Source organism: Gordonia sp. (in: high G+C Gram-positive bacteria), from assembly GCF_020438995.1.
Classification (GTDB): domain Bacteria; phylum Actinomycetota; class Actinomycetes; order Mycobacteriales; family Mycobacteriaceae; genus Gordonia.
In genome coordinates, this window is the sequence record NZ_JAGQTN010000054.1 from 1 (window position 1) to 57671 (window position 57671).

General features: G+C 67.5%; 54 protein-coding genes and 1 riboswitch (1 of these 55 running past the window's edge). Of the genes, 38 read left to right on the forward strand and 16 right to left on the reverse strand.

Annotated features, from left to right (window positions below; all coding sequences use genetic code 11):
* A partial coding sequence (locus KDB67_RS04500) for a DUF3043 domain-containing protein (RefSeq protein ID WP_291012908.1) occupies nucleotides 1-337 on the reverse strand: 337 nt, incomplete at its 3' end.
* Between the two features lie 72 nt (nucleotides 338-409).
* Between KDB67_RS04500 and KDB67_RS04505 the strand changes: the two genes are divergently transcribed.
* The 4 genes from KDB67_RS04505 (at nucleotide 410) to KDB67_RS04520 (ending at nucleotide 4407) form a co-directional block, all read left to right on the forward strand.
* Nucleotides 410-1471: a glycerate kinase gene (locus tag KDB67_RS04505; protein WP_291013018.1), complete on the forward strand. Its 1062-nt coding sequence runs from the start codon at nucleotides 410-412 to the stop codon at nucleotides 1469-1471.
* Between the two features lie 112 nt (nucleotides 1472-1583).
* A complete protein-coding gene (locus tag KDB67_RS04510) occupies nucleotides 1584-1943 on the forward strand; it encodes an iron-sulfur cluster assembly accessory protein (RefSeq protein WP_291012909.1) in 360 nt (119 codons plus the stop codon).
* A 258-nt stretch (nucleotides 1944-2201) separates the two neighbouring features.
* Nucleotides 2202-3353, forward strand: coding sequence for an RNA-guided endonuclease TnpB family protein (locus tag KDB67_RS04515; protein WP_291012910.1), 1152 nt, complete (start codon nucleotides 2202-2204; stop codon nucleotides 3351-3353).
* A 130-nt stretch (nucleotides 3354-3483) separates the two neighbouring features.
* Nucleotides 3484-4407 (forward strand): carbohydrate kinase family protein, encoded by a 924-nt coding sequence (locus tag KDB67_RS04520; RefSeq protein ID WP_291013020.1) that lies wholly within the window; start codon nucleotides 3484-3486, stop codon nucleotides 4405-4407.
* An 81-nt stretch (nucleotides 4408-4488) separates the two neighbouring features.
* Here the strand turns inward: KDB67_RS04520 and asnB are convergent, their stop codons facing one another.
* Complete coding sequence (asnB, locus tag KDB67_RS04525; RefSeq protein WP_291012912.1) at nucleotides 4489-6414, reverse strand: asparagine synthase (glutamine-hydrolyzing); 1926 nt, start codon at nucleotides 6412-6414, stop codon at nucleotides 4489-4491.
* A gap of 412 nt (nucleotides 6415-6826) precedes the next feature.
* On the opposite strand from asnB, the gene KDB67_RS04530 reads away from it, so the two are divergent.
* From KDB67_RS04530 to KDB67_RS04540, 3 genes are all read left to right on the forward strand, one after another.
* Entirely contained in the window at nucleotides 6827-8011 is a 1185-nt protein-coding gene (locus KDB67_RS04530; RefSeq protein ID WP_324388513.1) for a cytochrome c oxidase subunit II, read from the forward strand.
* Complete coding sequence (locus tag KDB67_RS04535; protein ID WP_291012914.1) at nucleotides 8008-8424, forward strand: cytochrome c oxidase subunit 4; 417 nt, start codon at nucleotides 8008-8010, stop codon at nucleotides 8422-8424. Before KDB67_RS04530 ends, KDB67_RS04535 begins: the two co-directional genes overlap by 4 nt.
* Before the next feature lie 197 nt (nucleotides 8425-8621).
* Entirely contained in the window at nucleotides 8622-9059 is a 438-nt protein-coding gene (locus KDB67_RS04540) for a nitroreductase family deazaflavin-dependent oxidoreductase (RefSeq protein WP_291012916.1), read from the forward strand.
* Between the two features lie 128 nt (nucleotides 9060-9187).
* On the opposite strand, the gene KDB67_RS04545 is transcribed toward KDB67_RS04540, so the two are convergent.
* The 4 genes from KDB67_RS04545 to KDB67_RS04560 form a co-directional block, all read right to left on the reverse strand.
* Entirely contained in the window at nucleotides 9188-10801 is a 1614-nt protein-coding gene (locus KDB67_RS04545; RefSeq protein ID WP_291012918.1) for a cytochrome bc complex cytochrome b subunit, read from the reverse strand.
* Nucleotides 10798-11967, reverse strand: coding sequence for a ubiquinol-cytochrome c reductase iron-sulfur subunit (locus tag KDB67_RS04550; protein ID WP_291012919.1), 1170 nt, complete (start codon nucleotides 11965-11967; stop codon nucleotides 10798-10800). Before KDB67_RS04550 ends, KDB67_RS04545 begins: the two co-directional genes overlap by 4 nt.
* Entirely contained in the window at nucleotides 11964-12917 is a 954-nt protein-coding gene (locus KDB67_RS04555) for a cytochrome c (protein WP_291012921.1), read from the reverse strand. The genes KDB67_RS04550 and KDB67_RS04555 overlap by 4 nt, the downstream gene beginning before the upstream one ends.
* An 89-nt stretch (nucleotides 12918-13006) precedes the next feature.
* Nucleotides 13007-13618, reverse strand: coding sequence for a heme-copper oxidase subunit III (locus KDB67_RS04560; RefSeq protein WP_291012923.1), 612 nt, complete (start codon nucleotides 13616-13618; stop codon nucleotides 13007-13009).
* Between the two features lie 138 nt (nucleotides 13619-13756).
* Between KDB67_RS04560 and KDB67_RS04565 the strand changes: the two genes are divergently transcribed.
* From KDB67_RS04565 to KDB67_RS04595, 7 genes are all read left to right on the forward strand, one after another.
* Complete coding sequence (locus KDB67_RS04565; protein WP_291012925.1) at nucleotides 13757-14218, forward strand: hypothetical protein; 462 nt, start codon at nucleotides 13757-13759, stop codon at nucleotides 14216-14218.
* A 91-nt stretch (nucleotides 14219-14309) separates the two neighbouring features.
* Entirely contained in the window at nucleotides 14310-15377 is a 1068-nt protein-coding gene (gene trpD, locus KDB67_RS04570; protein WP_291012927.1) for an anthranilate phosphoribosyltransferase, read from the forward strand.
* A gap of 18 nt (nucleotides 15378-15395) precedes the next feature.
* On the forward strand, nucleotides 15396-15674 hold the full coding sequence (locus tag KDB67_RS04575) for an Lrp/AsnC ligand binding domain-containing protein (RefSeq protein WP_291012929.1): 279 nt from the start codon (nucleotides 15396-15398) through the stop codon (nucleotides 15672-15674).
* A 513-nt stretch (nucleotides 15675-16187) separates the two neighbouring features.
* A riboswitch (cyclic di-AMP (ydaO/yuaA leader) is annotated at nucleotides 16188-16362 on the forward strand.
* A gap of 17 nt (nucleotides 16363-16379) precedes the next feature.
* Complete coding sequence (locus tag KDB67_RS04580; protein ID WP_291012931.1) at nucleotides 16380-17003, forward strand: C40 family peptidase; 624 nt, start codon at nucleotides 16380-16382, stop codon at nucleotides 17001-17003.
* A 271-nt stretch (nucleotides 17004-17274) separates the two neighbouring features.
* On the forward strand, nucleotides 17275-18246 hold the full coding sequence (locus KDB67_RS04585; protein WP_291013024.1) for an NlpC/P60 family protein: 972 nt from the start codon (nucleotides 17275-17277) through the stop codon (nucleotides 18244-18246).
* A gap of 10 nt (nucleotides 18247-18256) precedes the next feature.
* The gene (locus tag KDB67_RS04590) at nucleotides 18257-19738 is read left to right on the forward strand and encodes a hypothetical protein (protein ID WP_291012933.1); all 1482 of its coding nucleotides are present in this window, start codon (nucleotides 18257-18259) and stop codon (nucleotides 19736-19738) included.
* Nucleotides 19738-20856: a glycosyltransferase family 4 protein gene (locus KDB67_RS04595; RefSeq protein ID WP_291013027.1), complete on the forward strand. Its 1119-nt coding sequence runs from the start codon at nucleotides 19738-19740 to the stop codon at nucleotides 20854-20856. Before KDB67_RS04590 ends, KDB67_RS04595 begins: the two co-directional genes overlap by 1 nt.
* A 6-nt stretch (nucleotides 20857-20862) precedes the next feature.
* On the opposite strand, the gene KDB67_RS04600 is transcribed toward KDB67_RS04595, so the two are convergent.
* Entirely contained in the window at nucleotides 20863-22665 is a 1803-nt protein-coding gene (locus KDB67_RS04600) for a long-chain fatty acid--CoA ligase (protein WP_291012935.1), read from the reverse strand.
* Between the two features lie 183 nt (nucleotides 22666-22848).
* Between KDB67_RS04600 and KDB67_RS04605 the strand changes: the two genes are divergently transcribed.
* The 8 genes from KDB67_RS04605 to KDB67_RS04640 all read left to right on the forward strand — a co-directional run bounded on the left by KDB67_RS04605 (nucleotide 22849) and on the right by KDB67_RS04640 (nucleotide 29505).
* Nucleotides 22849-23265 carry a hypothetical protein gene (locus KDB67_RS04605; protein ID WP_291013029.1) on the forward strand — a complete coding sequence of 139 codons (417 nt, stop codon included), beginning with the start codon at nucleotides 22849-22851 and terminating at the stop codon, nucleotides 23263-23265.
* Nucleotides 23265-23702 carry an SRPBCC family protein gene (locus KDB67_RS04610; protein WP_291012938.1) on the forward strand — a complete coding sequence of 146 codons (438 nt, stop codon included), beginning with the start codon at nucleotides 23265-23267 and terminating at the stop codon, nucleotides 23700-23702. The genes KDB67_RS04605 and KDB67_RS04610 overlap by 1 nt, the downstream gene beginning before the upstream one ends.
* 56 nt (nucleotides 23703-23758) lie before the next feature.
* Nucleotides 23759-25045 carry an ArsA-related P-loop ATPase gene (locus KDB67_RS04615; protein WP_324384753.1) on the forward strand — a complete coding sequence of 429 codons (1287 nt, stop codon included), beginning with the start codon at nucleotides 23759-23761 and terminating at the stop codon, nucleotides 25043-25045.
* A 179-nt stretch (nucleotides 25046-25224) separates the two neighbouring features.
* Nucleotides 25225-25695 carry a hypothetical protein gene (locus KDB67_RS04620; RefSeq protein ID WP_291012940.1) on the forward strand — a complete coding sequence of 157 codons (471 nt, stop codon included), beginning with the start codon at nucleotides 25225-25227 and terminating at the stop codon, nucleotides 25693-25695.
* Nucleotides 25695-26717 (forward strand): ROK family protein, encoded by a 1023-nt coding sequence (locus KDB67_RS04625; RefSeq protein WP_291012942.1) that lies wholly within the window; start codon nucleotides 25695-25697, stop codon nucleotides 26715-26717. Before KDB67_RS04620 ends, KDB67_RS04625 begins: the two co-directional genes overlap by 1 nt.
* An 85-nt stretch (nucleotides 26718-26802) precedes the next feature.
* Complete coding sequence (locus KDB67_RS04630; protein ID WP_291012944.1) at nucleotides 26803-27537, forward strand: lysophospholipid acyltransferase family protein; 735 nt, start codon at nucleotides 26803-26805, stop codon at nucleotides 27535-27537.
* Nucleotides 27538-27545: 8 nt separating this feature from the next.
* The gene (locus KDB67_RS04635; RefSeq protein ID WP_291013033.1) at nucleotides 27546-28037 is read left to right on the forward strand and encodes a polyadenylate-specific 3'-exoribonuclease AS; all 492 of its coding nucleotides are present in this window, start codon (nucleotides 27546-27548) and stop codon (nucleotides 28035-28037) included.
* A gap of 76 nt (nucleotides 28038-28113) precedes the next feature.
* Nucleotides 28114-29505 (forward strand): class II 3-deoxy-7-phosphoheptulonate synthase, encoded by a 1392-nt coding sequence (locus KDB67_RS04640; protein ID WP_291012946.1) that lies wholly within the window; start codon nucleotides 28114-28116, stop codon nucleotides 29503-29505.
* A gap of 36 nt (nucleotides 29506-29541) precedes the next feature.
* Here KDB67_RS04640 and KDB67_RS04645 read toward each other — a convergent pair whose 3' ends face one another.
* On the reverse strand, nucleotides 29542-30810 hold the full coding sequence (locus KDB67_RS04645; RefSeq protein ID WP_291012949.1) for a protein kinase: 1269 nt from the start codon (nucleotides 30808-30810) through the stop codon (nucleotides 29542-29544).
* On the opposite strand from KDB67_RS04645, the gene KDB67_RS04650 reads away from it, so the two are divergent.
* The gene (locus KDB67_RS04650) at nucleotides 30804-31172 is read left to right on the forward strand and encodes an Rv2175c family DNA-binding protein (RefSeq protein ID WP_291012951.1); all 369 of its coding nucleotides are present in this window, start codon (nucleotides 30804-30806) and stop codon (nucleotides 31170-31172) included. The two genes, KDB67_RS04645 and KDB67_RS04650, sit on opposite strands and share 7 nt — an antisense overlap.
* On the opposite strand, the gene KDB67_RS04655 is transcribed toward KDB67_RS04650, so the two are convergent.
* The 4 genes from KDB67_RS04655 to KDB67_RS04670 are packed head-to-tail and all read right to left on the reverse strand — an operon-like array spanning nucleotide 31161 to nucleotide 36305.
* On the reverse strand, nucleotides 31161-32087 hold the full coding sequence (locus tag KDB67_RS04655; protein ID WP_324384747.1) for a phytoene/squalene synthase family protein: 927 nt from the start codon (nucleotides 32085-32087) through the stop codon (nucleotides 31161-31163). The two genes, KDB67_RS04650 and KDB67_RS04655, sit on opposite strands and share 12 nt — an antisense overlap.
* Before the next feature lie 11 nt (nucleotides 32088-32098).
* Nucleotides 32099-33619: an alpha-(1->6)-mannopyranosyltransferase A gene (locus KDB67_RS04660; protein ID WP_291012957.1), complete on the reverse strand. Its 1521-nt coding sequence runs from the start codon at nucleotides 33617-33619 to the stop codon at nucleotides 32099-32101.
* Nucleotides 33616-35157, reverse strand: a complete 1542-nt coding sequence (crtI, locus tag KDB67_RS04665) for a phytoene desaturase family protein (protein ID WP_291012960.1) — start codon at nucleotides 35155-35157, stop codon at nucleotides 33616-33618. Before crtI ends, KDB67_RS04660 begins: the two co-directional genes overlap by 4 nt.
* Complete coding sequence (locus KDB67_RS04670; RefSeq protein WP_291012963.1) at nucleotides 35154-36305, reverse strand: polyprenyl synthetase family protein; 1152 nt, start codon at nucleotides 36303-36305, stop codon at nucleotides 35154-35156. The genes crtI and KDB67_RS04670 overlap by 4 nt, the downstream gene beginning before the upstream one ends.
* Before the next feature lie 17 nt (nucleotides 36306-36322).
* Between KDB67_RS04670 and KDB67_RS04675 the strand changes: the two genes are divergently transcribed.
* Nucleotides 36323-37333 carry a methylenetetrahydrofolate reductase gene (locus tag KDB67_RS04675; protein ID WP_291012965.1) on the forward strand — a complete coding sequence of 337 codons (1011 nt, stop codon included), beginning with the start codon at nucleotides 36323-36325 and terminating at the stop codon, nucleotides 37331-37333.
* Here KDB67_RS04675 and KDB67_RS04680 read toward each other — a convergent pair.
* Together KDB67_RS04680 and KDB67_RS04685 are read right to left on the reverse strand one after the other, a co-directional pair.
* A complete protein-coding gene (locus tag KDB67_RS04680) occupies nucleotides 37299-38504 on the reverse strand; it encodes a benzoate/H(+) symporter BenE family transporter (protein WP_291012967.1) in 1206 nt (401 codons plus the stop codon). The genes KDB67_RS04675 and KDB67_RS04680 overlap by 35 nt on opposite strands.
* A 9-nt stretch (nucleotides 38505-38513) precedes the next feature.
* On the reverse strand, nucleotides 38514-39320 hold the full coding sequence (locus KDB67_RS04685; RefSeq protein ID WP_291012969.1) for a DUF3153 domain-containing protein: 807 nt from the start codon (nucleotides 39318-39320) through the stop codon (nucleotides 38514-38516).
* Between the two features lie 99 nt (nucleotides 39321-39419).
* Between KDB67_RS04685 and KDB67_RS04690 the strand changes: the two genes are divergently transcribed.
* Entirely contained in the window at nucleotides 39420-40133 is a 714-nt protein-coding gene (locus KDB67_RS04690; protein ID WP_291012973.1) for a glycerophosphodiester phosphodiesterase family protein, read from the forward strand.
* On the opposite strand, the gene KDB67_RS04695 is transcribed toward KDB67_RS04690, so the two are convergent.
* Both KDB67_RS04695 and KDB67_RS04700 read right to left on the reverse strand, forming a co-directional pair.
* Nucleotides 40120-40902: a hypothetical protein gene (locus KDB67_RS04695; protein WP_291012976.1), complete on the reverse strand. Its 783-nt coding sequence runs from the start codon at nucleotides 40900-40902 to the stop codon at nucleotides 40120-40122. The two genes, KDB67_RS04690 and KDB67_RS04695, sit on opposite strands and share 14 nt — an antisense overlap.
* A 166-nt stretch (nucleotides 40903-41068) precedes the next feature.
* A complete protein-coding gene (locus tag KDB67_RS04700) occupies nucleotides 41069-41728 on the reverse strand; it encodes a GNAT family N-acetyltransferase (protein WP_291012979.1) in 660 nt (219 codons plus the stop codon).
* A 434-nt stretch (nucleotides 41729-42162) separates the two neighbouring features.
* On the opposite strand from KDB67_RS04700, the gene KDB67_RS04705 reads away from it, so the two are divergent.
* The 13 genes from KDB67_RS04705 to KDB67_RS04765 form a co-directional block, all read left to right on the forward strand.
* Complete coding sequence (locus tag KDB67_RS04705; RefSeq protein ID WP_291012981.1) at nucleotides 42163-42576, forward strand: DUF3040 domain-containing protein; 414 nt, start codon at nucleotides 42163-42165, stop codon at nucleotides 42574-42576.
* Nucleotides 42577-42972: 396 nt separating this feature from the next.
* Nucleotides 42973-43413, forward strand: coding sequence for a division/cell wall cluster transcriptional repressor MraZ (gene mraZ / locus KDB67_RS04710; protein ID WP_291012983.1), 441 nt, complete (start codon nucleotides 42973-42975; stop codon nucleotides 43411-43413).
* Between the two features lie 158 nt (nucleotides 43414-43571).
* Entirely contained in the window at nucleotides 43572-44552 is a 981-nt protein-coding gene (rsmH, locus tag KDB67_RS04715) for a 16S rRNA (cytosine(1402)-N(4))-methyltransferase RsmH (protein WP_291012985.1), read from the forward strand.
* Between the two features lie 3 nt (nucleotides 44553-44555).
* Nucleotides 44556-45422: a hypothetical protein gene (locus tag KDB67_RS04720; protein WP_291012988.1), complete on the forward strand. Its 867-nt coding sequence runs from the start codon at nucleotides 44556-44558 to the stop codon at nucleotides 45420-45422.
* Between the two features lie 21 nt (nucleotides 45423-45443).
* On the forward strand, nucleotides 45444-47432 hold the full coding sequence (locus KDB67_RS04725; RefSeq protein WP_291012991.1) for a penicillin-binding protein 2: 1989 nt from the start codon (nucleotides 45444-45446) through the stop codon (nucleotides 47430-47432).
* A 255-nt stretch (nucleotides 47433-47687) separates the two neighbouring features.
* On the forward strand, nucleotides 47688-49424 hold the full coding sequence (locus KDB67_RS04730) for a UDP-N-acetylmuramoyl-L-alanyl-D-glutamate--2,6-diaminopimelate ligase (RefSeq protein WP_291012994.1): 1737 nt from the start codon (nucleotides 47688-47690) through the stop codon (nucleotides 49422-49424).
* Nucleotides 49421-49948, forward strand: coding sequence for a UDP-N-acetylmuramoyl-tripeptide--D-alanyl-D-alanine ligase (locus KDB67_RS04735; protein ID WP_291012997.1), 528 nt, complete (start codon nucleotides 49421-49423; stop codon nucleotides 49946-49948). The genes KDB67_RS04730 and KDB67_RS04735 overlap by 4 nt, the downstream gene beginning before the upstream one ends.
* A gap of 95 nt (nucleotides 49949-50043) precedes the next feature.
* On the forward strand, nucleotides 50044-51135 hold the full coding sequence (gene mraY, locus KDB67_RS04740; RefSeq protein WP_291012999.1) for a phospho-N-acetylmuramoyl-pentapeptide-transferase: 1092 nt from the start codon (nucleotides 50044-50046) through the stop codon (nucleotides 51133-51135).
* 10 nt (nucleotides 51136-51145) lie between these two features.
* Complete coding sequence (gene murD / locus KDB67_RS04745) at nucleotides 51146-52729, forward strand: UDP-N-acetylmuramoyl-L-alanine--D-glutamate ligase (protein WP_291013001.1); 1584 nt, start codon at nucleotides 51146-51148, stop codon at nucleotides 52727-52729.
* Complete coding sequence (ftsW, locus tag KDB67_RS04750; RefSeq protein WP_291013004.1) at nucleotides 52726-54393, forward strand: putative lipid II flippase FtsW; 1668 nt, start codon at nucleotides 52726-52728, stop codon at nucleotides 54391-54393. The genes murD and ftsW overlap by 4 nt, the downstream gene beginning before the upstream one ends.
* Nucleotides 54394-54623: 230 nt before the next feature.
* The gene (murG, locus tag KDB67_RS04755) at nucleotides 54624-55721 is read left to right on the forward strand and encodes an undecaprenyldiphospho-muramoylpentapeptide beta-N-acetylglucosaminyltransferase (RefSeq protein ID WP_291013038.1); all 1098 of its coding nucleotides are present in this window, start codon (nucleotides 54624-54626) and stop codon (nucleotides 55719-55721) included.
* Nucleotides 55718-57256, forward strand: coding sequence for a UDP-N-acetylmuramate--L-alanine ligase (gene murC, locus KDB67_RS04760; protein ID WP_291013007.1), 1539 nt, complete (start codon nucleotides 55718-55720; stop codon nucleotides 57254-57256). The genes murG and murC overlap by 4 nt, the downstream gene beginning before the upstream one ends.
* Nucleotides 57253-57671: the 5' portion of an FtsQ-type POTRA domain-containing protein gene (locus KDB67_RS04765; RefSeq protein WP_291013009.1), read on the forward strand. 280 nt of this gene lie beyond the right edge of the window; 419 of the gene's 699 nt are visible here — the first part of the coding sequence; its start codon is at nucleotides 57253-57255; its stop codon lies off the right edge, out of view. Before murC ends, KDB67_RS04765 begins: the two co-directional genes overlap by 4 nt.

Consider the following 57671-nt stretch of genomic DNA (forward strand, 5'->3'; position numbering starts at 1 on the left):
CGCGCGGCAGCAGGTAGCGTTCGTCGCCGGCCATCATGCCCTCGCGCTGCTTGAGTCGCCGTTCGCGGCGGTCGTCGGCCGCGGCGCGCTTCTCCTCGCGCGTCATCGTCGACTTGAGTTCCTTCTTACGGGCCCGCGCTTCGGCCCTCGTGGTGGGCGCGGGTGTCACCGGACCACGTTTGCGTCCCTGCGCCTGGCGGCGGCTCGGGGTGGGTCTGCCCTTGCCGGGCGTATAGGCACTGCCTTTGCCGGAGCCCGTCGTCTCCTCCGCGACGGGCGACTCCTCCTCGGTGGCCGGTGAAGGGGCGTCGACGTCCTTTTTCCATGGCAGTTTCACGGCTTCGAGAGTAGGGGATTCCGTCATGCCGATGCGCGCGGACCTCCCTATACTCCGCGTATGACGCAGCCCATGACCGTGCTCGTGGCGCCCGATTCGTTCGGGGACACGCTCACCGCCGTCGCAGCGGCCGACTGTATCGCCGCCGGCTGGCTGTCGGCCCGCAGTGACGACACCGTGCTGCTGGCCCCGCAGTCCGACGGCGGTCCCGGATTCGTGGACGTGCTCGCCTCCCGGCTGGGCATCGTCCACACCACCAGGGTGTCCGGGCCGCTCGGGGCCGCGGTCGACGCCCGGTGGCTGCTGGACACCGGCACCGATGGCGCGACGGCCTACCTGGAGTGCGCCCAGTGCTGCGGGCTGCACCAACTCGGCGGCGCACCGACCCCACGTACCGCACTGGCCGCCGACAGTTCCGGGCTCGGTCAGCTGATCGTGGCCGCGCTCGCTGCGGGTGCGAGCCGGCTGGTCGTGGGGCTCGGCGGCAGTTCCACCAGCGACGGCGGTGCCGGGCTGATCGGCGCGCTGGGCGGTCCCGACGCCGCACGCGAGCTGTTGTCCGAGGTCGAGATCGTGGTGGCTTCCGACGTGGAAAACCCGCTGCTCGGCCCGCTCGGCGCGGCATCGGTGTTCGGACCGCAGAAGGGCGCCGACCACGGGACCGTCGCCGCGATCGAGGAGCGGATGCGGCAATGGGCACAGGTGCTCACCGCGCTGGCCGGCCGCGACGTGGCCGACCTGCCCGGGGCGGGCGCCGCAGGAGGACTCGGTGCGGCGCTGCTGGCGCTGGGCGGCCATCGGGTGTCCGGGGCGACGGTCGTCGCCGAAGCCACCGGACAGGCCGAGGTGGTCGCCGCCGCCGACCTCGTGATCACGGGGGAGGGCAAGTTCGACGCGCAGACGCTGCGGGGAAAAGTGGTCTCCGCGCTCACCTCGGCGGCCATCGGCTGCGGAGTGCCGGCCATCGTATTCGCCGGCCAGGTCGCGCTGCCCCCGGACGAGATCGCCGATGCCGGTATCTCCGGTGCGTACGCGATCGTCGACCGGGCCGGATCGGTCGAGCTCGCGATGTCGGATGCGGCCCGGCAGTTGACGGGGCTCGCCGCTGACGTCGCGGCCCGGTGGATCGGCTGACGCCGCCCGGTGGACCGGCAGACGCTGCAGGGCCGGACCCGCGGGAATAGCGGGGGACGGGGTACCGTTGACGACGAAGACCCCCGCTCGACATGCACGAGGAGCAGAGCACATGACCGTTGCCAACGAATCCGGCGCCGCCACGTCGACCGGCGTCATCCTGACCGAAGCAGCCGCGGGTAAGGCCAAGGCGCTGCTCGATCAGGAGGGCCGCGACGACCTGTCGCTGCGTATCGCCGTACAGCCGGGTGGTTGTGCGGGACTGCGCTACCAGCTGTTTTTCGATGATCGCTCGATGGACGGCGACCTGACCGCCGACTTCGGCGGCGTCACCCTGTCCGTCGACCGGATGAGCGCGCCGTACGTCCAGGGCGCCACCATCGACTTCGTCGACACCATCGAGAAGCAGGGTTTCACCATTGACAACCCCAACGCGACGGGCAGCTGCGCCTGCGGCGACTCGTTCAACTGAAGTTTTGGCCACCGGCCGCACCCCTTCCGAGCAGGGGTGCGGCCGGTTGTGCGTTGCCGACCGGTGGCGTGGGACCTTGTGACGAGAGAACGTAGCGCGCAAGCCCGGTCCTTCAGTGCAGGGTCAGCGCATCAACGCCCTGCATGGTGCCGGGTACGGGCAGCGTGATCGATCGCCGGCCCGGTCAGCGTGACGGGTGTGCGGAATAGTTGTCGGGTCGTTGTCAACCACAGCACGTGAGGTCGATGGTATGTTCGAGTGGTGCAGTTGCGTTACCGGTACCGCATCTATCCGACGCCCGGCCAGCAGAACAGGCTGGCTCAGGCGTTCGGGTGTGCGCGGGTGGTGTTCAACGACTGCCTGCGAGCCCGGCAGGTCGCGCACGAGTCGGGAGTGAAGCTCTCCGACACCGACGTGCAGAAGTTGGTGGTCACCGAAGCGAAGAAAACCCCGCAGCGGGTGTGGTTGGGCGATGTCGCGTCGGTGGTGCTGGTGCAGGTGTGCCAGGACGCGCGCCGGGCATACCGGAACTGGTTCGATTCGATGAGTGGGAAGCGGAAGGGTCGCAAGATCGGTGCGCCCAGGTTTCGGTCCCGCAAGGACACTCGGCAGTCGATTCGGCTCACCCGCAATGGATTCAGTGTTCGGTCCAACCGGAAGCTGTATGTCGCCAAGGTGGGCGAGCTGACAGTGGCGTGGTCACGGGAGCTTCCAGCCGTCCCGTCGTCGGTCACGGTCATCAAGGATTCGGCGGGCCGCTATTTTGCGTCGTTCGTGGTGGAGACGAACGACGAAGCGTTGCCTCCGATAGCCGACGAGGTGGGTATCGACCTGGGGCTGTCGAGTTTTGCTGTCCTCTCGGACGGTCGGGTGATCGGTGCTCCGAAGTTTCTGCGTCGGGCAGAGCGCAAGCTCCGCAAGGCGCAGCAGGACCTGTCGCGCAAGCAGAAGGGCAGCAGCAACCGGGCCAAAGCACGCCTACGGGTAGCCAAGGCTCATGCCAGAGTGGCCGACTCACGACGAGACTGGGCGCACAAGGAGTCGACGACGATTGTCCGCGAGAACCAAGCGGTGTTCGTCGAGGATTTGTGCGTCACAGGCTTGGCGCGGACTCGTCTGGCGAAGTCGGTGCACGATGCGGGCTGGTCGCAGTTCGTGGGGATGCTCGAATACAAGGCCGAACGGTATGGCCGGGTGTTCGGCAAAGTGGACCGCTTCTTTCCGTCGAGCCAACTGTGCTCGGCGTGTAGGGTGCAGGACGGCCCGAAACCGCTCTCGATTCGGGAGTGGACATGCACGGCGTGCGGGGCGGTTCACGACCGCGACCTCAACGCCGCCAAGAACATCCACGCCGCAGGACGTGCGGAGTGGCTAAACGCCTGCGGAGGGGCTGTCAGTCTTTCCGCCTAGCGGAAAGTGAGCCTCAATGAAACAGGAACCCACCGAGACACCGCGTAGCGGTGTGGCAGGAATCCCGGCCGCTCAAGGCTGGGAGGACGTCAATATCGTCGTATGCGGGTCCATCGCGACCGACCACCTGATGACCTTTCCCGGCAAGTTCTCCGAGCAGTTGCTGCGTGATCAGCTCGAACACATCTCGCTGAGCTTCCTCGTTGATGACCTCGTCGTCCGGCGCGGCGGCGTGGGCGGCAACATCGCCTACGCGATGGGGCAGCTCGGCGGTACCCCGACGCTCGTCGGCGCGGTCGGCCCCGACTTCGCCGACTACCGGCGGTGGCTGGAAGGAAGCGGCGTCGACTGCGGTTCGGTGCGCGTCTCCGACACCCGGCACACCGCACGATTCACCTGCACCACCGACCAGGCGATGGCGCAACTGGCTACCTTCTATCCCGGTGCGATGAGCGAGGCACGTGAGATCTCGCTGCGCGAAATCTTCGCCGAGAACGGCACCCCCGAACTGGTGCTGATCGGCGCCGACGACCCCGATGCGATGCTGCGGCACACCCGCGAATGCCGGGAGGCCGGGGTGCCGTTCGCTGCCGACCCGTCGCAGCAGCTCGCCCGGCTCGACGGCGACCAGGCCCGCGAACTCATCGACGGTGCCACCTACCTGTTCACCAATGAATACGAGTGGGGCCTGCTGCGGCAGAAGACCGGCCTGTCCGAGGCCCAGGTCGCGGCGATGGTCGGCACCCGAATCACGACCCTGGGCGGCAAGGGCGTCGACATCGTCGACGGTGAGAGCATCCACGTCGACGTCGTTCCCGAGACCGCGAAGGTCGATCCGACCGGCGTCGGCGACGGCTTCCGTGCCGGATTCCTGCACGGTATCAGCAACGGACTGTCGTTCGAACGGGCCGCGCAGCTCGGTTCTATGGTTGCCGTGCTGGTCCTCGAAGCGGTCTCGACGCAGGACTGGTCGTGGGACCGCGACTCTGCGCTGATCCGCATCAAGGGTGCCTACGGTGAGGATGCGGCCGGCGAGATCGGCGCCGTCCTGTAGTTCTTCCGATCCAGTTCGATCCACGCACAGGGCCGCCCGTCTACGTACGACGGGCGGCCCTGTGCGTGGCCGGGAGGACGGCTACAGGCGAACCGGATAGTCGTGATCGGTGATCGCCGGCACCAGCGTCTTCTCGACGAAGATGGCGTGCCACACCATGAAGATCAGGATCGTCCACAGCCGGCGGCTGTTGTCGACGACCCCGTCGCGGTGCTCATTGAGCATCGCCACGACCACACTCTTGTCGAAGATGTGGTCGGTCTGCGATGCGGCGATCGTCTCGTGGGCCCAGTCATACATCTCGGTTCCGGCCAGCCAGTGCCGGATCGGCACCGGGAATCCGAGCTTGCGCCGGTGCAGCACATGCGGCGGAACAATCTGCTCCAGCGCCTTGCGCAGCGCGTACTTGGTGGTGCCGTGCGCGATCTTCTCGTCGAAGGGGAGGGTTTCGGCGATCTTGTACACCTCGGAGTCGAGGAACGGCACTCGCAGCTCCAGCGAATTGGCCATGGTGATCTTGTCGGCCTTCACCAGGATGTCGCCGCGCAACCAGGTGAACAGGTCGATGTGCTGCATCCGGGCCACCGGATCCCAGCCGCGTGACTGTGCGTAGATCGGCGCGGTCACATCGGTGTGCGTCCACTCGGGCCGGTAGTCGCGCAGGACGGCCCGCAGACGGGCGTCGTCGAAGCTGCGGGCGTTGCCGTAATAGCGTTCTTCCAAGGAGAGCGAACCGCGATGCAGCAGGCTCTTGCCGCGGGTGCCCTCCGGGATACGGTCGGAGGCCTTGCCGGCCAGCCGGCGCAGTGAGGCGGGCAGCTTGTCGAAGGTGCTCAGCGACAGCGGCTCCTTGTAGATGGTGTACCCGCCGAACAACTCGTCGGCGCCCTCACCCGAGAGCACCACCTTGACGTGCTTGCGGGCCTCCTTGGCCACGAAATACAGGGGTACCAGCGCCGGGTCGGCCACCGGATCATCGAGATACCAGACGATCTCCGGGATCGACGCGATGAACTCGTCGGGTCCGACGACCTTGATCACATGCCGGGCGCCGATGGCCTCCGCGGATTCGGCCGCGACGTCGACCTCCGAATAGCCCTCTCGCTGGAAACCGGTGGTGAACGTGATCAGATCCGGATTGTGCTGGATGGCCAGCGCGGCGATTGCCGTTGAGTCGATACCGCCGGACAGGAACGATCCGACGGTCACGTCGGCGCGCATGTGTTTGGCGACCGAGTCGCGCAGCGCCTGCGCGATGTCGTCGTAACGCTGCTGCCGGGTCGCGTCGGTCACCGGACGTACCGCGAACTGCGGCGCGAAGTAGCGTCGCGCCGAAGGCGGAGAACCCGGCTTGAGGGTCGCGTAGGTACCCGATTCCAGCCTGCGGATCGAACGGTGCAGGGACTCGGGCTCGGGAACGTACTGCAGCACCGTGTAGTGCTCGATGGCCCGCGGATCGAGATCGTCGCCGAGTCCGATCCGGCCGATCAGCTCCAGCAGGCTCTTCTTCTCGCTGCCGAACGCGGTGCCCCCGGGTCCGGTCGCGATGAACAGCGGCTTGATGCCGAACGGGTCGCGGGCGATGAACAGCGAGTTGTCGGCGGTGTCCCAGATCGCGAACGCGAACATCCCGCGCAGCCGGCGCACCGAATCCGGCCCCCAGTGATGGAACGCCGCGACGATCGCCTCGCCGTCGCCCTCGGTGCGGAATACCGCGCCCTCGTCGCGGGCCAGCTCGGCGCGCAGCTCGAGATAGTTGTAGATCTCGCCGTTGAAGACCATTGCGTAGCGGTCCGGGTTGTCCGCTGGTCCCCAGCGCAGCGGCTGATGCGAAGTCTCGATGTCGATGATCGACAGCCGGTTGAAACCGAGGACGATGTGCTCGTCATGCCAGGTGCCCGGCTCGTCGGGGCCACGGTGACGCATGCAGTGCGTGGCCGATGCCACGAGGTCGACCGCGTCCGCGGCGGTGCCGTCGGAGGTCAGAAGGCCGAGCAGTCCACACATTCAGGCAGTTCCTCACGTCACGTCGAGTATCGGGAGATCGGGGGCGCCCGGTCGTACCCGACCGGAAGTTCCGACGGGTCGAGTATGCCGCAGACGACGCCGAACAGGTGTGTCGGCCACTGGCCCTGGTGTCGCCGGACACCCTCCCGGACCCCTCCCACACCGGGCGAACCAAGCAACCGGGCCCCGGGCCCTCCCCGTCTCACCTGCGCGGATCAACAACTCACGCGCCATACCCGCCCCAATCACGAAAGGTTCGCCGGGTTGGTCTACGCTGCGTAGTACTAGGTGCGAGAATTGTGGTGTGCCGAGAGCCCAAAACTCGGCGCAGCGTGATGTGTACGCACCTCGCGGGTCATGTGGCACGGCGACTCGGACAGCTGGAAAATGCTTCCCGAGCGAGCAGGAAGGCGTGAAATTGGCACACGGTGGACGGCCCCGAGCGAGGCATGTCTCATCTGCAGGTCGAAATGCGAAGCGACTGGGTTCGGCGTTCGCGCTGGGCCTCGGCGCCCTGCTGCTGTCGGGGTGCGATGCCCGCGACGCGATGCGTTTCGGCTGGCCGGAGGGAGTGACTTCCGAGGCAAAAGACATGGAAGCGCTGTGGACCTGGTCGGTGATCGCCGCTCTGGTCGTCGGTCTCCTCGTCTGGATCGCGATCTTCTGGACCATCACTTTCCACCGGCACAAAGACGGTGAGGACGAGTTCCCCAGGCAGTTCGGCTACAACGTGCCGCTGGAACTGGGCCTGACGGCCACCCCGTTCGTGCTCATCGCGATCCTGTTCTACTTCACCGTCGTGGTGCAGAACGACGTGGAGAAGAAGGAAGACAACCCGGCGGTCGTCGTCGATGTCACCGCGTTCCAGTGGAACTGGAAGTTCGGCTACAACCAGGTCACGCTGGCCAACGGTGAGAAGCTCGACCTGCTCGACCGCAAGGGCAACCCCGACGAGATCAAGAAGGGTGCCTCGGGCGGCGTGAACAAGACCCCGTTCGACGTCCAGGTCCCCGAGAAGCTCGAACACGACGGGCACAAGACCGATGAGGACAAGCCCGGTCCCGCCGGCGGACGCGATGACGATATCCGTGACTACCTGAACTTCGACAAGATCGAGACGGTCGGTTCGTCGACGGAGATCCCCATCCTGGTGCTGCCGGTCGGTGAACGCATCGAGTTCGACATCAAGTCCGCCGACGTCGTTCATTCGTTCTGGGTTCCGCAGTTCCTGTTCAAGCGCGACGTGATGCCGTTCCCCAAGCAGAACCATTCCGACAGCCGCTTCCAGGTATCCAAGATCGAGCGTGAAGGCGCGTTCGTCGGCCGTTGCGCGGAAATGTGCGGCACGTTCCACTCGATGATGAACTTCGAAGTGCGTGCGGTGAGCCGGCAGACCTTTGACAGCTATATCCAGGCACGGATCAAGAACCCCGACTGGACCACCGGCCAGGCACTCGAGTCCGTATGCCAGCAGCCCACATCGGTCACGACGGTGCCGTTCGAAACCCGGCGCAAGACCAACGGTGACACTCCCAAGGATCTCGGCGACGCGGACAACACCACGATCGCCAACTGCACGATCGGAGCCAACGGATGAAAATCGAAGCCCGGATCTTTGAGCTCCTGACCGCGTTCTTCTTCATCGGAGGCGTCGTCTACACGATCTGCACCCACTTCTCCAGCAGGGGCGTCGAGTGGGCCGGTGTGACCGCAATGTTCTTCAGTGGTGGCCTGACATTGCTGGCGGGCACCTACTTCCGGTTCGTCGCACGCCGTGTCGAGATCCGTCCCGAGGACTACGAGGACGCAGAGATCGAGGATGGCGCCGGTGAGCTGGGCTTCTTCAGCCCGCACAGCTGGTGGCCGATCTCCGTTGCCGCCGGCGCGGCGCTCTTCGCGGGCGGCTTCGCCACCGGGAACCTGTGGTTCGCCATCTTCTCGGCACTCGTGATCATCGGGACCGCCGCGGGCATGGTGTTCGAATACCACGTGGGCCCAGAGAAGCACTGACACGCGTTTCCTGCCGCATAATTGAACAACCCTGTAAACCGTCTAAACCGTCCCAGAATCTATCTGGGGCGGTTTACGGCTCTTCAGGCACCCATAACGCACTACGACCGACCCCGATCCGCAGGCCTGCGGACGGGTGCAGAATTGCCTTCCGGGTTTGGAGAATGATGTTCACCGGGTGGTGGTTGAATTGGTGTATGACGCAGGACGCCCAGCAGACTCAGCCCGAACTCAGCCCGACCGATTGGGTGCGCAGGCAAACCGAGGAGATCCTCAAGGCCGGCACCACCGCCGCTGTGGACATCATCAACCGCCCTGTGGTGCTGTTCACCACGACAGGCGCCAGATCAGGCAAGAAGCGGTACGTGCCCCTCATGAGGGTCACGGACGGCGAGAAGTACGCCATGGTGGCCTCCAAGGGGGGAGCGTCGAGCCACCCGTCGTGGTACTTCAACGTCAAAGCGCATCCGCAGGTCACCGTGCAGGACGGTGAGAAGATCGTCGAGCTGACTGCACGTGAGCTGTCCGGAGACGAGCGGGCGCGCTGGTGGGACCTCGCGGTCAAAGCGTATCCGCCCTACGCCGAGTACCAGACCAAGACCGACCGGCTCATCCCGGTGTTCGTGCTCGAATAGCGACCGGCGCCGGTGGGGGGAGTACCGGTGGGGGAGGGAAGACATCAGCAAAGAAGAACCGGGAGCAAAGAAGAACCGGGGCGGTCCGATGATTCGGACCGCCCCGGTTCTTCTTGTTCTGACGAGGATCAGCTGAGGGGATTGCCACCCTTGGCCTGCAGTTCTTGCAGCGCCTTCTTCTCCTGGTGCTCGTTCTCGTGTTCGAGTTCGATGTTGCGCCGCTGCTCCTCGATCGGGTCCGGCGACAGGATTGAACCCGTGCCGGGGGCACCCGCGGAGCCGAGCTTGTTCATCCGCTTCGGCAGAGCCGCACCCTGGTAGGGGAGCGGGATCGGATGACCGTGGCTGTCGACCGGGCCGAGCGGCTGATGCAACTCGATGTACTCGCCCTTGGGGAGGCGGGTGATGATGCCGGTCTCGATGCCGTGGGCCAGGACCTCGCGGTCGCTGCGCTGCAGTGACAGGGCCCAGCGGTAGGCGATGAAGTACGCGATCGGCGGCACGACGATCAGGCCGATCCGGCCCATCCAGGTGGTCGCGTTGAGCGACACGTGGAACTTCAGGGCGATGATGTCGTTCATGCAGGACAGCGTGAGGATCGCATAGAACGACAGGGCCATCGCACCGATACCGGTACGCACCGGGACGTCACGCGGACGCTGCAAGAGGTTGTGATGTGCGGTGTCGCCGGTGAGCTTCGCCTCGATCCACGGGTAACCGAACAGACCGACGAACAGCACGCCGATCAGGGCGACCACCCAGAAGATCGCCGGGATCGTGTACGGCCCGAGATAGAGCTCCCAGGCCGGCATGAGTCGCGCCAGACCGTCCGTCCACATCATGTAGATATCCGGCTGGGAACCTGCCGACACATGCGCCGGGTTGTACGGGCCGATCGTCCAGACCGGGTTGATCTGGAAGACACCGGCCATGATCGCCAGAACACCGGTGACGATCGCGAACATCGCACCGCCCTTGGCGGCGAACACCGGGAGGATCCGGACACCGACGACGTTGGTCTCGGTGCGGCCGGGGCCGGGGAACTGGGTGTGCTTCTGGTACCAGACCAGCGCCAGATGCGCACCGATCAGCGCCAGGATGATGCCGGGGAACAGCAGGATGTGCAGCACGTACATGCGGGGGATGATGATGTCGCCCGGGAACTGGCCGCCGAACAGCGCCCAGTGGATCCACGTGCCCACCAGCGGAATACCCAGCACGATGCCGGACATGGCGGCGCGGACGCCGGTGCCCGACAGCAGGTCGTCGGGGAGCGAGTAACCGAAGAAGCCTTCGAACATCGCCAGCAGCAGCAGCACGCAGCCGATCACCCAGTTGGCCTCACGCGGGCGGCGGAACGCGCCGGTGAAGAAGATGCGGGCCATGTGGATGATGATCGACGCCGCGAACAGCAGGGCCGCCCAGTGGTGGACCTGCCGCACGAACAGACCGCCGCGCACCTCGAACGAAATGTCCAGGGTGGTCTCGTACGCCCGGGTCATAGTGACACCGTTGAGCGGGGTGTACGCGCCATCGTAGATCACGTGCGACATCGACGGGTCGAAGAACAGTGTCAGGTAGACACCCGAGATCAGCAGAATGACGAAGCTGTAGAGCGCGACCTCACCCAGCATGAACGACCAGTGCGACGGGAAGACCTTGTTGATCTGCCGACGGATTCCTGGCGCCATGTGGTAGCGCGCATCCATTTCAGAGGCCTGTACGGCCAGGCGGTTGCTCATGATCGACGCTCCCAGAAGGCCGGTCCGACAGGTTCGATGAAATCGCCCGCGGCGACCAGGTAACCCTGGTCGTTGACCGTCAGCGGCAGCTGGGCCAGGGCACGGGCGGCCGGTCCGAAGATCGGCTTGCCGTACTCCAGCGCGTTGAACTGCGACTGATGGCACGGGCAGAGAATGCGGTTGGTGCGCTGCTCATAGAGCGAGGTGGGGCAACCGAGGTGGCTGCAGACCTTCGTGTAGGCGAAGTAGTCGCCGTAGTTGAAGTTTTCCTGGCCCTTGCGCTTGATCACCTTGGCCGCGTCCGTGGGACGCAGGCGGATGAGCATGACCGGGTTGCTGACGTAGCGCAGACCTTCGAGCAGCTTGTGACGGGAATGCTCGGTCTCACCGAGTCCATCGGACACCCGCCACGGGAACACGGTCTCCATGCCTCCGGCGTCGAGATCCTCCGGGCGGACCAGGGTGACCTGGTACGGGTTGCCGGTGTCGCGGCGCAGGAAGACGGTCTCGTCCGGGTTCTCCGGCGGGTTGTAGATCGGCGACCAGTGGGTGTGCCACAGCTCTGACTTGTCACCCTTGGCCCACGGGTTCTTGATGAACCCGCCGAGGCCGGCGACGACTCCGGTCAGTGCCAGGGCGCCGAAGGCGAACAGGCCCGAACCGATGATCATCTTGCGACGGGGGAGCGTGGAGCTCTCCAGCGAGTCGCTCAGTCCGGCGACGATGGTCTTGCGGTCGACCTCCGACGATCCGGCACCCTCACCGTCGTGGCGGTCCTGGACCGAGATCTCCGACGGGATGAACTTCTTGGTGAACAGCACCACCGCGATGCCGATCGACAGTATCGACAGACCGAAGGTGATACCCAGCAGCGGAGTGTTGAGGGTGTAGCGCCAGTACTCATCTGAACCGGGGAGCGCGAACTCCCAGTGATTCCAGAGGAAGATCACGAAGCAGGCCAGGGCGGAGATACCCGAGACGGTCAGCCAGATCGCGACCTGACGTTCGGCGCGCTTCTCCACGCCGGTGCCGGGCTCGGGATAGCGCGCAGCCCGGTGGATGATCTCGACGCCGTCGAGATTGGTACCGAGTTTGACCAGCTCTTCCTTACTCATCTGGTCGAGCTCGTCCTGCGAGGGCAGGTCCTTGTCGTTTGATCCACTCATGAGCGCGATCCCATCCACATTGCGCCGGCCACGATCGCGACGACGCCGATGGCCCACATGACCATGCCTTCGCTCACCGGGCCGAACCCGCCGATGCCCAGGCCGCCCTGCTGCTTGGTCTCGGTGACGTACTTGATGAAGCCGATGATGTCTTTCTTGTCCTCGACCGACAGCTGACGGTTCGAGAACCGGGGCATGTTCTGCGGCCCGGTGAGCATCGCCGTGTACAGCTGCTGCTCGGAGACACCGTCGAGGGTCGGCGCGAACTTGCCCGAGGATAGGGCGCCGCCGCGGCCGGTGAAGTTATGGCACGAGGCGCAGTTCAGGCGGAACAGCTCGCTGCCCCTGCCGATGTTGTCGCCGCGCAGTGACTTCTGCGCGATGACGGGCAGCCCGGCCTCGTCCTTCTTGATGGTGCCGTCATCGTTGCGCTCGTAGATGACCTGCGGTCCGCCACCGTTGGACTGGATGTAGGCGCCGAGCTGGTCGATCTGGGCCTTGGTGAACTTGGCCGGCTTGCGCAGCGCCTGCGCCTCGCCGCGGGCCGCGGGCATGCGGCCCGAGGACACCTGGAAGTACACGGCGGCATCGCCGACGCCGACAAGTGACGGTCCGCGATCGCTCACACCCTGCAGGTTGGCGCCATGGCACGTGATGCAGGAGGTCTCATAGAGCTTCTTGCCGTCGGCGATGAGTGCGGCGCTGGACTCATCGGCGGTGGCCACCTGCGGTTTGGGTGACAACACCGCCGCGAGGAGGCCGGCGAGCACGAGCCCGGACAGCAGGAGGATTGTGCCGCTTGCGCGACGGCGAAGTTTACGACGGGACTTGGCTTTACGTGCCGCCGACGATGCGGATCCGGCATCGGTGGCCGGCGTGGCTGCGCCGACCCCTGCTGCGCCGAAGTCCACGTCGTCGCTATCCGACGGTCGCGGTGGAGATGAACTCATCAGTGACTCTCTACTTAAGCGGACGGACTGTTTTCTCTGTGTCCGGGTCGTCCTGACGGTGAAGGCTGCGCAGAGGACCCGGGCTGTAACTACCGGATGAAGTAAATGGTGACGAACAGGCCGATCCACACGATGTCGACGAAGTGCCAGTAGTACGACACGACGATCGCCGCGGTGGCCTGAGCCGGTGTGAACTTCGAAAGCTTGGTCCGGATCAGCAGGAAGATGAATGCAACCAGGCCGCCGATGACGTGCAGGCCGTGGAAGCCGGTGGCCATGTAGAACACCGAACCGTAGGCGCTCGAGGCGAGCGTGGTGCCGTGCTCGACGAGGTGGAAGTACTCGTAGCCCTGGCCGGCGACGAAGAAGGCGCCCATCGCGAAGGTGATGACGTACCAGCGGCGCAGGCCGAAGACGTCGCCGCGCTCGGCGGCGAACACACCCATCTGGCAGGTGATCGACGAGGCGACGAGGACGAGTGTCACCGGGACGGCGAGGGCGAGGTTGAGCTCGGTCGGCTCTGGCGGCCAGCCGGACGAGGAGTTGGCTCGCGCGACGAAGTACATCGCGAACAAGCCGGCGAAGAACATGAGCTCACTCGACAGCCACACGATAGTGCCGACACTGACCATGTTGGGTCGGTTCAGTGAGTGCACGCGCGAGGTGATGGCTGTCCCTTGGGTACCTACGGCGCTAGTCACAAGTGAAGTATGACGGTTCGTAGTAAGCCCTGACCACTCGGGTCGACAAATTGCCTCAACAAATTCTCCCTGCGCTGGTCCGGGGCGGTATTGAGGGGGTTGTCGGCGTGTCAGGGAGGGCGTGATTTGCTTCCTGGTATGAGCGAACCCGGTGGACGGCGGCGATCGTCGATGCGATGGGACCGGTTGCGGGCGTTTTTCACGCGCGGAGTGGGTGCCGACGGACCGTCCTCGGTCGATGACGACAGGATCGTCATCGTCGCCGAATCCGACGACGAGGCGGTGGCGAGTTCGATCGTGCTCGATTCGTCGCCATGGCGACCCGGACAGCCGGCGGTGCTGCGCCACTTCCTGAAGGTCGCCGACGACGGTGTCGAGGAGGTTGTGCGCATCGCCGGACTCAACGACTATCAGGTCGATATCGGTGCGGCCGGACTTGCGGGGGCCGGCGAACAGGACGGGACGGGAGTGCTCACGCTGGCGAAGCTCGCGGTGTTCACGACGGTGGATGTGTCGCGGGAACGTTCGCGTATCGCCAGTCTGGCCTCGCGGCAGCGCGGAACGGTCCTGGGCTGGCAGGTACTGCAGCTTCCCGAGTGAACCGGCGTGCCGGACTGCCCGTCGGTGTCACCGAGCGCCCGGTCGTGGTCCTACTGCCGTCCGTGGTGGACGCCCACTAGGGTGGACAATTGTGAGCGAGACAACCCATACCTGGCCGCAGATCCTCGGCCGCGTCACCGACGGCATCGACCTGACGGCCGACGAGGCCGCTTGGGCGATGAACGAGATCATGACCGATTCGGCCACCGGCGCGCAGATCGCCGCCTTCGGCGTCGGAGTCAAGATGAAGGGTGCGGCGGCCGCGGAACTGAGCGGACTCGCCTCGGCGATGCTCTCGCACGCGAGCCTGGTCGATGTGCCGGGGCGGGCCGTCGACGTCGTCGGGACCGGCGGAGATCGTTCGCACACCGTCAATATCTCCACGATGACCTCCGTCGTGGTGGCCGCCGCCGGTATCCCGGTGGTCAAACACGGTAACCGCGCGGCGTCGTCGAAGAGTGGTGGCGCCGACGTCCTCGAAGCGCTCGGCGTCACCATCTCGCTGGGGCCGGACGCCGTCGCACGATGCGTGGCCGAGGTGGGCGTCGGTTTCTGCTTCGCGCCGGTGTTCCACCCCGCGTTCCGGTTCACCGGACCGCCCCGCAAGGAAATCGGCATTCCCACTGTCTTCAATGTGCTGGGACCGCTGACCAACCCGGCCGCCCCGGCCGCCGGACTGATCGGCTGCGCCTTCGCCGATCTGGCGCCCGTCCTGGCGCGCACCTTCGCCGAGCGGGGAACGTCGGCGCTCGTCGTCCGCGGCGACGACGGACTCGACGAGCTGACCACGACCACCACCTCGCACGTGTGGCAGGTGGTCGGCGGCACGGTCACCGAACTGTCCCTGGACCCACGGGCACTGGACATCGCCACGGTGGAGCTGTCTGCTTTGCAGGGTGGCGACGCACAGGTGAACGCCCGTATTGCGCGGGAACTGTTCGACGGGCGGACCGGGCCGGTGCGCGACGCGGTGCTGCTCAACGCCGCGGGCGCGATCGTCGCGTTCGAGCAGACAGAACCGTTCACGGAGGAAACCTTCGCCGGGGCCCTGGCCGACGCTCGGGACCGGGCCGCCGTGGTCGTCGATTCCGGAGCCTCGCGGGACGTGCTCGATCGCTGGGTGGCGTTGAGCACCGAACTGGGCGCGGCGAAGAACTGAAGAATTAGGGTTGCGAGCATGATCACCGCCATCGTCCTCATCTCCGCCGACGTTCACCGGATCCCGGAAACCGCGCAGGCGGTCGCCGACATCCCCGGGGTGAGTGAGGTGTACTCGTGTGCAGGAGACGTCGATCTCATCGCCAAGATCAAGGTGCGCGATCACGAACAGATCGCCGAGGTGGTCACTGGGAAGATCAACCGGCTGCCCGGGGTGACCCGCAGCGCCACCCACATCGCCTTCCGTAGCTATTCCAGTTCGGAGGTCGAGGGCGGGTTCTCGATCGGCGAGGAATAGCCCTCTCCGTGCCGCACGGGCCGGTGATTGTCGTACCTGTGTTCTAGTGTTCGTCTCGTTCGGCAGGTATCCGACTGGTGAATCGGGGCACCGGCGGAGTGAATGAGACGGAGATTACATATGCTGATCGAATGCAGCGGGTGCCCAGGGCGCCCGGCCGCTTGCGACGGGTGCATGGTGCAGGTACTTTTTTCGGCCCCGAGCAGCGTCGATGGCAGTGCCGAAGGTGAAGCCCAGGTAACAGCTGGGGCGCCCACGGCCGACCGTGAGATCTCGGCGGCCATCGAAGTCTTCGCACTTGCCGCGATGGTGACGAATTCGACCGCCCGAACGGCAAGAGGGGCCATTGTGCCTGTTCAGCGCGCTGCTTCGGCCCACTTTCCCAAAACCCTGCGCGCCGGCTGATCGGTGCTGTAGAAATTTGTTCGGTCGACCAGTGGACAGAAGGCCATTTCATTTCGTAACCTTTCTGAGACCTTGACGGAGCGTCGTAACTCCAACCGGAGTGGTCCGTGAAGGTCACCGCTTAGTCATCCAGCTGGATGAACCGGGGACCCACCGGCTTCGGACCTTCGCTCGCGAAGGACCGAATTGGGGTGAATCGTCACCGTCCACCCGGACGTGGCGTAGGGCAATTTCTTCCGCCCGAACCCGACAGCTAACTCGGTAGGCGGTTCAGGGAGAAGTAGAAGGAGAACGTTCTTCGTGGCCAAACATCGTTTGGAACAGCCCGCACGGACCGGCAAGCTCGCCAAGTCTGCGCTCATTGCCGGATCGCTGTCGATCGGATCGCTCGGTGTCGCCGCAGGTGCTGCCGAGGCAGCCCCGGTAACCATCCCGAACGTCGGCACCTTCGAGATTCCGGGAATCAGCCAGAAGCAGATCCCGAAGGAACTGCGGCAGTTGCCGTCCAAGATCACGCCGAAGAGTCACGGCAGGATCACGCCGCCGCGCGTCAACCCGGGCACAGTGCTGGCCCCGCGCCAGTCGACCGGCGAGAAGGCCGTCCGGTACGCCGCGACCAAGATCGGTTCGCCGTACTCTTACGGCGCCGCCGGACCGAACGCATTCGACTGCTCCGGCCTGGTCTACTGGTCCTACCAGCAGGCCGGCAAGATCATTCCGCGCGACAGCTACGGACAGCTCGGCGGCGGTCAGGCCGTCAACTACTCCGACGCCAAGCCTGGCGACGTCCTGATCTTCAACGGTGGCGGCCATGCCGGCATCTATGAGGGCAACGGAATCTTCATCCACTCATCGACCTATGGAGTGCCTGTACAGCGCGCCCAGGTCAACGCGTGGAACCTGGTGGGCGTCCGTCGCTACTGACGTAGTGCCGTAACGTGTGACGGGCGGGTCGCATCGGTGATGTGTGACCCGCCCGCATCCCGTCAATGAGGACAGTCGCGCGAGGAGTATGGCGATAGTGGCATCGGAGGGCGCACGACCGACGTCGGCCGTGCGCTGTGAACAGCTTGATGTGAAGCACCGCTGTGAACAGCTTGGTGTGAAGTACACAGTGGGGTCCATGGTCCGGCCGTTCCTGCTGCCGTTGCGACTGGTCGTATGGGCCACCGCGCTGGCGCTGGTTGCCGCGACGATGGCGGCGGTCGCGAGCCCAGGGCACGCCGAACCCACCGCATCGGCCGATCAGCTGTTGGTCCGGTACAAGAAACTCGCACGCGAGTCCGAGCAGTCTGCCGAAGCGATGCACAACGCGCAGATCGAGTACGACAAGCAGACTGCGATCGCCCGGCAGGCGCGCACCGAATCCCGTAAGGCCGACGCCGACCGGACTCGTGTCGATCGTGATCTGGCGCGCTACCAGCGTGCGGTCAACGTGCTGGCCCGTGCGAGTGCCAAAGGAGCACGTGTCAACCGCCTGTACGCGGTACTCGTCAGCGATTCCCCTCAGTCGCTCCTCGACCAGATGTCGGGCCTGGAGGTCCTCTCGCGCCAGACCGCGGCCAACCTGCGCGGGCTGACCAAGGCCAAGCGCGAGGCCATCGCGATCAAGACCACCGCCGACCGCAAAGCGGCAGACGCGGACCGCGCCATCACCACCGTCGCCAAGACGAGGCGTCAGCTGCAATCCAAGCAGAACGCGCTGCAGTTGCAGGCGATTCAGGTGCGCACGATCTACGAGACGATGACCGGCAAACAACTCGCCGCCCTGCGCGGTCCCCGGTTCACCTTCGATCCGCGCCAGCTGCCCACCGGGGCCGCATACACGCTGGCCGCGGTCCAGGCGGCGCTCACCCGCATCGGTGATCCCTACGTGTGGGGAGCGACGGGCCCCGACTCGTTCGACTGCTCGGGTCTGATGGTGTGGGCATATAGGCAGGTCGGTAAGACCCTGCCACGCTCGAGCCAGGCCCAGCTCTCCGGCGGCACTCCTGTCGACCGGTCGCAGCTGCAACCGGGTGACCTGATCATCTACTATGCCGATGCCTCACATGTGGGAATGTACGTCGGTAACGGCCTCGTGATCCACGCCTCGACCTTCGGGATTCCGGTCAAGGTCGTGCCCGTCGATGATGCGGGACCGTACAACTCCGCGCGCCGGTACTGAACGCCCATACATGCCTGTCATCACCGACGTGTCCGAAGGCTGCTCGCGGCGCAACCGCGGCTACCGGCTGACGGTCGCGCTTCTCGCAGCCTCGGCGCTCGTGGTGGGGTGTTCCGGCGACGACGAACTGCCCGTACCGTCGGGCGCCGCCACGACCACAACCAACGCGAACGTCTATGAGCAGCAGCGGGCCGAAGCCGTCACAGCCCTGCTCGACAAGCTGTCGAAGGCCGTGACCGCGGGCGACGCCAAGTCCCTGGCCGGTCTGATGGACGACAGTGCCACGCCTGCCTTCCGTAAACGGCTGGAAACCGCGGCGGCAAACTTCGGTGCGCGACCGCAGCGGACGGCGTCTCCGACGACCGGATCGCCGGCCCCATCGGAGAGCCGCGGTCCGTCGCCGGCGCCCGCACGCCCGCTGCCCGACGACTCACGCGGCACCGCGCTGCGCCCCGCGACGTTCAAGTACCAGCTGGTCCTCACCGATGCCGCCGAAATGCAGGCGCCAGAATCGGTCACCGACAAACTGACCGACCAGGGCAGTTCGGACGTCTGGGTGACGCCGGTCGCGTTGCGCTACGCATTGGGGGGCGCGCAGGCACCCGGAATCGACGAACCCGAACTGGACATCGACCAGCGGATGGTGGTCGCGCGCTACGGCGACGACTGGAAAGTCGTCGGTGACGCTACTCTGGTCGGTGGCCGTGCGCCGGCGACAATGCTATGGGAATTTGCCGGGTTGCGCGTCGCCGATGTGCACACAGCCGGCGGTACGTCGGTGATTGCGTCCTACCCGGGTACCGCCGATCTCGTCGACCGCGCCCGGGGCCTTCTGCCCGATGCCGTGCAGGCAGTCGAGTCGTTCTGGGGTTCGCAGTGGCCACGCCGGGTGGCTGTGGTGACCACCGGGACGGCCGGACAGTTCACCGGGTTGTCGGGGGCACCCGAAGCCGACGGCGCGGCGGCCGCGGCAACCGTGTTCACCGGCATCGATGCGGACAAGACGGTCAGGGGCCAGCGGATCGTACTCACACCCAACGCCCGGCAGATCCCGGCGCCCGCACTGGGCGTCGTGCTGCGGCACGAGATCACCCACGTCGCAACCCGGTCGATCACCTCGGTGAAAGCGCCACTGTGGGTCACCGAGGGACTGGCCGAGTACGTCGGGCGCAAGGGGACCTACCGTCGGCTGGCCGACGCCGCACCCGACCTCGCCGCGGCGGTCCGGGCGGGCTCGGCACCCCGCACCCTGCCGACCGACGCCGACTTCGCCGTGTCCGGGCCGAAGGCCGGACTGACCTACCAGTCGGCCTGGTCGCTGTGGGCGTTCATGGCGAGCAAGTTCGGCGAGGACAAGATCAAGAACCTATACCGCAAGGCAGCAGCCGGTGACGCGGCCGCCGCCGATGCCGCGATCGCGTCGGAACTGAAGGTGACCAGCGGCGACCTCGTCACACAGTGGCGTCGTTGGCTGACCCAGGCGACAGCCTGATGCGCCGGACCCTGCTGGTCACCAACGACTTCCCGCCCAGACCCGGTGGCATCCAGTCGTACCTGGAGAACCTGATCGACCGCCTCCCGTCCGACCAGGTCGTGGTGTACGCCCCCCGGTGGCGCGGCTGCGAGGAGTTCGACAGCTGCGCACCGTATTCGGTGGTCCGGCACCGCACCACCCTCATGCTGCCCACGCCGTTCGTCGCACGTCGCGCCGCACGCCTGGTCCGTGAACACGACATCCACACCGTCTGGTTCGGCGCTGCCGCACCACTGGCAATCCTGTCGCCCGCCCTGCGCAAGGCCGGCGCCCAGCGAATCATCGCCTCCACCCACGGGCACGAGGTGGGCTGGTCCATGCTGCCGATCGCCCGACAGATCCTGCGTTTGATCGGCACCAATACCGACGCCATCACCTACGTCAGCAAATACACGCGCAGCCGGTTCTCGGCGGCATTCGGGTCCCGCGCCGCCCTCGAATACCTGCCGCCCGGCGTCGACATCGACAGGTTCGCCCCCGATCCCGATGCCCGCCGGCGCATCCGACAGCAACTCGGACTGGGCGACCGGCCCACCATCTTGTGCCTGTCACGGCTGGTGCCGCGCAAAGGCCAGGACTCGCTCATCCGGGCGCTGCCCGCGATCGCCCGGGAAGTACCTGACGTCGCGCTCGTCATCGCCGGCGGCGGACCCTACGCGGAGAAGCTGCACGAGCTCGCCGACGCGAACGGTACCGGCAAACACGTGGTGTTCGCCGGATCGGTACCTGTCGCAGACCTCGCCGCGTTCCACGCCATGCCCGACGTGTTCGCCATGCCGTGCCGTACCCGGGGCAGGGGACTGGACGTCGAAGGTCTGGGCATCGTCTTCCTCGAAGCCTCGGCATCCGGAATCCCGGTGGTCGCAGGCGATTCCGGCGGCGCACCCGAAACCGTCCGCGACGGCATCACCGGACATGTCGTAGACGGGCGCGACGTCGAGCACCTCGCCGAGACCCTCATCGCAGTCCTGAAAGCTCCCGACCGGGCACGCGAAATGGGCCGCGCCGGACGCGAATTCGCCGTCGAACGCTGGCAGTGGCGGCACATGGCCGCCCGCCTCGACCAACTGTTGTAGAGCTCCCTACTTCTTGTAGATGGCGTCGATGTCGGCGCTGAATTTTTCGGTGACGACGTTGCGTTTGACCTTCAGGGTGGGGGTCATCTCACCCGATTCCTCGCTGAAGTCCGTCGGCAGCACCCGGAACTTCTTGATCGCCTCGGCATGCGAGACCGTCAGGTTGGCCTCATCGACCGCGGCCTGGATCTCAGCGCGTAGATCCGGATCGTCGGCGAGGTCGGCGACGGTTGCGTCGGCTGGTTTGCCGGTGCGTTCCTTCCACGACGGGAACACCTCGGCGTCGATGGTGATCAGTGCGCCGACGAACGGCTTGGCCTCGCCCACCACGAGGGCCTGCGACACCAGCGCCGAGGCGCGGATCACGTCTTCGAGGCCCGACGGGGAGACGTTCTTGCCGCCGGCGGTGACGATGAGTTCCTTCTTACGGCCGGTGATCTTGAGGAAGCCCTCGTCATCGATGGTGCCGATATCGCCGGTGTGGAACCAGCCGTCCTCGATGGCAGCCTCGGTGGCCGTCGGATTCTTCCAGTAGCCGTCGAACACCACACCGCCGTGCAGCATGATTTCGCCGTCGTCGGCGATGCGGGCGCTGTTGCCCGGCAGCGGCCGGCCGACGGTGCCGATCTTGACAGCGCCGGGTGAGTTGACGCTGAACGCGGCCGTGGTCTCGGTCAGGCCGTAACCCTCATAGACGGGGATGCCCACGCCGCTGAAGAAGTGACCGAGACGCGCGCCGAGCGGGGCACCACCGGAGATGGCCATCTCGCACTGCCCACCGAGCGCGGTGCGCAGCTTGCTGTAGACCAGTTTGTCGAAGACCGCGTGCTTGGCCTTGAGGACCAGGCCCGCGCCACCGGTCTGCTCGGCTTCGGAGAAGGCGATCGCGGTGTCGGCCGCGGCGTCGAAGATCTTGCCCTTGCCGCCGTCGTGGGCACCCTGGCGGGCCGTGTTGAACACCTTCTCGAACACGCGCGGCACCGACAGGATCGCCGACGGGCGGAAGTTACCGAACTCGGGAACCAGGTTCTTGATGTCGGCGGTGAAGCCGACCGCGGCACCGCCGTCGATCGCGACGAGCGTAATGGCGTGTGCCAGGACATGTGCGAGCGGCAGGAACATCAGCAGCCGCTTGCCCGGCTCGAGCTGCCGGCCGATGCCGGTGGACAGCGCGGCCCGGCATTCGGAGAGCAGGTTGGCATGGGTGAGGATGCAGCCCTTGGGCCGTCCGGTGGTGCCGGAGGTATAGATGAGCACCCCGGGATCCGCCGAGCGCAGGCCTGTCCGGCGGGCGGCCACCTCGTCGTCGCCGACCTGGGCTCCGAGCGCGGTGAGTTCCTCGATGGCGCCGGGTCCGTCTCCGCCGGTGATCTGGAACGCCCGCACTCCGGCGGCCGACGGCGCGGCCTCGAACTCGGCGCGGTGGCCGGCGTCCTCGAGGACGATCGTGGTGGCTCCGGAGTCGGTCAGGATCCACTCGATCTGGGTGGCCGACGACGAATCGTAGATCGGGACGGGCACACCACCGGCGGCCCAGACTGCGACGTCGATGAGTATCCACTCCAGACGGGTGCGGCTCAGGATCGCGACGCGGTCACCGGGCTGGACGCCCGCGGCGATGAAACCCTTCGCCAGCGCGGTGATCCTGGCGGCGGCGTCGGAGGCCGCCACCGGTACCCACTGGGTGCCGCGTTTGTCGAGGAACACCGCCTGGCCGGGGGAACGCGCAGCGATGTCGAAGATGATGTCGGTGCAGTTCGCGTCGTCGTCGATCGTGAAGTCGGCGGGGACGCTGTATTCGGTGGTCAAGGGTGGCCTTTCTGCTGCCGGTCTCACGAATCGTAGCCCCAATGATGCACGCCACCGGACGAGCGCTGTACCTGGGCACATGGCCATGCGAGTACCAAACTTCGCGGAGCGGGCGTACCGGGCATACACCTCAACACGGCGCCTCGACTTGGCGAGGTGTCTACCGGGCCCGCGGGGCGATATGTGAAGCTAGTGGGCGTGACGAGCATTCAGGTGGCGGACCAGACATTTGTCGCCGCAGCCCCCGAATCCGCGGCCGGTGTGGTCGGTGACAAGGCGTCGTGGCGGCGCTGGTGGCCGGACCTGCGGCTGGAAGTGGTCGAGGACAGGGGCGCCCAGGGCGTCCGATGGCGCGTGTCGGGGCCGTTGACCGGCACGATGGAGATCTGGTGCGAGGAGGTGCTCGACGGCTTCGTCCTGCACTACTTCCTGCATGCCGAGCCTGTCGCGCAATTGCCGGCCGATCCGAGCCGGCTCATGGGTGTGCTCGCCGACCTCAACAAGTCCCGGAGGGTGGCCGGCAAGGTCATGTCGTTCGAGGTCAAAGACCGGCTCGAGCGGGGCCGCGAGGTCGGGTCCCCGGCCGCCGGGGCCGCGTAATGGCCGACAGGACGCAGCAGTCCATCGTCATCGGCGCCGATCCGGAACAGATCCTGGCGGTGATCGCGGACTTCCCGCGGTACCCGGAGTGGGTGTCGGCCGCCCGCAGCGTCGAAGTGCTCGACACCCTTGCTGATGGACGGGCCGCGCAGGTGCGGTTCGATCTGGACGTGGGCATTTTGCAGGACACCTATGTCCTGGCCTACGAGTGGGCCGCGGGCGGTGACGAGGTGTCGTGGCGGTTGGTCAGCAGCAACCTGCAGCGTGACCAACGTGGCCGCTATGTGCTCAGCCAGCAGGTGCCCGGCTCCACCAAGGTCACCTACGAGTTGATGGTCGACCTGCTGGTCCCCATGATCGGACAGCTCAAGCGCCGGGCGGAGAAGGCGATTACCGATACCGCACTCAACGAGTTGAAGAAGAGGGTCGAAGGCTGATCGATCTGACGCCCATCCACATCGTCCTCGGGCCCGCGGGGTCCGGGGTGTCGTCGGTGGCGGCCGCAGGGGCGCTGAACCTGGCGCGTGCGCACCGTTCGGGTGCTGTGGCATCTGAATCCGGGATATCAGAATCCGGGGCATCGGATTCCGGAGCCTCGGGGGGCTGGAGACTGCCCGGCGCCCCCGTGATCCGGCCCGCAACCGGCGACGACGACACGCTGCTGATCACCGTCGACCGACTCTCGGGCACAGCGCGGCGGCTCGGTGTATTCCGGCGCGCCAACGAGGTCGTGCAGGTCTCCGGCGGTCTGTTCCTGCTGGCGTTGGACCGGCTCGCCCTGCTGGAGGCCACGTGGGCACAGTTCGGTGCGATCCTGTCCGGCGCCACCGCACGGTCGGCGATCAAACTCCCCGGCGTCGACGTCGTCGCCGGGGTCGATCCGGGCGAACTGATCGCGCTGCCGGGCATCGAGGACTTTCTGCTGCTGCGGCGGGTCCGCGACGAGGCGACATCCGGGCGCTGGCGGCAGATCGTGCTGGACTGCTCGGGTGCGGGTGATGCGATGGCGTTCCTGCGCACGCCGACGGTACTGCACCAACTCATCAACAGGCTCTGGCCCCGGCATCTGCGGATCGCCGCTGCCGCCGAACGGCCGATGCTCGCGCAGGTTTCGGCAGCGGTGGACGCGATCGACACCGACTGCGTGGACGTGGCCGAACTGATCTGCGATCCGTCGAGCGCGGCGGTCACCCTGGTGGTCGGTGCCGACGACCGGGGGACCGATCTCCTCGAGTCATCGCTGGCGGCGGTCGATCTGATGGGCCTGGCGTTGCGATCGGTGATGCTCAACCGTGCCGGGCAAGGGACGCGGGCCGGTGACGACTCCGGCGTAGCGTCGGCTGGTCAGGGCGGGCCGGATCCTCTCGTCGCGGGGATGCGGGCGGTCCTGGCATCCGACGAGTCCGGCGGGGTACGGGTGCACGAACTGGCGACGGCACCTGCCCCGCTGGATCGTCCGGCGCGGTTGCGCAAGCTCGGTGTCGTGCTCGACGCACCGTCGGGCCGGGGCCACGGGACGTCGACCGCGCAGGTCTCCACCCTGTCCGGCACCGGATTGGATTCCCGTTTCGAGATGGTGTGGCGCCAGCGGCTACCCGACCCGGATACGCTCGGGCTGGGTCGCGCCGGCGACGATCTGCTGGTCACCGTCGACGGCTTCCGGTATCCGGTGCGGTTGCCGTCGGTGCTGCGGCGCTGCGACGCGATCGACGCACACTGGGACGGAGAGCGATTGCACATCGTATTCGCACCCGACCCGGCCGTGTGGCCGGTACGGTGAACCGCCATGTCCGCCGATCGTGGACAGGGTGCCGTTTCACAGTGCGGCCGCGGCTTGCGGTGTAGCGTGTGCACACCGGTCGGGCACATGACCGGATGGGGCACACGACTATTTCGGCCGCATCGAAATCTGGGAGGACCGGGGACTCCGGCCGGACACGTGAGGAATCGCGAGAGACGATGACCAGCAACGGTGAGGACACCGGGGGAGCCCACCAGAGCGCCTCGGGCGCGGACGGTGGCACGGACGTGGTCCGCGACCTGCTGCTCAGCCTGGCGACCAACATCGACACCATCGCGTCGATGTTCGCCCCGCCCGGGCACCCGGCGGCGCGACCGTCGGCCGGAGCCGACGTCACCGCCCCCACGACGGCCGGTGGAGTGCCGTTCGCCTCGTCCACGTCCGGAGTGGATGGTCAGGCCGGTGCCCAGGTCCCGATCGGCGACTACCTTGCCGAGGCATCGGGCGAGATCGCGACGCTGCTGGTGGAGCTGGGGGATCTGCTGGCCCGGCTCCTGACCGCGCTGATCGCGGTCCTCGAAGCCGTTGTCCGCGCGTTGCAGGCCGACTCTGCCCAGCCGTCCGGGCCGCGGGTGCACACCGCGTATGCGCCGATAACCGTACGCGTGAACCGCGGATCGGCGACGTGATGGCAACGCTGACGATCGGCATCGACATCGGCGGCACCAGCGTGCGGGCCTCGGTGGTCGATGACAAAGGTGCGATGCTCGACACGCTGCGCGCGGCCACCCCGCCGACCGCCGACGCCCTCGAACACTGCCTGGACCGGCTCGTCGGCGAACTGGTGTCGCGATGGGCGGTCAAGGCGGTCGGGCTGGCGATCGCCGGATTTCTGACCAGGGACCGGCAGATAGTCCGGTTCGCACCGCATCTGCCATGGCGTGAGGCGTCGGTGGCCGCCGAGATGTCCGCCCGTATCGGCCTGCCGGTGTTCGCCGAACACGACGCCAACGCGGCGGCCGTCGCGGAATACCGGTACGGGGCGGCGGCCCGCGGACACAACTCGCTGGTGCTGGCGATCGGGACCGGCATCGGTTCGGGCCTGATCCTCGACGGCGAGATCTACCGGGGCAGTTTCGGAGTGGCGCCCGAGCTGGGACACCTGACGATCGTGCCGGGCGGGCGACGGTGCTCGTGCGGCAAGGCCGGGTGCTGGGAACGGTACTGCAGTGGAACTGCGCTGGTGGACACGGTCATCGAACTGCTCGCCAACGGTGACTGGGGACGCAGTGCGCTTGCCGCCGACGTCGCCGCCGATCCGGGCTCACTGACCGGCAGGCGGGTCGCGCGGGCCGCGGCGGACGGTGACGCGGTCGCGCTTGCCGCCTATTCCCAGCTCGCCCTCTCGCTGGGACAGGGGCTGGCAATGATCGCCGACATCTTCGACCCGGATCTGATCGTGCTGGCCGGTGGCGTGGGCGCCTCGTCGGGTCTGTTCCTCGATGAGGCGCGCGAGCACTACGCACGGCTGGTGACCGGCGCCGGGTACCGGCAACTGGCCAGGATCCGGGGCACACAGCTCGGCGAGGCCGCGGGGGTGATCGGGGCGGCCGAGGTCGCGCGGCAGGGGATCGGGGCCACCGACCCGCGGTTCGTCACCGTTTCGGCCCCGGCGCCGGTCCGGGCCCTCGGCGAAACGGGTTCCCGGTAGTCGCACGGACGTCGCCCGGGTGTTCGGGTACTGCGGCAGGTAAGGTTTTCGGGAGTGATTCGGCGCGGCGACAGGGAGCACGGGGATGTGGTACTACCTCTTCAAATACGTTTTTCTGGGCCCGCTCCTGCGCGTTCTCGGGCGTCCGCGTATCGAGGGGCTGGAGAACATTCCCGACGACGGACCCGCCATTCTGGCGAGCAATCATCTCGCGGTGATGGACAGCTTCTTCCTGCCGTTGATGGTCCACCGGCGGATCTACTTCCTTGCCAAGAGTGAGTATTTCACCGGGTCGGGCCTCAAAGGCGGTTTCCAGCGGTGGTTCTTCACCGCGGTGGGGCAGATTCCCATCGATCGCTCCGGAGCCGAGGCGGCCGCGGGTGCTCTCGGCGCCGCCCGTCGTCAGCTGGACAAGGGGGAGTTGATGGGCATGTACCCGGAGGGCACCCGCTCGCCGGACGGCCGCCTCTACAAGGGCAAGACGGGTCTGGCGCGGATCGCACTCGATGCCGGCGTACCGGTGATCCCGGTCGCGATGATCAACACCCACAAGCTGAACCCGCCCGGATCGATCCTGCCGCGGCCGGCCAAGATCGTCGTGAGAGTCGGTAAGCCGCTGGACTTCTCACGGTACGACGGGTTGCAGGGCAACAGGTTCATCGAGCGTGCGATCACCGACGAGATCATGTACAACCTGATGGAACTGTCCGGGCAGCAGTACGTCGACATCTACGCGGCGTCGCTGAAAAACGCACCGGCACAATCGGGTTCGTCCCCCGACGGTGGCGGCGACCGGGGCAGTACCCCCGCTGCGGCGTGACGCGCGCGATGAAGTTCTTCTACGACACGGAATTCATCGAGGACGGCACGACCATCGACCTGATCTCGGTCGGCGTCGTCGGTGAGGATGGGCGCGAATTCTACGCGGTGTCAACCGAATTCGACCCCGGTAAGGCAGGTGATTGGGTTCGGGCCAACGTACTGCCCAAGCTGCCGTCGCCGTCATCGAAGGCCTGGCGTTCGCGCCGGGCCATCCGCGACGAACTCCTGGACTTCCTCACCGCCGACGGCTCGGACATCGAACTCTGGGCCTGGATCGGTGCGTACGACCATGTCGCGATCTGTCAGCTGTGGGGCAGCATGACCGCACTGCCACGGCCGATGCCGCGGTTCACCCGGGAACTCAAACAGCACTGGGAGTCGGCGGGCAGACCCGCGCTGCCGCCCGCACCCGACGACGCGCACGACGCGCTCAGCGATGCCCGACACAACCTGCGCAGGTGGGAGGCCATCGAGTCCGCCGGATATGCCGCCGGCTGACCACGCATAGCCGGGGACTTCGCGGCCGGTAAGCCCGGTGGCCGGGCGACCGGATCAGGTCGTCTACCCTTGTCTGGTGGTGAACTGGACCGTAGACGTTCCGATTGACGAGCTTCCCGAGCTGCCCCCGCTTCCCGGTGACCTGCAGGCGCGTTTCGATGACGCGATCAGCCGTCCCGCCCTGCAGCAGCCGAGCTGGCCGCAGGACGAGGCGCGCAAGATGCGCACGGTCCTCGAGAGCGTTCCGCCGATCTGCATGCCGGCCGAGGTCGAATCGCTCTCCGCGCAGCTCGCCGAGGTCGCCGAAGGCCGTGCCTTCCTACTGCAGGGCGGGGACTGTGCCGAGACCTTCGCCGCCAACACCGAACCCCACATCAAGGCCAACATCCGCACCTTGCTGCAGATGGCCGTCGCCCTCACCTACGGCGCGAGCGTTCCCGTGGTCAAGGTGGCCCGTATCGCCGGCCAGTACGCCAAACCACGCTCGGCCAACACCGACTCGCTCGGCCTGCTCTCCTACCGGGGAGACATGGTCAACGGATTCGAAGCCGACGAGCAGGCCCGTGTGCACGATCCCTCCCGCCTGGTCCGGGCCTACGCCAATGCCGCGGCCGCGATGAACCTCGTGCGTGCCCTGACCGGTTCGGAGGCCGACCTCTACCGGGTCCACGACTGGAACCAGGAGTTCGTCCGGACCTCGCCGGCCGGCGCCCGGTACGAGGCACTCGCCGCCGAGATCGATCGCGGCCTGCGATTCATGGACGCGTGTGGCGTCACCGATTCGAGCCTCAAGAGTGCCGCGATCTTCGCCTCCCACGAAGCGCTCGTCATCGACTACGAACGGGCGATGCTGCGCCTGGCCGATCATCCCAAGAGCGACGAACAGCGTCTCTACGATCTGTCGGCCCACTTCCTGTGGATCGGTGAGCGGACCCGCCAGCTCGACGGGGCGCACATCGCGTTCGCCGAGCTCATCGCCAATCCCATCGGGGTGAAGATCGGGCCCACGACCACCCCCGAACAGGCCGCCGAGTACGTCAAGAAGCTCGACCCGAACAACACCCCCGGGCGCCTCACCCTCGTCGCCCGGATGGGCAACGGCAAGGTGCGCGAAGTGCTGCCACCCATTGTCGCCGCAGTCGAGGCCACCGGCCACAAGGTGATCTGGCAGTGCGATCCGATGCACGGCAACACCCACGAATCGTCGACCGGCTACAAGACCCGGCACTTCGACCGGATCGTCGACGAGGTGCAGGGCTTCTTCGAGGTACACCGGGCCCTCGGCAGTCATCCGGGTGGCGTGCACGTCGAACTGACCGGAGAGGACGTCACCGAATGTCTGGGCGGTGCCCAGGACATCTCCGACGTCGACCTCGCCGGACGGTACGAAACGGCATGCGACCCGCGCCTGAACACCCAGCAGTCGCTGGAGTTGGCCTTCCTCGTCGCCGAGATGCTCCGCGGCTAACGCCGAACCGTCACACGATGCCGGTACGCGGCCGCATCAGCCGAACAGGTGGGAGCCGACGAACCAGCCGAGAGCGCCCGCACCCGCCGCCGCCAGAATGACCAAGAACAACCACAATGTGGGGATCAACGTGGCCGCACTGTCGGTCGTCGGCAACGAAGGGGCTGCGGGTTCGACGTCATCGATGCCCGTGTCGTCGGCCTCGATATCGTCGTCCGGACGGTCCATCAGCGACGAAGTGTGCGGGCCAGGCGCTTGCGGGTTGCCCGGGGCGCCGACCGGCAACCGCCGGGGATCAGCCACCGGCACGCCCGGCACGCCGGCAGGCGGATGTTGCCCCATCTGCAGCGACCGGTTACGGGCAATGATCATCCGTTCAACCGAATGACGCGGTGGCGGAACGGTGAACGGCGGCAGATCAAGGTCGTCGGCCGCCCGCAGGATGGCCTCGCGCATCGCGAAACCGTCCGGATACCGTGCCGCCGGATTGCGTTCGGTGGCACGCAGCACCACCTCATCCAGTTCCGGTGGAACTCCGGTGATCACATCGCCGGGAGCCGGGACGTCGTAGCTGAGCCGCTGGTACGCCAGTGCCAGTGGAGTATCGCCCCGGAACGGGGTGCGCCCGGTCAGCATCTCGAAGATCAGCACACCCATCGAATACACGTCACTGCGCGCATCGGCGGTCGTCGACTCCACCTGCTCGGGCGACAGGTACGCCGCCGTCCCCAGGATCACGCTCGCCGACGTCACACCTGCCTCGGCCACTGCCCGCACCAGACCGAAATCGGCGACCTTCACCTCACCGTGTTCGGAGATCAGCACGTTTTCCGGCTTCACGTCACGATGCACGAGACCGGCCCGATGCGCCGTCCCCAGCGCACCCAGCACCGGGTCTGCCACCGCCACCACCGCATGCGGCGGCATCGGGCCGCGCTCGCGCAGCAACTCGCGCAGACTTCCGCCCTCCACCAGTTCCATCACCAGAAACGCGGTACCGAAGTCGACACTCTGGTCGTAGACCGCCACCAGACCCGGATGTCGCAGACCCGCCACCGCGCGCGCCTCGAACTCGAACCGCCGCAGGAAGAGAGCATCCGAACCGTACCGGGCGTCCATCACCTTGATCGCCACCGCCCGGCCCAGCCTCAGGTCCACACCCAGATACACGGCCGACATCCCGCCCCGGGCGATCAACGCATCGATGCGGTACCGGCCCTCCATCGAGGTACCGATGAGCGGATCAGGGAAAGCGGTCACAGGGGAAGAATCTACCGGTGGCACGGTATCCTCGTGCCGTGGCATCACTACCGTTGACCGCGGACACCGCACTGCCCGACGGCACCGACACCCTCACCGTCGAACAGGTCGCCCAGCACCTCGGGGTCTCCGCGGGCCGGGTGCGCACCCTCATCCGCGACTACAACCTCTTCGCGGTCTCCCTCGGCGGCCAACCCGCCGTCCCCGCACTCTTCTTCGACGACGACGGCATCGCCAAGCACTACACCGGACTCGTCCACATCCTTCTCGACGGCGGCTTCACCCGCGACGAGGCGCTGCACTGGATGTTCACCACCATCGACGATCTCGGTATCCACCCGGCCCAGGCCATCCACACCCACTCGGCGCGCGAGGTGATCCGCCGCGCCCAGGCCCTAGCGCTGTAAGAGCGCCGCCGCGCCCACCGCCAGCTTGCGGGGGGTGGGGACGACGGCTCGGGCAGCCATCACCTCATAGCCGGAACGTTCGATCTCGCAGAGGATCTCGGAGTAGGCGGCCGCGGCGACGGCGATCGCCGGGCGGGTCCGGCGGGGGAGCCGGGCGATACCGGGTTCGGCTCGGCGGTAGATGTCGCGGTTGACCGCGATCAGGTGCGCCAGCGCCCGGCGCAGCGGCGCAGACGTCGTGCGGGAGGCCTGACATCGCCGCAGATGCGCCTCGTCGACACCGAATGCCGCGAGCTCGTCCATGGGCAGGTAGATCCGGTCGCGCTGCAGATCCTCGGCGACGTCCCGCAGGAAATTCGTCAATTGGAAGGCGTCACCGAGTGCCCGCGCCGCAGTCCGCACCTGATTGTCGGGTTCGGCGATGCCGAGGACCGGGAGCATCTGTTCGCCGATGATCGCCGCCGAACCGTCGGTGTATTCGGATAGTTCGGCCAGGGTGCGGTAGCGGTTGCGGAACAGTGGCGAACCGGGCGAGTCCATCCGCATCGACCGCATGAACGCACCGAAAGTCCGGGCCGGAATACCGAATCGGTGCACGGTGTCGGCGAGGGCGGCGACGATCTCGGTCAACGGATCGTCCGGACCGGGCGTACCGGGTTCGGGCGCGGCACCGAGGCTGAGCGCGCGGGTCAGCAGGGTTTCGGCGTGATCGAGTTCGGTGAGCCGGGCACTGTCGGTCACACCGTCACCGGGCGTATCGACGATGTCGTCGACGAAGCGGGCGAATCCGTACAGCGCGTACACCGCCCCCCTGCTGTCACGGGGCAGAAGCGACGCCGCCAGATGGTAGGTGCGACCGTGTTCGGCGGTGAGCGCCGCCGCACGGCGATAGCCGCAGGCGACCGTGGCGGACACCGGGCGAGGGTTCATGCTGTCGTGGTGGTTCGGGAGGGGCGCACGATCCGGCCCAACCGCAACGGATCGCGCCGGGTCAGCGATGCCGCCGCCAGCACCGAGACCGCCAGAGCCGGAAGCAGGTACGCGGGCCGGTAGAACCAGATCGAATCGTCGGGCTGGTACACCACCAGCATGAACGTCGACACCCCCACCACGAACATCCGCACCCGATCCGGCAGCGTGAACGCCACCGCCAGACACAGCGTCCACGTGTAGTACCAGGGCAGCGTCGACGGTTCGAGCAGCAGCACGGCCACCATCGACCAGACCATGCCGGCCACGGCCGACCGCTCGTCGCGGCGGCTCCACCACCACAGACCGACGAGGATCAGTGCCAGGCATACCGCGCCGATACCGCGGGTCACCGGCAGCACCTCCTGCAGGTTCAGCGCGGTGAACGGTGCCGCCACCCAGGTGACGACATGCCCGACGGCGGTGGGGACGGTGAACCAGTTGATGATCCGGGCGGCCCAGCTCAGCCCGTGCAGCCAGCCGAATCCGAGCCCGAGGAGCAGCGTCCACGCCCCGAACACGGCAGCCGGGACCGCGACGACGCAGGCGAACACCCGCACCCGGTCGCCGGCCGTCACGTCCCGGTCATTCGCCTCCCGGTCGTTCGCCTCCCGGGGGCCGGCCCGACGTTCGGAACGCAGGTGCGACAACCAGATCCACACCACGAACGGGACCGCGACGCCGGCGGTCACTTTGATCGACGCGGCCAGCCCCAATACCGCCAGACCCGCGACATGTTTGCCGTCCACCGCGAGTACGACTCCGACGACCAGCACGCCCATCATCAGCAGTTCCACGTGTGGCCCGCCGATCAGATGGATCAGCACCATCGGATTGAACAGCACCAGCCACAGCCCGGCCTGGCCCGATGCACCGAAATGCGCTGCCAGCCGCGGGATCGCCCACAGCGCCAGGAACAGGCCCGGCAGCAACACCAGGCGCATCGCCAGTACACCCAGGATCACGTGGTCGCCGGTGACCTCGACGACGGCGCGGCCCAGACCCATGAACAGCGGCCCGTACGGGGCGGTGGTCGCCGCCCACACCTGCGCCATGCTGTCGAGCAGCGGCCCCGGATAGTGTGCGGGACCGTCGGTGTACGGATTGAAGCCCTCGCGCAGGACGGCGGATTGGGCGAGGTAGGCGTACACGTCGCGGCTGTAGAGCGGTGCGGCCACCACCAGCGGTGCCGCCCAGAGCATTACGGCTTTGCGCAACGACGACACGCTCAGGTCCGCGTCGTCGGCGCGTGTGGCCGTCAGGCGCCGACCGAGGCGAACCCACGCGTAGACCATCGCCCCCACGCCGGACCAGAACACGATGGCCGACAACGTCTTTCCGTGTCCGTAAGACACCCATGCCAGTCCTGAATCGGTCACCACCGGCGAGTTGCGGGGCAGGTCGCCCATCCCGAAGCTGCCCAGGCACACCAGCAGTGCGCCGACGGCACCCAGATGAAGGATCCGTCGGGTGCTCACGAGCGGTCCCAGGATTCGAGAACCCGCTCGGCGGCGAGGCGGCCGGAGATCAGCACCGGCGGAATCCCCACGCCCGGAATGGTGGCCGACCCGGCCAGCAGCAGATTCGGTAACGACGGCCAGGCGTTGGGGGTGCGCAGCGGACCGGTCTGCGTCAGGGTGTGCGCGGCGCCGAACGGGGTACCGGCCGGCAACCCGGATCCGGCCCAGGTACGTGGGGTGTCGACCCGCTCGATGCGCAGACCGGCGACGATGCCGCCGAAACCGCGGTCTTCGAGGGTTCGCAGACATTCGGCGACGTAGGGATCGGTGATCGCGTCCCAGGCCAGGTCGGCGGTGTGCAGGTTGGGGCACGGTGCCAGCATCGATACGGCCTCGACCTCGCTCAACGCCGGATCAGCGGCGATGTAGCCGTCCGGGTCGGAGAAGGCGGGGCGGGTGATCAGGAACGACGGATCCCGCATGAGCCGCCCCGGCTTGCCGATCAGGTCGTCGAATGTCTCGGCCCACGCCTGTCCGAAGGAGATCGTGTGGTGATGTCCGGGCCACGACGAGGTGACCGACCGGGGGACGATGCCGTGCACGACGACGGCGCTCGGGGAATAGCGCACCCGCCGCCATCGTGGGCCGCGCGGCAGCGGCCTGCCGAGCAGGCTCGCGACCACCGGCGGCGGCACGGTCGCGACCACGGCGTCGGCGGCGATGAAGCCGGTGTCCGTGCTCACCCCGGTGACCCGGTGTCCGGAGGTGACGATGCGCGTGGCGGTCGTCGACAGGCGCAGGTCGCCGCCGGTGTCGGTCAGGGCATCGGCGAGGACCGAGCCGACACGCCCGATCCCGCCCCGCGGATGCCACACCCCACGGCCGATGTCCATCTGCGCGATCACGCCGTAGATCGCGGCGGCCCGTTGCGGCGGCACCCCCGCGTACAGCGCCTGGAAGGTGAACAGCCGCTGCAGCCGTTCGTCGGAGATGAACGAGGACACCTTTGACGACATGTCGGTCAGGCCGCCCAGGCGTAGCAGCGTCGCCGCGTCGGTGAGGGTGCGGCGATCGGCGAACTCGCGCGGTCGGTGGAAATTACGGTCGATGAACGTCCCGAATTCGGCGTCGTACAACTGTCGCAGCCATCCGAACAGCCGCCCGGTCCCGGCCGCGTCGCGTTCCCCGAGCCGGGCGGCGATCTCGGCCTCGACGGCGTCGGTCCCCCGCGGCAGTGTCAGTTCGGTGCCGTCGGTGAAGGTCGCCACATATGTGGGGTCCACGGGCACCAGATCCAGCCTCAGCCATGCCTCGTCCGCGGGCACCCCCACATCGGCGAGGGCGCCGACGATCAGCTCCGGCATCGTCAGCACCGTCGCACCGGTATCGCAGCGCGGACCGGCCGGTAGTTGTTCGGTGCGGACCAGGCCACCGGGGGTGGCGCCGCGCTCGACGACCGTGACGCGGCAGCCGGTACCGCGCAGACGCAGCGCCGCGGTCAGTCCGGACAATCCGGCGCCGACCACCACCACATGCCGACCCTCGTTGGCGGTCACTTCTGCCGGTGTCCGAGCCGATGACCGAGAGCGGACAGTTCGGAGCGGACCGAGCTATCGACGTCCAATGCGCCGACAGTGGCCTGCGCGCGTTCGTCGAGGTGGTCGATCCGCTGCTCCATGTCGGCCACCGCACCGACGTCGATCAGGATCGACCGGGCCCGGTCCAGTTCGTCCGGCGACAGTTGTCGGCCGATGAGGCCGCGCAGTTCACCGCCCGCGGTGGCGCCGGCCCGGTTCAGCCCGATGGCGATGAGCGCGGTGCGTTTGCCGGCCACCAGGTCGTCGCCGGACGGCTTGCCGGTCTGTTCGGGATCGCCGAACACGCCCAGCAGATCGTCACGCAACTGAAAGGCGATCCCCAGGTCGTGCCCGATGCTGCGCAGGGCGTCGATCAGTCCGGGGGAGCCGCTCGCGAGGGTGGCCCCGAGTTCGAGCGGACGGGCCACCGTGTAGGCGGCCGTCTTGAACTCCATCACCCGGTAGGCGGCGCTCACCGACTCGTTGCCCCGGCTCTCGTTGACGATGTCGAGGATCTGGCCGCCCAGGACCTCGGTGCGCATCGCGGCCCACACCGCGCCTGCCCGGCGGGCCACACCGCGACGCAGCGTTCCCGCGGGCAGTTCCTCGGCCACTCCGACACCGTGGAACAGGTCGTCGGCCCACGACAGTGCCAGGTCACCGATCAGGATCGCCCCGGCCACCCCGAACGCCGCGGCGTCGCCGGACCAGCCCGCGCCGGTGTGCGTCGACTCGATATCGCGGTGGATGGTCGGGCGACCGCGCCGGGTGTCGGATCGGTCGATGATGTCGTCGTGGATGAGCGCGCAGGCCTGGATCAGTTCGATCGCCGCGCCGGCCCGCAGCGCCTCGGCCGGATCGGCGGTGTCGCCGGGCGCGGTGGGCCGGCCCGATTCGGACATGCCGCAGCACCACCCCGCGTACAGCAGCGTCGGCCGGATCCGCTTGCCGCCGTTCATGGTGAACTCACGCAGCATCGTCGCCGAATCACCGACCACCGGGTCGATGGCCGCCGCATGGGGGATCGCCCGGCCGAAGAAGTCATCGAGCACGCTGCCGACGGCGGCCGGAACCTCATTGAGGCCTGCTGGTGCTTCGAACCGGTCAACCGGATGTGCGGACGTCACGGCTATCAGGCTAGGGCATGCCCCGAAGTCCATTCCGGCGGACGATCCGGGCCGTTCCGTATGATGTGCCGGTGACCACCCAATCGACGTTCCCCTCCATCGTGGATCGGTTGTCTGCGCCGCATCGTGGCCCGATCCCGTTCTCGGTCGAGTTCATGCCGCCTCGCGACGCCGAGGGCGAAGAGAGATTGTGGCGTACCGTACGCACCTTCGAGCGTCTCGGTCCTGCATTCGTGTCGATGACCTACGGCGCCGGCGGATCGACCCGCGACCGCACCGTACGGATCACCGGTGAACTCGCTGCCGAGACGACCCTGCTGCCCGTCGCCCACCTCACCGCCGTCAATCACAGCATCGATGAGTTGCGGTCCCTGGTGGGTGCCTATGCGGCGCAGGGCATCACCAACATCCTCGCGCTGCGCGGCGACCCGCCCGGCGATCCGCTGGGTGAGTGGCTCAAACATCCGCGCGGGGTCACCTACGCGGAGGAATTGGTCCGGCTGATCCGTGACCTCGGTGATTTCCACGTCGGCGTCGCCTCGTTCCCCGAGGGTCACCATCGCGCCCCCGATCTGGAGCAGGACACCCGGGCACTGGTCGACAAGCTGCGTGCGGGCGCCGAGTATTCGATCACCCAGGTCTTCTTCGACGTCGAGCACTACCTGCGGCTGCGTGACAGACTGGCCAAGGCCGACCCGGAGCAGGCGGGAAAGCCGCTGATCCCGGGCATCATGCCGATCACCTCGCTGGCCAGTGTTCGCAAGATGGTATCGCTGTCGGGGTCGGTGATCCCGGTCGATGTCGAGGCCAGGCTGGCCGCGGCCGCCGGATCCGGCGATCAGGAGGACCGTGCGGCCGTGCGCGCCGTCGGTATCGACCTCGCCACCGAATGGGCGCAGCGGCTCGTCGCCGAGGGTGCCCCCTGCCTGCACTTCTGCAGCCTGAACTTCGCGAAGGCGAGCACCGAGGTACTCGGCCGCCTCGGTGTCGACGTCAGTTCGGCTGTTCCCGTCGCAGCACCCCAGTGATGCCGTAGACGATCAGACCGGCGATCAGCGCCCAGAACGATGAGCTGATCCCGGCGATCGTGGTCCCCGAGGCGGCGACCACGAAGGTGATGACCGCCGCGGTGCGGCAGTCGGCGGGCCGGTCCACCGCCTCGTCGACAAGCGCGGCGCGCAGCGACGATCCGAGCGTGCCCAGCAGGCCCAGACCGGCGACGGTGGCGATGATCTCGGGTGGTGCGACGGACAGGAAGCTGATCAGCGCGCTGGTGATCACCCCGAGCACCAGGTAGGACATGCCGAGCGTCGCCGATGTGCGCCACCGTTGTGCGGGATCGGGGTGTGACTCGCCGGACGCCGGAAGTGCCGCGGTGATGGCGGCCAGGTTGACCGCGTGGGCCCCGAAGGGCGCCGCGGCGGCACTGGCCAGCCCGGTCGCGGTCAGCGCCGGTCGCCAGGGGACGGTGTAGCCGTATGAACTCATGATCGCCACGCCGGGCACGTTCTGTGCCGCCATTGTGACGATGTACAACGGGATCGCGATGCTGACGGCCGCGGACCAGGTCAGTGTCGGAATGGTGGCGCCGGCTTCGGGAAGCCAGTGGATCACCGGCATGGCACCGGTGATCGCATCGTAGGAGACCACCGCCATCGCGGTGGCGAATGCAGCGACGATCGCCCAGCGCGGTGACAGCGCGAACGTCACCAGCCACACGGCGAGGATCGGGGCGACCCGGGCGGGGAACTCGGCCACCGCCGACACCGGTGTCAGGCACAGATCGAGCAGGATGCCCGCGAGCATGGCCTGGGCGATGGGGGCGGGGATGGCGGCCACCAGCCGGCCCAGGCGCGGCCACATCCCGGTGAGCACCACCAGCAGCGCAGCGACGATGAACGCGCCGACCGAGGCCGCCCAGCCGCCGGTGACCTGCCCGGCACTGACGAGTACGGCGGCGCCCGGTGTGGACCAGGCGATCGTCAGCGGCATCCGGTATCGCCTGCTGAGCACCAGGCTGACGACGCCGATGGCGAAGCAGAGCGCGACCAGCCCGGCTGCCGCCTGCCTGCGGTCGGCGCCGACGGTCTGCAGACCGGTCAGGACGACGGCGAACGTGCTGGTGTAGCCGATGAGGGCGGCGGCGATCCCGGTGATGACGGATTGAGATGTGTGGGAGCGGTGGTGGGGCGCGGTCAACGGGTGTGGTTACCGGGTACGTGTCCCGGCGGAAGCGCCGGTCGGCGGTGTGGGCTTGCCGGGCCGGGGCGCCGTGCTGCGCGAACGATAGGCGAGAAGCACGACGGCGCCGACCGCGATCAGGCAGATCAGACCGAAGAACACCGACCAACTCGGCAGCGCGGCGGTTGCCGGATCGGAGTATTCGGCGTCGGCGGTGAAATCGGCACCCTCGCCGACGGTCGGTGACCAGGTCACCGAGTTGTCGCTGAGCTGCTCGCCGTTGGTCGCGCTGATCGGCCCACCGAAGGTGAGATTGAGTTCCAGATAGTCGCGGTTGGGGAGCAGGCCGGTCAGGTCGGCGGTGCCCCGGAAACGCACGATGCCGTCGCGTCGCGTCGCCGACAGGTCGACGCTGATGCCGATATCGCCGAAGGAATCGGCGATCATATCGCCGAGTTGCGCAAGCTGGCCCATGGTGAGGTCCACGAACGACGCCTTGGTCCCCGCCAGGCGCAGCCGGGCCGCCGGGTTCTTGTCCGCGTCCGTGCCGTTGCCTTTCGGGGAGTCGGCGTTCTGCTTGGGGTCCTGGCTGAACTCGGAGACGCTGACCTGATCGGTCATCGAGTCGGGAACGTCGATCTGGGGCGTGCCCGCAGGATTGTCGGGCGACGAGGCGGCCACGATGGATCCGGAGAACCGGTCACCGACCGTGGTGGACCGTTTCAGGCAGCCGGCCAGCAGCGGCGAGCACATCAGCAGTGCGACGAGCGCACACAGTGCGACGATGCGTCTGTGTACCGGGGATGCGGTGGCGGGACCGGGGGACGGGTGCACCCGACCATCGTGCCAGATGTCCTGCCGCCGGGAGGCATCCGGCCGCTCGGCCCGAATCGCCGTTGCGTGAGGCCGATGCCGCTGGCAGCATCGTCGGCTGTGAGGCTTGTGTTCGCGCACCGCGGCGGCGGCGACCATGGCGGCCGGGAGAACTCGGCGGCTGCCTTCGCGCGGGCATTGCGTGCCGGGGTTCACCTCGAGTCCGATATCAGGTTGTCGCGCGACGGCGAGCCGGTGCTGATCCACGATGTGTTCACACTTGTCGACGGGGTGCCGGTCGCGCCCGCGCTGCTGTCGGCCGATGCGCTCGCGGGAATCGGGGTCCTGCGGCTGGCTGACCTGTATCGCATGTTCGGTACCGCGTTCGAGCTGAGCCTTGATGTGAAGGTCGCCGGCGCGGCATTGCCGGCGATCGAGGTGGCGCGGTCGGCGGGAGCGGTGGCGCGGATGTGGCTGGTACACGAGGACAGGGATCTGTTGCGGTCGATCCGGGCCCGTGACCGGTCGGTGCGGCTCGTGCATGAGGCGACCGCGCGGGTCCGCGGCGCACCCGGCTTCGATCACGACCGCTATCTGGACTCGCTCGCCGCAGACCGTGTGGACGCGCAGAACTCGCCTCCGGAGGCGTGGACCGCAGCAGGCGTGGCAGCGGCCCACGCGCGTGGTATCGCGGCCTTCGGGTCGTTGCTCAACGACACCGCCCGGCTGTCGCAGGGCCGGTCGCTGGGTCTGGATGCCGTCTACACCGACGAGATCGCCATGGCGACAGCCGTCCTCGGTGGTCCGGTCAGTCCTCCGGTCAGCCGTCTGTGAGCGATTTCTCGATCAGCGCCAGTTGCTTCTCGCCGTCATCGGAGGTGGCGACGATGTCCACGTAGGGCCGGAGCCGACCCGCCCCGTCAACGATGTCGGCGACATCGACCCGGGTCTGCCGGGGCAGCCGGCCGACCTGTAATGCGTGGGTGTACGCCAGGTCGATGGTGTCGTCGGCGGTCACGTCGAACTCGGGCTTCACGGCGGGGGTGTGGAGTTGGCCGATCACCTCCCGGACGACTGTCACGGCCTTCCCGCATCGCGGGTCTTTGGGTTCGGCGGCTTCGGGATCGTCGTTGGACACGGCCGCCACAACCACCGAGTCATCGGCGTAGGTCACCGCGGCGCAGGCCGGCGTGTTGCGGAAGCGGTACTTGTCGATGCTGGACCCCGGGTCGTTGCCGACCCATTCGGCGACCGATCGCGGGTAGAGCACCTGCGGCGCGGCGTCGAGCACCAGAAGTGTGACGGTCTCCTTCGCGTTGGTGGCACGGCAACCGCGAGGGCCTCCGCCGCTCATGGAGACGTCGGTCCATGTTCTGCCGTCGAAGCCGAGGTCGCTCACGGCTGCCGCGTTCAGCCCGGTGCACGGCTCGAAGTCGGTGCCGTCGTTGCTCGCGCTGACCCGGCCGTCGACGGGGTGCGGGATCTCGTCGGCCTTGTCCGAGCATCCGGTCAGTGCGGCCGAGGCGAGTGCGGTTGCGGCGAGAATCCCCACAGCGACACGTGTTCGCCCGCGCGACAACCGTGTGGCTCTCAACGACGTCACGTCACGAAGCATCGGCCTCGTTCACCTTTCATGTGCGCTCCGCGGAGCGAATGGGACAAGCAGAGTGAATGGGACAAGCGGTATGAATGGGATAAATCGAACTCGGAAAAGCAGCACGACAAAATGTAAGGCTAGCATTACCTACTGATCGGTCGGCGGGTCCGCTTCAACGACGGCGAGCAGGTTCCGGGGCGCTCAGCAAGGGCAGGGGCCTGCCGAGGAACGCGAACGGTCGCGGGTCGCCCGCGAATGTGAAGTTGCGCAGGACATCGGCAAAACCCATCCGCCGGTACAACGACCACGCGCGATTGGGGCCCGCCGGATTCTCCGGCGTGGACAACAGGACCGACGCCTCGGGCCTGTCGGCCAACAGCCGGGTGAGCAGGTGACCACCGATGCCCGCCCCCTGAGCAGAGGGGTGTACGTGTAGTTCGGTGAGTTCGAAGTAGTCGGCGGCGACCCGCTCGATGTAGTCCCCCGGCGCCCCGGCGTGCCGTAGTCCATGTCGCAGTTGCTGATTCCACCACTGATCGCGGGCACCGCGGTAGCCGTAGGCGATGCCCACCAGTATCTCGTCGTCGGCTCTTGCCACCGGTGCGTTCAGTCGGCGCGCGATCGCCCACGGCGCGGCCGCCTCGCGCGGTGTCACGTGTGCGATGGCGCCTACTGCGCGCCAGCCGGGACGCGTGATGTGTTCGCGCCATAGTGGGGCGCGATGGGCCTGTGTGCCGTCCGGATAGCTCATCGCCGTGACGTAGACGTCAAGCGCGGGTTCGAGCCAGATCCGCGAATCCTGTCCGCGGAGGTCGACGAGGCGAACCGTCACGGTGTGGGCATCCTCTCGGGTCGCACAGGCGGACGCAGCCCTTGCCTGCATGCGAGTGTATGGCTATATTGAATATGTCGAACAGGTGTTCGATGTTATGGCCTCCGCAAGCCGCGCATCAGCTCCTCGGCACTGTGCGGTGTGGCGATCGGCGAGGGAAGCGTCGCATCGCCGCACCGCACACCACAGATCTCGTCCGGCATATATACTGCGTGACGACCGTGTTACGTCTTCCGGATCCAGTTTTCGTCCTCGGACTATGCGGGCCCTGCGCCCGCGTACGCGAGTGCCGGTGGATGCACTGATGTAGTTGTGGTCGCGGGGGCCATCACCTCGTATCATGGAAGCGTACGGCTGCGTATGTCAGATCGCGGCACGACGAGCCACCTGCGGACAACCTCGGGTGGACGGTAAGCAGGAGTTAAGGAGGGTCGGTGCCACTCTCGGAGCACGAGCAGCGGATGCTCGAAGAGATCGAGAACGCTCTGTATGCCGAAGACCCGAAGTTCGCGTCGAGCGTCAAGAGCCGGCGTCTCGGGAAGGCCGACGGACGACGTCGGCTGCAGGCGTTCGCGGTGTTCGTGATCGGCCTTGTCCTGCTTGTCGGAGGCCTCGCAATAGGTCTCAAGGTCGGGGGTTTCCCGATTGTCAGTCTGATCGGCTTCCTGGTCATGTTCGGCGGTGGACTCCTTGCTCTGTGGGGCGGTGGACCGCCCTCCAGGGGGGCTGCAGCGCCGGCCAAGGGTAAGGGTAAGGGTGCCAGAGGGGCGGGGACGGGAGCTCCGGCCAAGCGGAGCCTGTCCGATCGTATGGAGGAGCGCTTCAACCGGCGCTTCGAACAGGAGTAGCCGATACCTCGGTAGACCTGTAACCGAAGAACTCGGCGAGGGCCGCACATCCCAGGGATGTGCGGCCCTTTGCTGTCCGGCACTTTGCCCGGGTTCCCCACTTCGCCCCACCGGAGTTCCCCACTACGCCCCACTGTGCCGCAGCGGCGTCCACTTGGGCCGCAAATCTGTCACATGTACCCCACTAAGAACTTCTATCTCAGCTGTATCGCCGGAATAGGCTTCGGTGTGTCTCGGTCGCGTCGCCGCTTTTACCTCTCTGAACTGCGGTTTTAGGATAGCTGGGAGCAGTGGTGGGGTGGCTGGGTGGAAAGTGGGGGAAAGTGGGGTACAGTGGCTGCTACCGAGCGAGAGTGACCTTGTCGCCCGAACTTGGTGGGTGTGTGAGGAGGCGGCATGTCTGCACGGCTTGTCGGCACCTACACGCCCAAGATGGACGACAAGGGGCGGCTCACGTTGCCCGCCAAGTTTCGCGAAGCACTGGCAGGAGGCGTGATGGTCACACGAGGCCAAGACCGCAGCCTGTCGGTGTACCGACTCGAGGACTTCGATGATGTGGCCGAGCGGTTGCGTGAAGCCTCGCGAAACGACCCCGAGGCCAGAGCTTTCCAGCGCTACTTCTTTGCCAGTTCCGACGAACAACGTCCCGATGCTCAAGGGCGGATCTCGCTGTCCGCGGGGCACCGGGAGTACGCCGGACTCGTGAAGGAGTGCGTGGTGATCGGTGGGTTCGATCACCTGGAGATCTGGGACGAACACACATGGAACGAGTATCAAGGCCGACACGAGGAGAATTTCTCGGCGGCGAACTCCACGGCACTGGATTCGCTGCTCTAGTCGGCCCGGTTGCAGGCGGCCGACAGGAACCATCACGAGGCAGGGAGTGCCGATGCGGTGAGGCCTCGGCCCGGAGCGACCCTGGCGTACTTCCCCAACGCCAGGTGCGTGTCCGGACCGGGACCTCTCTGTATCGGCAATACCGAAGGGGGCGCAGGATGACTGAACAGCCCCCGGCCGGGGGTACCGACCACGGCCACATTCCTGTGATGGTTCAGCAGATGATCGACCTTCTGGAGCCCGCGTTGCGCGCCGGTGCCGCCCCCGTCCTGGTCGACGCCACGCTCGGCGCCGGTGGCCACGCCGAACTCGCACTGCGCACGTACCCGCACATCACCGTGATCGGTATCGATCGCGACGAGTCCGCTCTGACGATCTCCCGGGGGCGGCTCGCCCGGTACGGCGACCGTATTTCGTTTCACCACGCACGATTCGATGAACTGCCGGATGTGGTCGCAGCCACCGGGCGGACCCACATCGATGCGGCTCTGTTCGACCTCGGTGTGTCGTCGATGCAGCTCGATCGGCCCGATCGCGGATTCGCCTACGCCGTGGACGCGCCGCTGGACATGCGGATGGACCCGTCGGGCACACTCACCGCAGCCGACGTGCTCAACACCTACTCACACGGTGAACTCGCGCGGGTACTGCACGAGTACGGCGAGGAGCGGTTCGCCGGCAAGATCGCCTCGGCGGTGCTGCGTGAGCGTGAGCGTGAACCGTTCACCAACAGTGCCCGCCTCGTCGCTCTGCTGTACGAGACGATTCCGGCGGCTACGCGCAGGACTGGTGGGCATCCGGCCAAGCGGACATTCCAGGCTCTGCGGATCGAGGTGAACAGCGAACTCACCGCACTCTCGGAGGTCTTGCCCGCGGCGCTCGGACTGCTGCGTGTCGGTGGCCGGGTGGCGGTGATGAGCTATCAGTCACTCGAGGACCGGATCGTCAAGCGCGAGTTCGCAACTCGTACCGCGTCCCGGACCCCGCCCGGACTTCCGGTCGAACTGCCCGGCAGCGGGCCGGAGTTCGCCCTTGTCACGCGAGGGGCGCTCCGCCCCGACGACGACGAACTCCACACCAACCCACGTTCGGCCCCGGTGCGTGTCCGGGTGATCGAGCGGATCGAGGAGAAGGGCTGACCGATGACCCTCCTACACGACGAGGCGACCGGCACGCGAGGTGCCGGCACCGATGCTGCCGCATCGGTGACCACCAGGGCCGGTCGCAGGGCCGGCCGGACGGTGGGCGGTGAGCGGGCGAGCAGGTCCGCGTCGGCGCAGCGGGCGATCGACCGCCGGGCCCGGCGCATCGCCCGCAGCGGTGGCAACACCACACCTCATGCATCTCGCGGCGCCCGGAATCGCCGTGTGCCACTCGTGGTTCCGTTCGTGCTGGTGCTGGTCGCGGGCCTTGGTCTGAGCCTGTGGCTCTCGACCAAGGCGGCGCAGGATTCATACCGGCTCGGCGCGGTACGCAGCGAGAACCAAAAGCTGTCGGACCGGGTCGACACTCTCAAACAGACCTTTGAATCCGGTGATTCGGCTGCGGCGCTCTCCGACAAGGCGGGCAAGCTCGGCATGATCCCCTCGGACAATCCGCCCCGGATGATCGTCGGTGCCGACGGGAAGCGCCGAGTGGTGGGGGAGTTGTCGCCGGCGCAGGGACGGTCTTTGCCCTCCATCAACGCCGCCACCAAGACCGAGGATCCGCTCGCGAAGATCGACAAGACCAAGGTCGATGATTCGAACGGGCTCGGCGACGCCGGAGGCTCCGGACAAGCCCAGAGCGGTCAAACCCCGAGCGGTCAAACCCATAACGGGCAAGACCGGAGCGCGACAGCCGATACGTCGGGTGCGCAGCCGAACTCGCAGTCGCCACCGGTGTCCGCGACATCCACGAACACTCCCGCACCCAACGTCCTGCCGATACCCGCGCCCAATGTCCTGCCGACTGTCCTGCCGACGACAGTGAGCAACCCGCCGGACGGAAATTCGGGGCAGCCGCGTTGATCGGATGGACAATGAATAACCATGACACGAACCACCTCTGATCGGCCCGGTGTCCGATCGGGCGGCGGTCCGCGCAGTGGTTCGGCCGCGAGCCCGGAAGGCCGGTCGGCCAGGGCCGCGGGCGACACCCCCGACCGCGCCGGGTACGGCGGAAACGGGCCAGGTGGCCCGATCGGTCCGGGTCTGGGCGAGAATCCTACGGGCACAGGTGGATTCGCCTTCCGTGCCAAGATGGCCGGCGTCGTCATCGTTCTCGCGGTGATCGTGGTGGCCATCCGGATGGTGTACGTGCATGTGATCGATGCCGGATCCCTGTCGGCCGAAGCCGCCCAGCAGCGTGAGTACACCCAGGTCCTGTCGGCCAAACGTGGCGCCATCATCGACCGCAACGGCCGGCCGATCGCCTACACGGATGAGGCGCGTTCGCTGACGTTCCTGCCCAAGGCGGTGCGTAAGAGCATCGCCGACACCCACGCGAAGGACGCGTCGGCTCCCGATGTCGCCACGCGTCTGGGAGAGATCGCCAAGGGGGTGTCCTCGGCGCTCGGCGGGTCGATCAGTGCGACCGACCTGCTGGCGAAACTCAACAGCCCCAACACCTTTGAGTATCTCGCCAGGTCGGTGAGTCCGGAGGTGAGTGCACGGATCACCGAGGAGTTCCCCGAAGTGGGCGCCGATCCGCAGCCGATCCGGTTGTATCCGGGTGGTTCGCTGGCCGCCAACATCGTCGGCGATGTCGACTATGACGGGCAGGGTCTGCTTGGCCTGGAGGCGTCCCTGGAACCGGTGCTCGGCGGCACCGACGGTTCACGGACCTACGATCGCGGTTCGGACGGGGCGGTGATTCCGGGAAGCACCCGCAATGTGCATCCGGCCATCAATGGCAAAACCGTCCGGCTGACCATCGACTCCGATGTCCAGTGGTACGTGCAGACGGCGGTGGCGCAGGCCAAGAATGCCTCCGGCGCCAAGAACGCGTCGGCCGTGGTGCTGGACGCGCACACCGGTGAGGTGCTCGCGATGGCGAACGACAACACGTTCAATGCCTCCGAGCCGTTGTCGGAACAGCAGCACGCGAACCTCGGAAACCCGTCGGTCACCTCGCCGTTCGAACCCGGATCGGTGGGCAAGCTGGTGACCGCGGCGGCGGCCATCGAGTACGGGCTGACCACTCCCACGACGGTGCACCGGGTGCCGGGGTCCATTCAGCTGGCCGGCGTCACGGTCAACGACGCGTGGGCGCACGGACCGGAGCCCTATACCACCACGGGAATCTTCGGCAAGTCGTCCAACGTCGGAACGCTGATGCTGGCGAAGAAGGTCGGGGAGAAGCGTTTCGCCGACTTGCTGGCCAAGTTCGGTCTCGGGACCCGGACCGGAGTCGGGTTGCCGGGAGAGAGCGCCGGTACCGTCCCTGCGCTGAGCCAGTGGTCAGGAGGGTCGTTCGCCAATCTGCCGATCGGTCAGGGTCTGTCGATGACGCTGCTGCAGATGGCGGCGATGTACCAGGCCATCGCCAACGATGGTGTCAGGATCGCGCCGCGGATCATCGTCGACGAGGGTACCGGCGCCCACAATTCGGCGGGTACCGACGAGACGCGTCCCGAGGGTGTGCGGGTGGTGAGCCCGGCGACGGCAAAGACGGTTCGGGAAATGTTCCGTGCGGTCGTCCAGAACGACCCGATGGGCGTGCAGATGGGTACCGGTACCAAGGCGGCCATTCCCGGGTATCAGGTGTCCGGCAAGACCGGAACGGCCCAGCAGGTGAACCCCGCCTGCGGCTGCTACTCCAACGACGCCTACAACATCACATTCGCGGGCATCGCCCCGGCCGACAAACCGCGGTTCGTGATCGGCATCATGCTCGACAATCCGAAACGGAGCTCGGACGGGTCAGGCGGGCAGTCCGCGGCACCACTGTTCGCCGACATCGCCTCGTGGCTGCTGCAGCGCGACCGGGTGCCGCTGTCGGCGCACCCGGCGCCGCGGCTGGTGTTGCAGGCGGACTAGGACGTGTCTGCCGTATCCACCGGGCCGTCGAGACCGTGCAAAGGGATATGGGAGACACGCCCTAGATGCGTCCGGCCGCTCCGGCTATCGGTATCGTGAGTTGTCCGTCGGCGGAGCCCATGTCCGCCGTACGGTGCGGGTGTGCCGTCGCAGTTCCCCGGCGTGCGGGGTGCGACCATTCCCCAACCCCTGAACCGAATGTCCCCGACCGGAGCATGAGCGCCGGTCCGAGCAACAGCGAGGAGAGGAGATCGCATGGCCTCGACTCGCCGTTCGAGTAAGCAGGGCGACAACCGTGCGGACGGCCCGCGTCGGCCACGGGTGGTGGTGCCGACTGACGTGTCAGTGCTGTCGGCGGCCACGGGCGCGCGTCTGGACCTGATAGGAGCCGGCGGTCACGACGTGCAGGTGACCGGCGTGACTCTGCGAGGTCAGGACGTGCAGCCCGGCGATCTTTTCGCCGCGCTTCCGGGCGCCAACACGCACGGCGCCAGGTTCGCCGCCGACGCGCTCGCCGCAGGTGCCGCCGCGATCCTCACCGACCCTGCGGGCCGCGCGGAGCTGGCCAGGGTACTGCCGCCCGATGCGCGGTGCGCGGTCCTGATCCATCCGGACCCGCGCCGCGTCCTGGGCGCGGTGAGTGCCCGTATATTCGCGCACCCCTCGCAACGCCTGAAGCTGATCGGTATCACCGGGACCTCGGGCAAGACCACCACCGCCTACATGGTGGAGGCGGCGCTGCTGGCTGCGGGCAGGTCCGTCGGCCTGATCGGCACCGTCGAGACCCGGATCAACGGCATTGCCATACCCAGTTCGCTGACCACACCCGAGGCACCCACCCTGCAGGCGGTGCTCGCCGCGATGGTCGAGGACGGGGTGGACACGGTGGTGATGGAGGTGTCCAGTCATGCGCTGGCACTCGGGCGGGTGGACGGCGCTCATTTCGCCATCGGTGCGTTCACCAACCTGTCGCAGGACCACCTGGACTTTCACGACACCATGCAGGCCTACTTCGACGCCAAGGCCAGGCTGTTCGCCGCGGGATCGCCCACCCACGCCTCTCGTGCGGTGATCTGCGTCGATGACGAGTGGGGCAGGCGAATGGCCGAGGTAGCCCGCGGTGCGGCGACGGGGTCGCGGCCGTATCCGGTCACCGTGTCCGCGGGGCCGGCGGATCGGCCTGATGCGCCGGTCAGACGAGCACAGTGGACCGCCGGACGGCCGCGTGTGACTGCGTCGGGTAAGCAACTCGTGCCGGTGACCGGTCCGCGTGGTGTGGAGTACGAGCTGACTGTTCCGCTGCCGGGTCGCTACAACGTGGCCAACGCGCTGACCGCGCTGGCGATCGTGACGGCGGCGGGAGTCGCGACGCAGGTGGCGATCGACGGGATCGCGGGGACTCGGGTGCCGGGCCGTCTCGAACGAGTGGATCGGGGCCAGGACTTTCTCGCGCTGGTCGACTACGCGCACAAGCCGGGTGCCGTCGAGGCGGTACTGGCCACCTTGCGTGCGCAACTGGATACCGCCGCTGATGGGGTAGGTGGTGCCGACACCGCGGATACGGGCCGCGTTGCGGTGGTACTCGGTGCGGGCGGCGACCGCGATACCGGTAAGCGTGCGCTGATGGGTGCGGCCGCGGCCCGCGGAGCCGAACTGGTGGTCATCACCGACGACAATCCGCGCTCGGAAGAACCTGCCGCGATCAGGACAGCCGTCGTCGCGGGCGCCCGTGCGATCTCCGGTGGCGAGCGGCCGGCCCGGGCGGAGGACATCCGCGAGATCGGGGACCGGCGGGAGGCCATCGCGGCTGCGGTTACGTGGGCGCGACCCGGGGACATCGTCGTCGTCGCGGGCAAGGGGCACGAGACGGGGCAGGAGATCGCCGGGGTGAAGCATCCCTTCGATGACCGTGTCGAACTCGCCTCGGCCCTTGATGCCCTCAATGCCCCTGATGCCCTCAATGCCGGTGCTGAACCGGAGGTGGACCGATGACCGCGATGACGGTGCTGCGTGCCACCGGTTCGGCCGGCGTGGCACAGATCCGGGAACTATTGCGCACCGCCGCCGAGCTTCGGTCACGGGCTCCGGTCTCCGGACCTCCGGGCGTACAGGTCCGGATCTGGGCGATCATCGGCGAGCTCGATCTGCCGGACGGCGCTGCGCAGGCCGCCATGAGCGAGAACGAACGCGTCGTCGAACATGACCTGGTGGGACGCCTCGTGGTGCGCCTGGCGATCGACAAGACGCTGTGCGTCGGCGATTCGCGGTCGGTGCGCGCGTTGTATCAGGGCGCGATCATGGAAGGCTCGTGGGGCGACGAGGTACGGCTGGTGCCCGACGCCGCGCAGGCGCTGACGGTGACGGTCGAGGACGACTCGTGGCGGCCCGCGGCCGGCGACATCGTGGTCCTTGCCGGACCGGACGATCTGGTAGCGGCGGTGGAGCAGTGGCAGACGGTGCTGGGATACGAGTTGGCCTGGGCGGGCGATGATGCGGCCAGGGCCGGTGACAAGTAGATGGAGTACGACGTGACGAGTTGGGTGGGCGATAACTGTCCCGGCCCGGTGCGGCCGGGTGACCGGACGCGACGACTGACGGGCGGTGTGCGGCTGTGACACAGATTCTGATCGCCGGGGGCATCGCGCTGGCGGTGTCGATCCTGCTGACGCCGGTGCTGATCCGCGTCTTCTCCCGGCGCGGGTTCGGTCAGGAGATCCGGGTCGAGGGCCCGCAGAGTCATCAGACCAAACGCGGCACGCCGTCGATGGGTGGCGTCGCCATCATCGCGGCCCTGTGGGCGGGCTACTTCGGCTCGCATCTGGTGGCCTGGGTGACAGATCGGGAGGGTCCGACCGCGTCGGGTCTACTGGTGCTGGGACTGGCCACGGTGCTCGGCGGAGTCGGCTTTCTCGATGACTTCATCAAGATCCGCAAGCACCGCAATCTCGGCCTGAACAAGACATCCAAGTCCGTCGGTCAGTTGGTCGCCGCGATCCTGTTCGGCATTCTGTTGCTGCAATTCCGCAACGATGCCGGCTACGCGCCCGCCAGCACGACGCTCTCGTACGTCCGTGACATCGATGTCATGGAGATGGGCTCGGTCGTCTTCGTGGTGTTCTGCTGGCTCGTCGTCGCGGCCTGGTCCAACGCGGTCAACTTCACCGACGGTCTCGACGGCCTGGCAGCGGGATCGATGGCGATGGTCCTGGGTTCGTACGTGCTGGTTACTTTCTGGCAGTACCGCAACGCCTGCTCGGGCGGACCGAAGACCACCGCCGAGATCACCTCGGGCTGCTATCAGGTGCGTGACCCGCTCGACCTGGCCGTAATCGCCGTCGCGGGCGGCGGTGCCTGTCTGGGATTCCTGTGGTGGAATGCGGCGCCGGCGAAGATCTTCATGGGCGACACCGGATCGCTGGCACTGGGCGGCATGCTGGCCGGCCTGTCCATCACCACTCGCACCGAACTGCTGGCCGTGATCATCGGCGCGCTGTTCGTCGCCGAGATCATGTCGGTGGTCATCCAGATCGCGTTCTTCCGGACGACGGGGCGCCGGGTGTTCCGGATGGCTCCGTTCCACCATCATTTCGAACTCGGTGGCTGGGCGGAGACGACCGTCATCATCAGATTCTGGCTGCTGACCGCCATCGCCTGCGCGCTGGGCCTGTCGCTGTTCTACAGCGAATTCGTCACGGGCGGCTGAGGTGACCGGCGTGCGGGAGACAGCCATCGCGGAGCTGACCGGCGGCGAGGTCGTGGTCGGCGGTGCGGGGGTCGCAGGCTCGTCGGCCGCCCGGCATCTGCTGGCCGCGGGTGTTCCGGTGGTCGTGGCCGACGCCCGATTCGGCGGTGAACACGACGGGGAGGTCCCGGTCGCCGGTGAACTGCGCGCGGCCGGGGCGCGCTGCGTCGGTATCGACGACCTGCTCGCCGACCCGGAGTGGACCGCACGCACCGGTCTGGTCGTCGTGTCACCGGGCTTCGCGCCCGCGCATCCGCTGGTCGTGGCGGCCGCCGATGCCGGCGTGCCGGTGTGGGGTGAGGTGGAACTGGCCTGGCAGATCGACCAGGACGGCTGGTTCGGTGCCCCCCGCACCTGGCTCGTGGTGACCGGAACCAACGGTAAGACCACCACCACCTCGATGCTGGAGACCATTGTGTCCGCCGACGGCAGAGCCGCGGCCGCGTGCGGGAACATCGGCGATCCCGTGCTCGACGTGCTGGCCGTACAGCCGCGGGCCGAGGTGCTGTGTGCCGAGTTGTCCTCGTTCCAACTGCATTGGGCGCCGTCGATCGTGCCGGCCGCGGGTGTGGTTCTCAACGTCGCCGAGGACCACCTCGACTGGCACGGGTCGTTCGCGGCCTATCGCGACGCGAAGGCGGGCGCGCTGACCGGCCGTGTCGGTGTGGTAGGCCTCGACGATGCGGTGGCCTCCGTGATCGAGACCGGACCCGGCACCCGACGTGTCGGGTTCACGCTGGGAGTGCCGGGCGACGGAGAGCTCGGCATCGACGGTGACGTGCTGGTGGACCGTGCGTTCGGTGGTGGCACGTTGTTGCCGGCCGCCGATGTCCGGCCGACGGGTCCGTCGGGCTGGTTGGATGCGCTGGCTGCGGCCGCGCTGGCGCTCGCGGTGGGTGTGGCGCCGTCGTCGGTGACAGCCGGGCTGACCCGCTTCACACCCGCTGCGCATCGCGGTGAGGTGGTGGAGACGATCGACGGGGTCGAGTTCGTCGACGATTCGAAGGCCACCAATCCGCATGCCGCGTGCGCCGCGATCGCCGCGCGGGAACGGGTGGTTCTCATCGCGGGCGGACTGCTCAAGGGCGCGTCGGTCGATGATCTGCTCATCGAGATGCGCGAACGGCTCGCCGGCGTGGTCGCGATCGGGGCCGATCGTGGCATCATCATCGACTCGATCGCACGACACGCCCCAGATGTCCCAGCAGTCACAGTGTTCACAGGTGACGATGGGACGGTGAATGTGCAGCGAATCATCGGCGGTGCCCCGGCGTCTGTGAATCCGGCGTCTGTGAAGTCGGCGTCTGGGGACCCGGGGGAGTCCGATGCGGCGACAGCGTCCGCGGCCGACATGGTGATGCGGCAAGCGGTCGGGGAGGCCTGGCTGCTGGCGGCAGACGCGAACGGCGAGCCCGGCGCCACTCCGGTCGACGCTGTTCTGCTCGCCCCGGCCGCCGCCTCGCTCGACATGTTCTCCGGCTACGGCCGCCGCGGTGATTCGTTCGCCGACGCGGCCCGCCGGCTGCGGGGTACGGACGTATCGGCGTCCCGATGACCGCCGCGTCGTCGGCATCCCGGAGTGTCGGACAGGTCACCTCGGTGGTGTCCGCAGTCCGCGAGGTCGCCGGCGGCCTGTTGAGCAGGCCGCTGGCCTCCTACCACCTCGTCCTCTCGCTGGCCGGCACGCTGACGCTGATCGGCCTGGTGATGATCCTGTCGGCCTCGTCGGTGGAGGGGTATTCCAAGGAGGGGTCGGCCTACGGCCTGTTCACCACGCAGCTGGTGTTCGCTGTCATGGGTGTGGCGGTGTTCGCCGTCACCCTGTGGTTGCCCGTGCGCGTGTTCCGCAGGTTGGCAGCGGTGATGATCACCGTGACGACGATCCTGCTGGTGCTGGTCCTGATTCCGCATATCGGCATCGAGAGCAACGGCGCACGCCGGTGGTTCAACATCGCCGGGCTGTCGGTGCAGCCCTCGGAACTTGTCAAGGTCGCATTGTGCGTATGGGGTGCGCATGTGCTGGCCGCCCGTCGCAGGGAGAATGCGAGCCTCAAGGAACTGCTGATCCCACTGCTGCCGGTGGCCGTGATCATCTGCGTCCTGATCATTCTCGAACCGAACCTGAGCACCACGATCACCATCGCGATCATCGTCGGCGCCCTGCTGTGGTTCGCCGGCCTGCCGATCAAGGTGTTCACGACATTCGCGCTGGTCGGCGGGGTGCTCGCGGTACTGCTGTCGTTCATGGCCGGCTACCGATCGCAGCGCGTCCTGAGCTTCCTCGGGCATATCGACGACCCGCAGGGCGCGGGGTACCAGGCCCGCCAGGCCGGATACGCGCTCGCCAACGGCGGTGTCTTCGGCGAAGGACTCGGCCAGAGCCGTGCCAAGTGGAACTACCTGCCCAATGCGCACAACGACTTCATCTTCGCCATCATCGGCGAGGAACTGGGGCTGCTCGGTGCCCTGATGGTCGTGGGGCTGTTCTGCCTGCTCGCCTACGTCGGATTCCGCATCGCGTCCCGGTCGGTCGATCCGTTCCTGCGGCTGCTGACCTCGACGATCACCGTGCTCATCGTCGCCCAGGCATTCATCAACATCGGCTACGTCATCGGCGTGCTGCCGGTGACCGGCATCCAGCTGCCACTGGTGTCGGCGGGTGGCACCTCGGCGCTGACGGTGCTCGCGATGCTGGGCCTGATGGCCAATGCGGCGCGACACGAACCAGAGGCCGTCGCGGCACTGTCGGTGGGTCGCCGGACGGGGCTTGCGCGCTGGCTGCGTCCGCCCGCACCGGTACCGTACCGGCCCGCGCGAGTTCCGGCTCAACGCGGGCGGTCCTCACGTGGGCCGGATCGGCGCCGTGAGCAGGGACAGGTCCCGTCGGCGCCCGCCAACCGGCCCGCGGCCACCCGCGGTGGGTCGCCTGCCGGCAGGGTCGGTTCGCCGAGATCGGGTGAGCGCGGCGCACCCGCGCGCGGTGGCGTGTACCGGGGGGCGCCGTCGTGGCGGTCCAGGGCCACTGCCGGAAGGGGAACTGCCGGAAGGGGAATTGGGGGCACCGGCACAACCGGCGACGCCGGATGGGAGCGGACCGCGAGACTGCGGATCGACTACCGTACGGGGTACAGCGCCAACCACCGGACCGAACCGGCCCCGCGCACGCATGGCCGGGACCGACGGGGCGGCTCCGCGGGCGGCGGACGCTACTGGGCGTGACCGGTTTACCGGCCAGGCGTCAGTGACACCGGAAATGGAGCGGTACAGCAGTGACGAGTTCGGGAACAGGTCCGGCCGGATCGGGATCGGATGATCACCCCGACGAGGTGAACACACCCGACATCGAAGCGTCCGGTGTCCACGGCCCGGGTGTTCATGGCCCTGGTTTCAAGGGCCGCGGTTTCAAGGGCACCGGTTTCAGCGACACCGGTGTCAACGGACCTGGGGGCCTGTCCGTGGTGGTGGCCGGCGGCGGTACCGCCGGCCACATCGAACCCGCGCTCGCGGTCGCCGATGCCGTTCGCCGGCTCGACCCGTCCGCCGACATCACCGCGCTCGGGACGACTCGCGGACTGGAAACCACCCTGGTTCCCGAACGCGGATTCACCCTAAGGCTGATTCCGCCGGTTCCGCTACCGCGCAAGCTGAACAAGGACCTCGTCCGGCTGCCGCTGCGTGTGGTGCAATCGGTCGCGGCCACCCGGTCCGTGCTCAAGGATGTCGGCGCCGATGTGGTGGTCGGCTTCGGTGGCTACGTGTCGCTACCTGCCTACCTGGCCGCACGACTGCACATCCGCGCCGGGCGGCGGATTCCCATCGTCATTCACGAGGCCAACGCGAGCGCGGGTGTGGCCAACAAGGTCGGCGCACGTTTCGCCGACAAGGTGCTGGCCGCGGTACCCGATTCGGGGCTCGACGACGCGCAGGTGGTCGGGATGCCGGTACGCGGCGTGCTCGCCGAACTCGACCGCGGCGCCTTGCGCGCCCAGGCACGCCAGTACTTCGGCCTGGCCGATGTCCCCACACTGCTCGTTTTCGGCGGCTCGCAGGGTGCGCAGCGCATCAACGACGCCGTCGCCGGAGCTGCCGGCGCGTTGGGCGCTGCCGGGATCGGTGTACTGCACGCCTACGGACCAAAGAACTCGATCGACCCGAAGTCTCCCGACGGCGCGCCGCCGTACCGTGCGGTCGGCTACCTCAAGCGCATGGACCTGGCGTACGCGGCAGCCGACTTGGTGATCTGCCGTTCCGGGGCGATGACCGTGGCGGAGGTGTCGGCAACCGGACTGCCCGCCGTCTACGTGCCGTTGCCGCACGGCAACGGTGAGCAGCGGCTCAATGCCGTGCCGCTGGTGGAGGCCGGCGGCGGGGTGCTCGTCGACGATGCCGAGATGACCACCGACTGGGTGGCCGAGCATGTTCCGGCGATGATGGCGGACAAGGACGCGCTGGCCGCGATGTCGGCGGCCGCGTTGTCGACCGGCCATCGCGACGCGGCCGAGGCCGTCGCGAAGGCCGCGCTGGAGCTGGCCCGGAGTCGGCGATGACAGCGCACGGCACGGCTCCGCAACGGCCACTTCCCGAGCTGCTCAGGCGTGTCCACATGGTGGGTATCGGCGGCGCCGGAATGTCGGGACTGGCCCGCATCCTGTTGGCCAGGGGCGGCCAGGTGTCGGGATCGGACGCCAAGAACAGCCGCGCCATACTCGGGCTGCGGACCAGGGGCGCACGTGTGCAGATCGGGCACGATCCCTCTGCCCTCGACCAGCTGCCAGGTGGCCCGACTGCCGTCGTCACCACCTATGCCGCCATTCCCAAGACCAATCCGGAACTCGTCGCGGCGCGTTCGCGCGGCGTCCCGGTGTTGTTGCGGCCGGTGGTGCTCGCCGAACTGATGGCCGGTTTTCGGACGTTGCTGATCGCCGGGACACACGGCAAGACGTCAACGACGTCGATGTCGGTGGTGGCGCTCCAGCATTGTGGGCTCGACCCGTCGTTCGCGGTGGGCGGGGAGCTCAACGAGTCCGGCACCAACGCGAACCACGGCACCGGCGAGGTGTTCGTGGCCGAGGCCGACGAGAGCGATGGTTCGCTGCTCGAGTACCGGCCCGACGTCGTCGTCGTGACCAATATCGAGGCCGATCACCTCGACCATTTCGGCACGCGCGAGGCGTACGTCGAGGTCTTCGACAGGTTTACCGAGTGCATCGCCGACAACGGCACGTTGGTCGTCTGCCTCGACGACCCGGGGTCGGCGGCTTTGGCGGGGCGCTGCCATGAGGCGCTCGCCCTACGGGGTGTTGATGTGGTGGGTTACGGCGAAGGCGTGCACGCGGCGCTGGCGACGGACGTTCCCAACGTCGCAGTCCTGCAGCTGTACACACCGCGGATCGCGGGTGGGGCGGCACAGGTGCGGTTCGCGGGCCAGATCACCGGGGGTGAGCCCGAGACCATGCCGGTGTCCGTGACCTTGCCCGGAAAGCATATGGCACTCAACGGAATCGGTGCGGTGCTCGGTTGTGTGCGGGCCGGTGGCGAACTCGCCGAGGTTCTGGAGGGGATCGCTGCCTTCGGCGGCGTGCACCGGCGGTTCGAGGTGCGTGGCGTGGTGGGTGATGTGGCCGTCGTCGACGATTACGCGCATCACCCCACGGAGGTCCGGGCTGTGCTCACCGCCGCGCGTGACGTGGTGACCGCGGCCGCGCGGGAGGGTAAGCCGGCCGGTCGGGTCATCGCGGTGTTCCAGCCCCATCTGTATTCGCGGACTGTCGAGTTCGCCCACGAGTTCGCCGCTGCGCTCGACCTCGCCGACGTGGTCTTCGTGGCGGACGTCTACGGCGCCCGCGAGGCTCCTCAACCCGGCGTCAGTGGTGCCACGATCAGTGAATTACTCACTGTGCCAGGACAATTCGTTGCAGACCTGTCCGTGTTGCCGTCGGTGGTCGCCGGGGAGGTGCGGCCGGGTGACATCGTCCTGACGATCGGTGCGGGAGACATCACCATGCAGGGCCCCGAGATCGTCACCGCGCTCGCCGGCCGTGGCGACGATCCGGACGCACGGGCGGGGGAGCCGGCGGGATGACCGGCCGCACGCGTTCGCGGCGGCGGGGATTGATCTGGACGGTGCTCGCCGTCGTGGTGGTGGTCGCCGGAAGCCTCGTCGCGTACTACACGCCGCTGATGTCGGTGCGCACGACCGAGGTCAGCGGGAACCGGGTCGTACCCGAGAGCAGAATCCTGACGGTCGCCGATGTGGCGTCCGGGACGCCGCTGCTTCAGGTCGACACGGCGGCCGTGGCCCGGCGGGTCGCGGCGATCGAATCGGTGGAGTCGGCCCGTGTGCAGCGTTCCTATCCGTCGGCCTTGACGATCACCGTTGTCGAACGGCGGCCCGTCGTGCGCGTGATCGACGGGCGGAACACTCGGATCCTGGACCGGCTGGGCGTCGCCTACCTGACATACGCGGACGGGGAGAAGGTGCCCGCGCAACTGGCGTC

What these genes read in the sequence shown, in the direction of transcription:
- KDB67_RS04505 (WP_291013018.1), top strand. Translation starts at nt 410, where the DNA reads ATGACCGTGCTCGTGGCGCCCGATTCGTTCGGGGACACGCTCACCGCC.
- KDB67_RS04510 (WP_291012909.1), top strand. Translation starts at nt 1,584, where the DNA reads ATGACCGTTGCCAACGAATCCGGCGCCGCCACGTCGACCGGCGTCATC.
- KDB67_RS04520 (WP_291013020.1), top strand. Translation starts at nt 3,484, where the DNA reads ATGACCTTTCCCGGCAAGTTCTCCGAGCAGTTGCTGCGTGATCAGCTC.
- asnB (WP_291012912.1), bottom strand. Translation starts at nt 6,414, where the DNA reads ATGTGTGGACTGCTCGGCCTTCTGACCTCCGACGGCACCGCCGCGGAC.
- KDB67_RS04535 (WP_291012914.1), top strand. Translation starts at nt 8,008, where the DNA reads ATGAAAATCGAAGCCCGGATCTTTGAGCTCCTGACCGCGTTCTTCTTC.
- KDB67_RS04540 (WP_291012916.1), top strand. Translation starts at nt 8,622, where the DNA reads ATGACGCAGGACGCCCAGCAGACTCAGCCCGAACTCAGCCCGACCGAT.
- KDB67_RS04545 (WP_291012918.1), bottom strand. Translation starts at nt 10,801, where the DNA reads ATGAGCAACCGCCTGGCCGTACAGGCCTCTGAAATGGATGCGCGCTAC.
- KDB67_RS04550 (WP_291012919.1), bottom strand. Translation starts at nt 11,967, where the DNA reads ATGAGTGGATCAAACGACAAGGACCTGCCCTCGCAGGACGAGCTCGAC.
- KDB67_RS04555 (WP_291012921.1), bottom strand. Translation starts at nt 12,917, where the DNA reads ATGAGTTCATCTCCACCGCGACCGTCGGATAGCGACGACGTGGACTTC.
- KDB67_RS04565 (WP_291012925.1), top strand. Translation starts at nt 13,757, where the DNA reads ATGAGCGAACCCGGTGGACGGCGGCGATCGTCGATGCGATGGGACCGG.
- KDB67_RS04575 (WP_291012929.1), top strand. Translation starts at nt 15,396, where the DNA reads ATGATCACCGCCATCGTCCTCATCTCCGCCGACGTTCACCGGATCCCG.
- KDB67_RS04585 (WP_291013024.1), top strand. Translation starts at nt 17,275, where the DNA reads ATGGCGGCGGTCGCGAGCCCAGGGCACGCCGAACCCACCGCATCGGCC.
- KDB67_RS04590 (WP_291012933.1), top strand. Translation starts at nt 18,257, where the DNA reads ATGCCTGTCATCACCGACGTGTCCGAAGGCTGCTCGCGGCGCAACCGC.
- KDB67_RS04595 (WP_291013027.1), top strand. Translation starts at nt 19,738, where the DNA reads ATGCGCCGGACCCTGCTGGTCACCAACGACTTCCCGCCCAGACCCGGT.
- KDB67_RS04610 (WP_291012938.1), top strand. Translation starts at nt 23,265, where the DNA reads ATGGCCGACAGGACGCAGCAGTCCATCGTCATCGGCGCCGATCCGGAA.
- KDB67_RS04620 (WP_291012940.1), top strand. Translation starts at nt 25,225, where the DNA reads ATGACCAGCAACGGTGAGGACACCGGGGGAGCCCACCAGAGCGCCTCG.
- KDB67_RS04625 (WP_291012942.1), top strand. Translation starts at nt 25,695, where the DNA reads ATGGCAACGCTGACGATCGGCATCGACATCGGCGGCACCAGCGTGCGG.
- KDB67_RS04630 (WP_291012944.1), top strand. Translation starts at nt 26,803, where the DNA reads ATGTGGTACTACCTCTTCAAATACGTTTTTCTGGGCCCGCTCCTGCGC.
- KDB67_RS04635 (WP_291013033.1), top strand. Translation starts at nt 27,546, where the DNA reads ATGAAGTTCTTCTACGACACGGAATTCATCGAGGACGGCACGACCATC.
- KDB67_RS04645 (WP_291012949.1), bottom strand. Translation starts at nt 30,810, where the DNA reads ATGCCACGGCACGAGGATACCGTGCCACCGGTAGATTCTTCCCCTGTG.
- KDB67_RS04675 (WP_291012965.1), top strand. Translation starts at nt 36,323, where the DNA reads ATGCCCCGAAGTCCATTCCGGCGGACGATCCGGGCCGTTCCGTATGAT.
- mraZ (WP_291012983.1), top strand. Translation starts at nt 42,973, where the DNA reads ATGTCTGCACGGCTTGTCGGCACCTACACGCCCAAGATGGACGACAAG.
- rsmH (WP_291012985.1), top strand. Translation starts at nt 43,572, where the DNA reads ATGACTGAACAGCCCCCGGCCGGGGGTACCGACCACGGCCACATTCCT.
- KDB67_RS04720 (WP_291012988.1), top strand. Translation starts at nt 44,556, where the DNA reads ATGACCCTCCTACACGACGAGGCGACCGGCACGCGAGGTGCCGGCACC.
- KDB67_RS04725 (WP_291012991.1), top strand. Translation starts at nt 45,444, where the DNA reads ATGACACGAACCACCTCTGATCGGCCCGGTGTCCGATCGGGCGGCGGT.
- KDB67_RS04730 (WP_291012994.1), top strand. Translation starts at nt 47,688, where the DNA reads ATGGCCTCGACTCGCCGTTCGAGTAAGCAGGGCGACAACCGTGCGGAC.
- KDB67_RS04735 (WP_291012997.1), top strand. Translation starts at nt 49,421, where the DNA reads ATGACCGCGATGACGGTGCTGCGTGCCACCGGTTCGGCCGGCGTGGCA.
- ftsW (WP_291013004.1), top strand. Translation starts at nt 52,726, where the DNA reads ATGACCGCCGCGTCGTCGGCATCCCGGAGTGTCGGACAGGTCACCTCG.
- murC (WP_291013007.1), top strand. Translation starts at nt 55,718, where the DNA reads ATGACAGCGCACGGCACGGCTCCGCAACGGCCACTTCCCGAGCTGCTC.